At 43.2% G+C, this 57,671-nt stretch carries 47 protein-coding genes, 4 pseudogenes and 1 other annotated feature (2 of these 52 cut by a window edge); of the genes and pseudogenes, 21 read left to right on the forward strand and 30 right to left on the reverse strand.

Translation table 11 applies throughout. The features are described 5' to 3' along the window. On the forward strand, nt 1-375 hold the 3' portion of the coding sequence (gene satP, locus GKR74_RS05050) for an acetate uptake transporter (RefSeq protein WP_132496150.1). It extends 192 nt beyond the left edge of the window; only the last 375 of its 567 coding nucleotides appear in the window; its start codon lies off the left edge, out of view; it ends in the stop codon at nt 373-375. A gap of 108 nt (nt 376-483) precedes the next feature. On the opposite strand, the gene mog is transcribed toward satP, so the two are convergent. Both mog and tal read right to left on the reverse strand, forming a co-directional pair. After that, nucleotides 484-1,068 carry a molybdopterin adenylyltransferase gene (gene mog, locus GKR74_RS05055; protein ID WP_036950281.1) on the reverse strand — a complete coding sequence of 195 codons (585 nt, stop codon included), beginning with the start codon at nt 1,066-1,068 and terminating at the stop codon, nt 484-486. Nucleotides 1,069-1,289: 221 nt separating this feature from the next. Next, nucleotides 1,290-2,243, reverse strand: coding sequence for a transaldolase (gene tal / locus GKR74_RS05060; protein WP_036950279.1), 954 nt, complete (start codon nt 2,241-2,243; stop codon nt 1,290-1,292). A 372-nt stretch (nt 2,244-2,615) separates the two neighbouring features. Between tal and yaaA the strand changes: the two genes are divergently transcribed. The 4 genes from yaaA (at nt 2,616) to GKR74_RS05080 (ending at nt 5,762) form a co-directional block, all read left to right on the forward strand. Continuing rightward, nucleotides 2,616-3,392 carry a peroxide stress protein YaaA gene (gene yaaA / locus GKR74_RS05065; RefSeq protein WP_154602772.1) on the forward strand — a complete coding sequence of 259 codons (777 nt, stop codon included), beginning with the start codon at nt 2,616-2,618 and terminating at the stop codon, nt 3,390-3,392. 207 nt (nt 3,393-3,599) lie between these two features. After that, a complete protein-coding gene (locus GKR74_RS05070) occupies nt 3,600-4,595 on the forward strand; it encodes an aldo/keto reductase (protein ID WP_154602773.1) in 996 nt (331 codons plus the stop codon). Between the two features lie 226 nt (nt 4,596-4,821). Further along, nucleotides 4,822-5,040 carry a hypothetical protein gene (locus tag GKR74_RS05075; RefSeq protein ID WP_154602774.1) on the forward strand — a complete coding sequence of 73 codons (219 nt, stop codon included), beginning with the start codon at nt 4,822-4,824 and terminating at the stop codon, nt 5,038-5,040. 59 nt (nt 5,041-5,099) lie between these two features. Next, nucleotides 5,100-5,762: a hypothetical protein gene (locus GKR74_RS05080; protein WP_230089123.1), complete on the forward strand. Its 663-nt coding sequence runs from the start codon at nt 5,100-5,102 to the stop codon at nt 5,760-5,762. A 69-nt stretch (nt 5,763-5,831) separates the two neighbouring features. Here GKR74_RS05080 and thrC read toward each other — a convergent pair whose 3' ends face one another. The 4 genes and pseudogenes from thrC to thrL all read right to left on the reverse strand — a co-directional run bounded on the left by thrC (nt 5,832) and on the right by thrL (nt 10,676). After that, nucleotides 5,832-7,127, reverse strand: a complete 1,296-nt coding sequence (gene thrC, locus GKR74_RS05085) for a threonine synthase (protein ID WP_154602776.1) — start codon at nt 7,125-7,127, stop codon at nt 5,832-5,834. A 3-nt stretch (nt 7,128-7,130) separates the two neighbouring features. Further along, the gene (thrB, locus tag GKR74_RS05090; protein ID WP_336431297.1) at nt 7,131-8,060 is read right to left on the reverse strand and encodes a homoserine kinase; all 930 of its coding nucleotides are present in this window, start codon (nt 8,058-8,060) and stop codon (nt 7,131-7,133) included. 3 nt (nt 8,061-8,063) lie between these two features. Beyond that, entirely contained in the window at nt 8,064-10,523 is a 2,460-nt protein-coding gene (thrA, locus tag GKR74_RS05095) for a bifunctional aspartate kinase/homoserine dehydrogenase I (RefSeq protein ID WP_154602777.1), read from the reverse strand. A gap of 24 nt (nt 10,524-10,547) precedes the next feature. Beyond that, nucleotides 10,548-10,669: a sequence feature (Thr leader region), on the reverse strand. Further along, a pseudogene (gene thrL, locus GKR74_RS18155) lies at nt 10,569-10,676 on the reverse strand (thr operon leader peptide). It overlaps the preceding feature by 101 nt. 1,123 nt (nt 10,677-11,799) lie before the next feature. Here thrL and arcA point away from each other — a divergent pair. Beyond that, nucleotides 11,800-12,531: pseudogene (gene arcA / locus GKR74_RS05105) on the forward strand (two-component system response regulator ArcA). Nucleotides 12,532-12,671: 140 nt separating this feature from the next. Beyond that, on the forward strand, nt 12,672-13,454 hold the full coding sequence (locus GKR74_RS05110; RefSeq protein ID WP_154602778.1) for an LEM-3-like GIY-YIG domain-containing protein: 783 nt from the start codon (nt 12,672-12,674) through the stop codon (nt 13,452-13,454). 64 nt (nt 13,455-13,518) lie between these two features. Here the strand turns inward: GKR74_RS05110 and creA are convergent, their stop codons facing one another. After that, the gene (gene creA, locus GKR74_RS05115) at nt 13,519-14,025 is read right to left on the reverse strand and encodes a protein CreA (RefSeq protein ID WP_154602779.1); all 507 of its coding nucleotides are present in this window, start codon (nt 14,023-14,025) and stop codon (nt 13,519-13,521) included. A 182-nt stretch (nt 14,026-14,207) separates the two neighbouring features. On the opposite strand from creA, the gene robA reads away from it, so the two are divergent. Next, nucleotides 14,208-15,110 (forward strand): MDR efflux pump AcrAB transcriptional activator RobA, encoded by a 903-nt coding sequence (gene robA / locus GKR74_RS05120; protein ID WP_154602780.1) that lies wholly within the window; start codon nt 14,208-14,210, stop codon nt 15,108-15,110. 75 nt (nt 15,111-15,185) lie between these two features. Here robA and gpmB read toward each other — a convergent pair whose 3' ends face one another. Next, nucleotides 15,186-15,833 carry a 2,3-diphosphoglycerate-dependent phosphoglycerate mutase GpmB gene (gene gpmB, locus GKR74_RS05125; protein WP_154602781.1) on the reverse strand — a complete coding sequence of 216 codons (648 nt, stop codon included), beginning with the start codon at nt 15,831-15,833 and terminating at the stop codon, nt 15,186-15,188. Between the two features lie 52 nt (nt 15,834-15,885). Here gpmB and yjjX point away from each other — a divergent pair, with 52 nt between their 5' ends. After that, nucleotides 15,886-16,422, forward strand: coding sequence for an inosine/xanthosine triphosphatase (yjjX, locus tag GKR74_RS05130; protein WP_154602782.1), 537 nt, complete (start codon nt 15,886-15,888; stop codon nt 16,420-16,422). A 104-nt stretch (nt 16,423-16,526) separates the two neighbouring features. Here the strand turns inward: yjjX and trpR are convergent, their stop codons facing one another. Both trpR and sltY read right to left on the reverse strand, forming a co-directional pair. Next, a complete protein-coding gene (gene trpR, locus GKR74_RS05135) occupies nt 16,527-16,844 on the reverse strand; it encodes a trp operon repressor (RefSeq protein ID WP_036950344.1) in 318 nt (105 codons plus the stop codon). Between the two features lie 130 nt (nt 16,845-16,974). Further along, nucleotides 16,975-18,891: a murein transglycosylase gene (gene sltY / locus GKR74_RS05140; RefSeq protein WP_195848753.1), complete on the reverse strand. Its 1,917-nt coding sequence runs from the start codon at nt 18,889-18,891 to the stop codon at nt 16,975-16,977. 601 nt (nt 18,892-19,492) lie between these two features. Between sltY and GKR74_RS05145 the strand changes: the two genes are divergently transcribed. The 3 genes from GKR74_RS05145 (at nt 19,493) to ettA (ending at nt 23,412) form a co-directional block, all read left to right on the forward strand. Further along, the gene (locus GKR74_RS05145) at nt 19,493-20,179 is read left to right on the forward strand and encodes a hypothetical protein (protein ID WP_224063684.1); all 687 of its coding nucleotides are present in this window, start codon (nt 19,493-19,495) and stop codon (nt 20,177-20,179) included. Nucleotides 20,180-20,190: 11 nt separating this feature from the next. After that, a complete protein-coding gene (locus GKR74_RS17950; protein WP_230083164.1) occupies nt 20,191-21,384 on the forward strand; it encodes a hypothetical protein in 1,194 nt (397 codons plus the stop codon). A gap of 360 nt (nt 21,385-21,744) precedes the next feature. Then, nucleotides 21,745-23,412 carry an energy-dependent translational throttle protein EttA gene (gene ettA / locus GKR74_RS05155; RefSeq protein ID WP_006662825.1) on the forward strand — a complete coding sequence of 556 codons (1,668 nt, stop codon included), beginning with the start codon at nt 21,745-21,747 and terminating at the stop codon, nt 23,410-23,412. 44 nt (nt 23,413-23,456) lie between these two features. Here the strand turns inward: ettA and nadR are convergent, their stop codons facing one another. The 3 genes from nadR to serB form a co-directional block, all read right to left on the reverse strand. Then, entirely contained in the window at nt 23,457-24,701 is a 1,245-nt protein-coding gene (gene nadR / locus GKR74_RS05160) for a multifunctional transcriptional regulator/nicotinamide-nucleotide adenylyltransferase/ribosylnicotinamide kinase NadR (RefSeq protein ID WP_154602784.1), read from the reverse strand. Nucleotides 24,702-25,167: 466 nt separating this feature from the next. Beyond that, the gene (radA, locus tag GKR74_RS05165; protein WP_336431298.1) at nt 25,168-26,550 is read right to left on the reverse strand and encodes a DNA repair protein RadA; all 1,383 of its coding nucleotides are present in this window, start codon (nt 26,548-26,550) and stop codon (nt 25,168-25,170) included. A 221-nt stretch (nt 26,551-26,771) separates the two neighbouring features. Then, nucleotides 26,772-27,749 carry a phosphoserine phosphatase gene (gene serB / locus GKR74_RS05170; RefSeq protein WP_036950248.1) on the reverse strand — a complete coding sequence of 326 codons (978 nt, stop codon included), beginning with the start codon at nt 27,747-27,749 and terminating at the stop codon, nt 26,772-26,774. A 140-nt stretch (nt 27,750-27,889) separates the two neighbouring features. Here serB and GKR74_RS05175 point away from each other — a divergent pair, with 140 nt between their 5' ends. Next, nucleotides 27,890-28,648, forward strand: coding sequence for an AhpA/YtjB family protein (locus tag GKR74_RS05175; protein WP_154602785.1), 759 nt, complete (start codon nt 27,890-27,892; stop codon nt 28,646-28,648). Between the two features lie 13 nt (nt 28,649-28,661). On the opposite strand, the gene GKR74_RS05180 is transcribed toward GKR74_RS05175, so the two are convergent. Continuing rightward, complete coding sequence (locus tag GKR74_RS05180; RefSeq protein WP_154602786.1) at nt 28,662-29,444, reverse strand: energy transducer TonB; 783 nt, start codon at nt 29,442-29,444, stop codon at nt 28,662-28,664. A 165-nt stretch (nt 29,445-29,609) separates the two neighbouring features. On the opposite strand from GKR74_RS05180, the gene GKR74_RS05185 reads away from it, so the two are divergent. The 5 genes from GKR74_RS05185 (at nt 29,610) to GKR74_RS05205 (ending at nt 38,572) form a co-directional block, all read left to right on the forward strand. Further along, on the forward strand, nt 29,610-30,146 hold the full coding sequence (locus GKR74_RS05185; RefSeq protein ID WP_154602787.1) for an RNA polymerase sigma factor: 537 nt from the start codon (nt 29,610-29,612) through the stop codon (nt 30,144-30,146). Continuing rightward, nucleotides 30,146-31,147 (forward strand): FecR family protein, encoded by a 1,002-nt coding sequence (locus GKR74_RS05190; RefSeq protein ID WP_154602788.1) that lies wholly within the window; start codon nt 30,146-30,148, stop codon nt 31,145-31,147. The genes GKR74_RS05185 and GKR74_RS05190 overlap by 1 nt, the downstream gene beginning before the upstream one ends. A 118-nt stretch (nt 31,148-31,265) precedes the next feature. Beyond that, nucleotides 31,266-34,040 (forward strand): secretin and TonB N-terminal domain-containing protein, encoded by a 2,775-nt coding sequence (locus GKR74_RS05195; RefSeq protein WP_154602789.1) that lies wholly within the window; start codon nt 31,266-31,268, stop codon nt 34,038-34,040. Nucleotides 34,041-34,086: 46 nt separating this feature from the next. After that, entirely contained in the window at nt 34,087-35,793 is a 1,707-nt protein-coding gene (locus GKR74_RS05200) for an ABC transporter ATP-binding protein/permease (RefSeq protein WP_154602790.1), read from the forward strand. Beyond that, on the forward strand, nt 35,783-38,572 hold the full coding sequence (locus GKR74_RS05205) for a M16 family metallopeptidase (protein WP_154602791.1): 2,790 nt from the start codon (nt 35,783-35,785) through the stop codon (nt 38,570-38,572). The genes GKR74_RS05200 and GKR74_RS05205 overlap by 11 nt, the downstream gene beginning before the upstream one ends. A gap of 79 nt (nt 38,573-38,651) precedes the next feature. Here GKR74_RS05205 and GKR74_RS05210 read toward each other — a convergent pair whose 3' ends face one another. Beyond that, nucleotides 38,652-40,208 (reverse strand): hypothetical protein, encoded by a 1,557-nt coding sequence (locus tag GKR74_RS05210; protein ID WP_154602792.1) that lies wholly within the window; start codon nt 40,206-40,208, stop codon nt 38,652-38,654. A gap of 98 nt (nt 40,209-40,306) precedes the next feature. Further along, nucleotides 40,307-41,077: a hypothetical protein gene (locus tag GKR74_RS05215; RefSeq protein WP_154602793.1), complete on the reverse strand. Its 771-nt coding sequence runs from the start codon at nt 41,075-41,077 to the stop codon at nt 40,307-40,309. Between the two features lie 208 nt (nt 41,078-41,285). Between GKR74_RS05215 and GKR74_RS05220 the strand changes: the two genes are divergently transcribed. Beyond that, nucleotides 41,286-41,786: a GNAT family N-acetyltransferase gene (locus GKR74_RS05220; RefSeq protein WP_181477989.1), complete on the forward strand. Its 501-nt coding sequence runs from the start codon at nt 41,286-41,288 to the stop codon at nt 41,784-41,786. A gap of 50 nt (nt 41,787-41,836) precedes the next feature. On the opposite strand, the gene GKR74_RS05225 is transcribed toward GKR74_RS05220, so the two are convergent. The 13 genes and pseudogenes from GKR74_RS05225 to GKR74_RS05285 form a co-directional block, all read right to left on the reverse strand. Beyond that, nucleotides 41,837-42,196, reverse strand: a complete 360-nt coding sequence (locus tag GKR74_RS05225; protein ID WP_154602830.1) for a helix-turn-helix domain-containing protein — start codon at nt 42,194-42,196, stop codon at nt 41,837-41,839. Between the two features lie 14 nt (nt 42,197-42,210). After that, nucleotides 42,211-42,504, reverse strand: a pseudogene (locus GKR74_RS05230) (type II toxin-antitoxin system HigB family toxin); the annotation flags it as partial. 142 nt (nt 42,505-42,646) lie between these two features. Then, a complete protein-coding gene (gene deoD / locus GKR74_RS05235) occupies nt 42,647-43,363 on the reverse strand; it encodes a purine-nucleoside phosphorylase (protein ID WP_006657106.1) in 717 nt (238 codons plus the stop codon). A gap of 83 nt (nt 43,364-43,446) precedes the next feature. Further along, the gene (gene deoB / locus GKR74_RS05240) at nt 43,447-44,670 is read right to left on the reverse strand and encodes a phosphopentomutase (protein ID WP_154602794.1); all 1,224 of its coding nucleotides are present in this window, start codon (nt 44,668-44,670) and stop codon (nt 43,447-43,449) included. 80 nt (nt 44,671-44,750) lie between these two features. Continuing rightward, a complete protein-coding gene (gene deoA, locus GKR74_RS05245; RefSeq protein WP_286272413.1) occupies nt 44,751-46,073 on the reverse strand; it encodes a thymidine phosphorylase in 1,323 nt (440 codons plus the stop codon). Between the two features lie 101 nt (nt 46,074-46,174). Further along, a complete protein-coding gene (gene deoC / locus GKR74_RS05250) occupies nt 46,175-46,954 on the reverse strand; it encodes a deoxyribose-phosphate aldolase (RefSeq protein WP_154602795.1) in 780 nt (259 codons plus the stop codon). 458 nt (nt 46,955-47,412) lie between these two features. After that, on the reverse strand, nt 47,413-48,708 hold the full coding sequence (locus GKR74_RS05255; RefSeq protein WP_154602796.1) for a NupC/NupG family nucleoside CNT transporter: 1,296 nt from the start codon (nt 48,706-48,708) through the stop codon (nt 47,413-47,415). Between the two features lie 295 nt (nt 48,709-49,003). Continuing rightward, nucleotides 49,004-49,789 carry a TatD family hydrolase gene (locus GKR74_RS05260; protein ID WP_154602797.1) on the reverse strand — a complete coding sequence of 262 codons (786 nt, stop codon included), beginning with the start codon at nt 49,787-49,789 and terminating at the stop codon, nt 49,004-49,006. Further along, a pseudogene (locus tag GKR74_RS05265) lies at nt 49,779-50,858 on the reverse strand (patatin-like phospholipase family protein). Before GKR74_RS05265 ends, GKR74_RS05260 begins: the two are co-directional and overlap by 11 nt. A 142-nt stretch (nt 50,859-51,000) precedes the next feature. Further along, nucleotides 51,001-51,414 carry a BON domain-containing protein gene (locus GKR74_RS05270; RefSeq protein WP_036950212.1) on the reverse strand — a complete coding sequence of 138 codons (414 nt, stop codon included), beginning with the start codon at nt 51,412-51,414 and terminating at the stop codon, nt 51,001-51,003. Nucleotides 51,415-51,681: 267 nt separating this feature from the next. Next, nucleotides 51,682-51,825: a Hok/Gef family protein gene (locus tag GKR74_RS05275; protein WP_154602799.1), complete on the reverse strand. Its 144-nt coding sequence runs from the start codon at nt 51,823-51,825 to the stop codon at nt 51,682-51,684. A 329-nt stretch (nt 51,826-52,154) separates the two neighbouring features. Continuing rightward, nucleotides 52,155-53,744 (reverse strand): peptide chain release factor 3, encoded by a 1,590-nt coding sequence (gene prfC, locus GKR74_RS05280; protein ID WP_036950211.1) that lies wholly within the window; start codon nt 53,742-53,744, stop codon nt 52,155-52,157. Between the two features lie 185 nt (nt 53,745-53,929). Next, a complete protein-coding gene (locus tag GKR74_RS05285) occupies nt 53,930-55,000 on the reverse strand; it encodes a tartrate dehydrogenase (RefSeq protein WP_154602800.1) in 1,071 nt (356 codons plus the stop codon). A gap of 96 nt (nt 55,001-55,096) precedes the next feature. Between GKR74_RS05285 and GKR74_RS05290 the strand changes: the two genes are divergently transcribed. Then, a complete protein-coding gene (locus tag GKR74_RS05290) occupies nt 55,097-56,041 on the forward strand; it encodes a LysR substrate-binding domain-containing protein (protein ID WP_154602801.1) in 945 nt (314 codons plus the stop codon). Beyond that, on the forward strand, nt 56,041-56,946 hold the full coding sequence (locus GKR74_RS05295) for a helix-turn-helix domain-containing protein (protein ID WP_154602802.1): 906 nt from the start codon (nt 56,041-56,043) through the stop codon (nt 56,944-56,946). Before GKR74_RS05290 ends, GKR74_RS05295 begins: the two co-directional genes overlap by 1 nt. Nucleotides 56,947-57,009: 63 nt before the next feature. On the opposite strand, the gene GKR74_RS05300 is transcribed toward GKR74_RS05295, so the two are convergent. Continuing rightward, nucleotides 57,010-57,671: the 3' portion of a PDR/VanB family oxidoreductase gene (locus GKR74_RS05300; protein WP_154602803.1), read on the reverse strand. 292 nt of this gene lie beyond the right edge of the window; 662 of the gene's 954 nt are visible here — the last part of the coding sequence; its start codon lies beyond the right edge, outside the window; its stop codon occupies nt 57,010-57,012.

The following is a 57,671-nucleotide window of genomic DNA, read 5'->3' on the forward strand; positions in this document are numbered from 1 at the left end:
GGCGCGACTGCATTTACCTCTTACGGCTTCTTTTGGCTTGCGTTAGTCGGTCTGCTGTTTTTACCGACCATGGGATTAGCCGAAGCAACTGACCCTGCGTTTTTAGGGATGTTCCTGCTTTTATGGGGGATCTTTACTTTCTTTATGTTCTTAGGCACCTTCAAAGCAAATTTCGTGCTGCAATTTATTTTCGGCAGCTTAACCGTACTGTTTGCAATGTTAGCGGTGGGTAATTTGACCAACGATGCCACGCTACTTCAATATGCGGGCTATGAAGGAATTATCTGCGGAGCGAGCGCGTTCTATCTGGCTGTCGCTGAGATCTTAAATGAGCAATATGGCAGAACGATCCTGCCAATTGGTCAACGCAGCTAAATTTATATACGGCTAAGTTGATAGACTGTTAAGCTAAATAGGCAGAAAGAAAACTGTAACAAGAATTATCAGGCAGACATCATGCTCTGCCTGATATTTTAGAAGGGATTACTCGGCAGTACGAATCGCAGATTTTGGACGGAAAGCTTTAACGATGCTTTCGTCTGTTTCAATATAAGGGCCATCAAGTAATTGAATGCAGTATGGCACACTCGCAAAAATACCTGACACCAATACATTTCCCTCTTTATCTTTCAGCCCTTCTAAGGTTTCCGCGATCGCTTTTGGTTGCCCTGGTAAGTTTAAAATCAGTGACTGATTGCGGATCACGCCAACTTGGCGAGATAAAATCGCCGTTGGCACGAACTTTAGACTAATTTGGCGCATCTGCTCACCAAAGCCAGGCATTTCGCGATCGGCAACCGCAAGCGTTGCATCCGGAGTGACATCGCGGCGAGCAGGCCCCGTACCACCAGTGGTCAGGACTAAATGACATGAAAATTCATCCACCAGCTCACACAACGTTTGCTCTATCATGACTTGCTCATCAGGGATCAAACGAGTTTCTAAACGAAAAGGGGTGGTAATGGTTTTCGTTAGCCACTCCTCCAGTGCTGGGATCCCTTTATCTTCGTAGATACCGCCTGAAGCACGATCAGAAACCGACACCAGACCTATGCGCAACTCATTCATAAAAACCTCAAAAATTAATCATTTAAATTCGTTCATTTGGCAAGAAAATACTAACTTAATTAATACCAAGCCAATAATGATAAACATGGTGCATCATACCATGAGGTCGAATGCCTGACAGCGTCGTGTTTGTGTCGAAATGTGGAATTGAGAGTTTAATCAATGAAAAAACAGCATAAAAAAACCCAGCCAATTGACTGGGTTTTCTAAGAAAAAGGAAATTACAGCAGAGCTGCGATCATTTTTTCCAGTTTTTCTTGGTCTACAGCAAACTTACGGATACCGTCAGACAGTTTATCAACTGCCATTGGATCTTGGTTATGCTGCCAGTAGAACTCAGCTTCAGTCAGTTTAGCGCCTGGCTCTTGAGTTTTACCTTCATCTTTCAGTTTACAAACCAATTCACCTTGTGATTCAGACAGCTCTTTCAGCAGCGCTGGAGAGATAGTCAAACGGTCACAACCTGCCAGCTCAATGATTTCACCTACGTTACGGAAGCTTGCACCCATCACGACAGTTTTATAACCATGTGCTTTATAGAAGTTGTAGATTTCAGTTACAGAAACCACGCCTGGATCTTCATGTGCAGCAAACTCTTTTTTATCTGTGTTTGCTTTGTACCAGTCAAGGATACGACCTACGAATGGAGAGATCAGGTAAACACCCGCTTCCGCACAAGCACGTGCTTGAGCAAAAGAGAATAATAAAGTTAAGTTACAGTTGATGCCTTCTTTTTCCAGTTTTTCCGCCGCGCGGATACCCTGCCAAGTAGAGGCTAATTTGATCAAAATACGATCGTTGCTGATACCCGCTTCGTTGTACATTTTCATCAGACGGCGAGCTTTAGTAATACACGCTTCTTCATCATAAGAAAGACGCGCATCAACTTCTGTTGAAATACGACCTGGGACTAATTTCAGAATTTCTAAACCGATATTAACAGCCAGTTTGTCACATGCGTCAACAACTTGTTGTTCACGGTTATTGCTTTGCTTACGCGCCCACTCTACCGCTTCATCAATTAATTTACGGTACTCAGGAATTTGTGCAGCATTTAAAATCAGCGATGGGTTAGTCGTCGCATCTTGTGGTTTGTACAGCTTCATCGCTTCGATGTCGCCAGTGTCGGCAACAACAGTTGTCAGACTACGTAAGGAGGTTAGTTTGTCGGTCATTTCTTTAATCTCGTTGTTATACCCGTCATACTTCAAGTTGTAGGGGTGTTGGCTACATTCACTCACCCTTGCCATCTACCTGCAACTTAAACTACTTTGTGTATTATTAAGGAATTGAGGCTAGCGCCGCACCGTCCCATGATAATATCACGCATCTACGTTGCTGCAAGCGAGGAAATATCCTTGAAAGCAACTATTTGATCAGCAATCGTTTTCGCGGTATCACTAGGAACTGAATGCATTTAGCTAGGTAGAGTAATCTCATCAGTAAACCAGATAACCACCATAAGCGCGACTTATTACAGCGATTCGCCATTTCATCTGATTTTTTGTTAAAGTAGTGGGTAAATTTACTATCACAAGGGTTAAGTTATGCTGATTACTATTTCACCTGCCAAAACATTAGACTACGAAAGCCCGCTCGCCATCGACACGTTTACTCAACCCGAGCTCCTCGCTGAGTCTGAAAAACTGATTAAAACATGCCGAAAACTCACGCCAGCAGATATCGCAAGCTTAATGAAAATTAGCGATAAACTTGCAGGGCTGAATGCAGCACGCTTTGGTGAATGGCAGCCAAACTTTACCCCAGAAAATGCACGCCAAGCCATCCTCGCCTTCAAAGGGGACGTCTATACTGGCATGCAAGCCGAAACGTTTTCGCCCGCTGATTTTGAATTTGCTCAGCAACATTTACGTATGTTGTCCGGCCTGTATGGTGTGCTGCGTCCATTAGACTTAATGCAGCCTTATCGCTTGGAAATGGGAATTCGCCTTAAAAACAGCCGTGGTAAAGACTTATATGAATTCTGGGGAGATATCATCACTCAGCATTTAAATAAAGCACTGGCAGCGCAAGGGGATAATATCCTTGTTAATTTAGCATCTGATGAATATTTTAAGTCTGTGAATACCAAAAAATTGGACGCTGAAATTATTAAACCCGTTTTCTTAGATGAGAAAAATGGTAAATATAAAGTCATCAGTTTTTATGCAAAGAAAGCTCGCGGATTAATGAGCCGTTTTATTATTCAAAATAAACTGACTAAATCCGAACAGCTATCTGACTTTAATTTAGAAGGCTACCAATTTGATAAAGCGCAGTCGAAAGGTAATGAATTAGTCTTTACTCGCCCTGAACAAGCCTAATCATAGGCTCACTTTGTTGGCTTATGGGGAATGTATCACACCCTATAAGCCTCATACTCAACATGCGATATCTTATTTCAAATCCCCGTCACAATCTGGCGATAAAATAATCATTTCTTAAGCTGTATAGCATTCTTTCACCAGTGAGCTCGACAGAGTTATGCCAAAATTCGAGTAAATCTTTGCCATTTATTTTGGAGGTGAGCCATGCCATATTCTGCTGCGTCACATCGTTACACAGATATGGAATATCGTCAGTGCGGTCGGAGTGGATTAAAGCTCCCCCTTGTCTCTTTAGGACTCTGGCATAATTTTGGTGACAACAAGCCAATTGATAACTGCCGAGCCATGTTAAGGCATGCGTTTGATCATGGGATCACCCATTTTGATCTCGCCAATAATTACGGACCTCCTCCAGGCTCTGCTGAACAGCAATTTGGTCGCATCCTACAACAAGATTTTCGTCCTTATCGCGACGAAATGGTGATCTCCTCCAAAGCAGGTTACACCATGTGGGAAGGACCTTATGGTGATTGGGGCAGTAAAAAATATTTAGTTGCCAGCCTCAATCAAAGTTTAAAAAGAATCGGCGTCGATTATGTGGATATTTTCTATCACCACAGACCCGATCCTCAAACTCCGTTAGAAGAGACCATGGCAGCTCTTGATTTGATCGTTCGACAAGGTAAAGCGCTTTATGTGGGAATTTCGAACTATCCCGCAGAAACAGCGCAAGAAGCTATCCGTATACTTGATCAACTGGGCACCCCTTGCCTTATTCACCAACCTAAATACTCCATGCTAGAACGTACCCCTGAGGAAGGTCTCCTCGATTTGCTCGAAGAAGAAGGTGTCGGTTCGATTGCCTACTCCCCATTGGCCGGAGGGATTTTAACGGATCGCTATCTCAATGGTATTCCCGCTGATTCTCGTGCAGCAGGTAATCCATCATTACCGCCAGAAAGGCTCACATCCGCTATTTTAGCAAAAGTGAAAAAACTCAATGAATTAGCCTTAAATCGTAGGCAAAAATTGAGCCAAATGTCATTAGCTTGGTTGCTACGCCATGACCGTATTACTTCCGTGCTTATTGGCGCAAGCCGTATCAGCCAAATCGATGATGCTCTCGGCATGATGGAAAATCGTGATTTTAGCCAAGATGAGTTAAAAGCCATTGAGCTGATCCTCGAAGACGCAATCTAAGCCCTTCCCCTATCGCTATCTCTTAAAATATATTTAAGGGATAGCTTTCTATTTATTACCTTTAATTTAAATACAAACGAACGAATAAAATTACAGCTTATTATTTTATATTTACTCAAACCAAATTTGATCTATTAATTACCGAATAACATTCTTTAATTATTTAAGTGAGTCATTTAAGCTTTATTTGCAGTTTAATTAATTCACTTTATAACGAGGAATTTATATGCGTAAAATCTCTACTCTCTTAATCACCTTATTATTCCCTTTATCCGCTCTTTCTATGACTATACCGACCGACTCTCAGCAAACCGCCACCGAATATCTATGGAGTAACGGCGGTAATGGGGGTAATGGTGGACATGGCGGCAATGGTGGTAACGGGGGAAGTGGTGGTAGCGGCGGGCATGGAGGCAATGGTGGAAACGGCGGTAATGGAAATTAAATAAACCCGATTATTTAATTATTTCCCCCCTTCATTCATGAAGGGGGATGGAGGAAACAATGGTTAATCAATCTCTATTTCAATTTTTCTCTATTTTAATTTTCACAGCAATACCAATATTAAGTCACTCCAATAATCTTCATATTAATAAACCTCATTCATTCCATTTAAATAAATCCATTATTATCGATAATATTTCACAGTCATATTTTTGTATTCCTTTTTATTGCCGAAATTATTATTTTCATCATTCCGAGAATGGCGTTAATGGCACCCATGGACAACATGGTAGTGGCGGAAACGGTGGTAATGGCGGAGTTGGAGGCAATGGCGGCAGAGGAGGTAATGGTCAACATGGTGGAAATGGCGGCAACGGCGGCAGTCATGGTCATGGCAACCACGGAGGTCACGCAACTCCCAGCAGTAATGGAAATGGCGGAAATGGCGGAAATGGTGGTGTACATGGTGGTGACGGTGGACACGGAGGCAACGGAGATGGCCTAGGTAACGGGGGCAACGGCGGAAATGGATCCGTCAATGGTAGTGGTGGCAATGGCGGACACGGAGGAAGTCATGGTGGCCACGGTGGTAATGGAGGAGATGGTGACGGTAGTGGAAATGGTGGGAATGGTGGGAATGCAGGTATTGGGGGACAAGCAGGTAAAGGTGGCAAAGGTGGACCCGATGGCGGACAAGATGGCGCGGATGGTGTTAGTTATTAATTCCCTCATCAAAAAACGGAAGCCAATTCAGCTTCCGTTGTTAACATTTCCTTTAACAGTGAACTTCAATTACCGCTTCGGTGCTAACTTCATTAAAAATTCGCGTAATTGAACGAAATCAGATGGTAAGAAGTGAGAAAGCAGTGGTAAATCAGCACGTTCCGCCAACTCTTTTGGCAGTGAAATTTGTTTATTTAAGATAGCTTCCACGCTCTCTTTAAATTTCGCTGGATGAGCCGTTCCTAAGAACAGACCATATTCGCCATCTTGCAGTTGGTCACGCAGGACACGATAAGCAACCGCCGCATGAGGCTCGGATAAATAACCTTTTTTATCCAGTTCACGTACAGTCTCTTGAGTCACTTCATCACTCACTGCACCGTAACCCAGCTCTTTTAATGACCAACCTTTACGGCGGAATAATTCTTCAATACGCGGCCAGTTATTTGGCTGGCTGACATCCATTGCGTTAGATAGCGTCGCAACGGTTTGATGCGGCGCCCATTTTCCATCGACTAAATAACGCGGAACAGTGTCATTAACGTTAGTGGCAGCGATAAAGCGTTTCACTGGTAACCCCATAGATTTCGCCAGTAAGCCCGCTGTTAAATCCCCAAAGTTACCACTTGGCACAGAGATCACCAGTTGATCGCGTTTTTCTGCTGGGATCTGAGCAACCGCTTCAAAATAATAGCAAATTTGCGCTAACAGACGGCTAATATTGATGGAGTTCGCAGAGTTCAAATACAGGGCTTTTTTCAGTTCTTCATCATCAAAAGCGTGTTTAACCATCGCCTGACATGCATCGAAATCATCTTTGATAGCCACAGTATGGATATTTTTACCCAGCGTACAGAATAGCTTTTCTTGCAGTGGGCTGATTTTGCCTTCTGGGTATAAGATAACGACTTGAACATTATCCAAACCATAGAATGCATGGGCTACGGCTGCACCGGTATCACCAGACGTTGCGGTTAAGATAGTGACTGGCGCGCCGCCTGCCACTTGACCTAGCGCTTGTGCCATAAAACGGCCGCCAAAGTCTTTAAATGCCAGTGTTGGGCCGTGATACAGCTCTAACGTAGCCACATCATCTTCAACTTTGGAAACAGGTGCTGGGAATGCAAAAGCGGTTTTAACACGTTCAGCTAGCTGCTCAGCAGGGATTTCATCTCCAATAAACGCGCTTAAAATACGGCTACTACGAGTGACAAAATCCAACTTCAGTAATTCATCAATTTCACTGGCGCTAAACTCAGGTAAGTCTTGAGGGAAAAATAACCCTTGTTGCTTACCTAACCCTTGTTTCACGGCTTGCGCGAAGCTGACTTGTTCGTTGTTATCTTTTAAATTATACAGTTTCATCGTTTACCCTATTGTCCTTGCACCCGCCATATCTAAACGACAGATATGCACAAAGCCTTCATCATTTTGAATGTAATGTTGTTGTAGGTACTGCACCATTTCTTCTGCAATTCTTTTATCATCGCAAATGGTAAAAATTGTTGGTCCTGACCCCGAAATGCCACATGCCAGCGCACCAATTTGCTTCGCATGTTCACGCGCCTTCGCAAAACCCGGCAGCAACTGAGTACGGTATGGCTCTGCCACGACGTCTTTGATCATCGTGACAGCGAGCGTTGGCTGGTTAGTATGGCATGCATGGATAAAGCCCGATAAATAGCGTCCATGATTCACAATATCATGGCGAGAATAGCTATCGGGTAAAATAGCTCGCGCTTCCGCAGTGGAAACTTTAATCCCCGGATAAGCCATCACCCAATACCAGTTTTCAAAAGCTGGCACAGGTTGAGAAATAATGCCATTTTGCTCGATGATCAACTGTAAACCACCCAAATAGCAAGGCGCGACGTTATCATAGTGAATGCTGCCTGAAATACGTCCTTCCAGCTCGCCCATCATGCCAAGCAGTGCGGTTTGGTCAAATGGCTTATCCGCAAACTCATTCAGCGCCATCAGCGCAGCGACAACGGAGCAAGCACTTGAACCTAAACCCGAACCAATTGGCATATTCTTTTCAAGGGTCATCGCCACGTTCAGTTTTTTACCCAGACGCTCGCAAAACAGTTCCCAGCATTGGTAAACAATGTTGTGTTCCATTTTTTTCGGTAGCTTAGAAACAAATCGACCTTGGTTTTCTAATGAAAATGTCTCTGCCGCTTCAATACTGACACAGTCACCAAGCAGTGAACCATCAACCGGAGAGACTGCTGCGCCTAGCACATCAAATCCAACGCTCACATTACCAATTGAAGCGGGTGCATAAACTTTGATCACTTCTTAAACTCCCAATTTCCATGATAGGGTACGCAGCATATCCGCAAATACACCCGCCGCAGTTACATCATTACCAGCACCGTAACCTCTGAGAACTAAAGGAATTGGTTGATAGTAGCGCGTGTAGAATGCCAGTGCGTTTTCGCCATTTTTTACTTTAAACAGTGGGTCATTTCCGTCAACAGCAACCATTTTCACCTGACAGCGACCTTCTTCAATAAGACCCACATAGCGTAACACTTTTTCTTCTGCTTCTGCCGCTTTTATCCGCGCAGCAAACTGGGCATCAAGTTGTGGTAAACGCGCCATAAACTCGGCAACACTGCCTGAACTGTCGAAATCAGCAGGAAGTACAGATTCAATATTGATGTCGCTAAGTTCTAATTCATAACCCGCCTCACGAGCTAAAATCAGTAACTTACGCGCCACATCCATACCGGATAAGTCGTCGCGTGGGTCTGGCTCTGTGAAGCCTTTTTCCTTCGCTAACGTTGTCGCTTCTGATAAGGACATCCCTTCATCCAATTTACCGAAAATAAATGACAAGGAGCCTGACAAAATTCCACTGAAATGAACTAATTCGTCCCCAGCGTTCAGTAAGTTTTGTAGGTTTTCGATAACCGGTAAACCCGCCCCTACGTTGGTATCATAAAGGAATTTACGTTTCGAACTTTCAGCCGCGGCACGAAGTTGATGATAATAATCCATCGACAATGTGTTGGCTTTTTTGTTCGGCGTAACAACGTTAAAACCGTCTTTTAAGAAGCTAGCATATTGCTCAGCAATCTCTTGGTTAGACGTACAGTCGATGATCACTGGGTTTAAAAAGTGATATTCACGCTCTAAACGGATCAGGCGACTGAGGCTAAACGCTTCTTTGGCGTCGGCTAATTCTGCTTTCCAATTATCTAAATCAATGCCTTGCATATTGATCAGCATCGCTCTTGAGTTAGCGATCCCACAGACTCGTAGATCAATATGTTTTTGTTTCAGCCATTGCTGTTGGCGATGGATCTGTTCGATCAACGCATTACCTACGCCGCCTACACCGACTATAAAGGCTTCAATCACTTGCTCTGCATTAAACAGCATTTGGTGACATAAACGCACCGCTGAAGTGGCTGACTCATTGGCGATCACCGCAGAAATTGAACGCTCAGACGAGCCCTGTGCGATAGCAACGATGTTGATATTGCCGCGAGTTAATGCTGAGAAGAAACGTGCGGAGATGCCTTTTAATGTACGCATACCATCCCCAACAACGGAGATGATAGCCAGTTGCTCCATCACATCTAACGGGTCTAATACCCCATCTTTAAGCTCTAAATAAAACTCTTCTTCTAATGCCCCGCGAGCACGCTGTAGCTCATTTTGCGGCACACAGAAGCTGATACTGTACTCCGACGATGATTGCGTGATCAGCACCACAGAGATCCCTTTACGGGACATGACCGAGAAAATACGCGCGGCCATACCGACCATGCCTTTCATACCCGGACCTGAGACGTTGATCATCGCCATATTATTCAGGTTAGTGATCCCTTTCACTGGCGTGCTAGCATCCGTTTGACCATCACCAATCAGCGTACCCGGCGCACTTGGGTTAGTGGTGTTTTTGATCAGGCAAGGAATTTGGAACTGTGCAATTGGGGCGATAGTTCGAGGGTGTAGAACTTTCGCGCCAAAATAGGAAAGCTCCATCGCTTCTTGGTATGACATCCCTTTGAGTAAACGGGCATCAGGCACTAAACGCGGGTCACAAGTATAAACCCCATCAACATCTGTCCAAATTTCACAACAATCTGCACGTAAACATGCCGCTAATACCGCAGCCGAGTAGTCGGAACCATTACGGCCTAGCACCACCAGCTCACCCTTCTCATTTCCAGCTGTAAAGCCCGCCATCAATACGAAATGGTCTTTAGGAATGTTCAGCTCCGCAATGCGTTTAGTAGACTCATTGATATCGACGGTGGATTCAAGATAGTGACCTTTGGCCAGCAAGCTTTTCACCGGATCAATCACCGTGACTTTATGACCGCGAGCTTTTAATACAGATTCCATGATGGCGATAGAGAGCTTCTCACCACGGCAGATAATAGAGGCGTTGATGCTATCAGGACATTGTCCTAGAAGAGTAATACCATGCAGTACTTGTTTGATTTGCGCGAATTCGTGTTCAGTCAGCTTTTTCAGTTTGTCATATTCAAAGCCGGGCTGCTTTTCTTTTAAACCCTTTAAGAGATTAGCAAAAATCATTTCTGCATCACTCACATGCGTGATGACATCCTGACCTGCTGCCGTTTTTTCAATCATCGCCACCAAATGGTTAGTGATTTTCGCCGGTGCAGATAGCACCAACGCAACTTGCCCATCTGCCAACTTGCTTTCCGCGATATCAGCAACATTAAGTACCCGTTCGTCATTTGCGACTGAAGTACCGCCAAATTTAAGCACACGCATGGTATTTCTCTCCTGAATTAGCGCCAAAAAAAAGCCCACATCTTATTAGGATGCGGGCTTTTTCATTTTTATTTTTTGGATGCGTCAGCCCGCCCCGTTTCCTGTGGTCACGGTGGTGGTGGTAATAATCGTAGTCAGGCTGATTTTACGCATAAAATTTGTTTATCTCGTAGGGAACATTTAGGTTTCTCCCTATACGGTTAAAGTAATCACACAATAATGTCAAATTTATTTGCATTTACGCCCCCAAAATAAGCGGCAATTCAGCTCAGAGATCCACTACATTCGTCAAAAATATCTTCATAAAAAGAGAGCCAGCCTTGAAATACCAGTTGTAAAATTCATTCATTCTAAAATTAATAGATTTTAATTTTATTTAAAAAACAACTACACCACCTGCATAAAAAACAATCAAATCTCAAATTTGATGGTGATATTTTAACCGTATTTTTCAGCTGTAAATTTGAAATAAATTGCCATTGATGTCCTATCTATCTCTCTTTCATTAATCTTGATCAATATTCGCGCCAACCTTAAAAAATCCTACTTAGTTTCAGATCAAAATTGCACATAAGAAACTGAATAGCCATCTCGTTAATTATAAGCATGCAAATATTAATTCAGATATTTCTGAGGAGTCTTGTTATTTTTTTGTAAAACAAAATAGATTCACGCAAAGCGAGTAAGTGTAATCACCTAGTTTTTCTTATAAAAAACCAAAAATACTTTTTTTACGCGATTTTGATGTGCTAAACGAAATTTTACTCTCTGACAATTTTAAGGTGTTCTGGAGACGCAAAAACCACTTACGTGACTTAGCTTAAGTTAAATCCAAATATCTTGATCCCTATTCACATCTACCTTTCTTTACGGTATCACGATGAAAAACGTGCATTATCTCTCCTTTTTTCTCTTATTTTTATCGTCTATTCGATATCTCTATAACAAATAATTTTGGTATAATTATCTACCTAACAATCATTGTTAACGTGCTACAATTGATTTTGATATGTATCAACAAAAGTTAGTTTTTTAGGTGGTAAATGCAGTATTAGCTGTTATATTGCTGTTAACAGCCCAATATTGGGAAAGTGCTTAAGTTTTGGTGAGTTTTATGACCTTCAGCCTAATGGATAGGCAACGTTAAGTCACTGAAAAATGTAAAGACAAATTTATACTCATAGACGTGTTTTTCCAGATAACCATACCAACAACCACCTAACTGGAAACGGCCTATGGGTTCAGTATTTTTATTTTAATACTTTAGGTAGCAAATATGCAGACCCCACACATTTTGATCGTTGAAGACGAGATTGTCACACGTAATACGCTGAAAAGTATCTTTGAAGCGGAAGGTTATGTTGTTCACGAAGCCACCGATGGTGAAGAGATGAACAATGTTCTTTCGGAACATGACATCAACTTAGTGATCATGGATATTAACTTACCAGGCAAAAACGGCTTACTGCTGGCTCGTGAACTACGTGAGCAAGAAAGTATCGCATTAATGTTCTTAACTGGTCGTGATAACGAAGTTGATAAGATTCTTGGTCTTGAAATCGGTGCTGATGACTATATCACCAAACCATTCAACCCACGCGAATTGACTATCCGTGCACGAAACTTACTGTCCCGTACTATGAATTTAGCGGGTGGTACAGAAGAACGCCGTCTGGTTGAGAGCTATAAGTTCAATGGCTGGGAATTAGACATTAATAGCCGTTCATTAGTGAGCCCTGCTGGTGAGCACTACAAATTACCACGTAGTGAATTCCGTGCAATGCTTCACTTCTGTGAAAACCCAGGCAAAATCCAAACTCGTGCAGACTTACTGAAGAAAATGACTGGCCGTGAGTTAAAACCTCATGACAGAACAGTCGATGTGACTATCCGTCGCATTCGTAAACACTTCGAGTCGACACCAGATACCCCAGAAATCATTGCTACCATCCACGGTGAAGGCTACCGTTTCTGCGGTGATTTAGACGAGTGATTTTGTTCTGATTAATCTGATTAATAAAAAGCCGGCGCAAGCCGGTTTTTTTATTTAGATATAAAATATCAAAGACATCATTTCAGCGTTAAAAAATTAAAATTATTAGCCGATATATATCTATCTATAAATAAATGATTAATAGGTAGAATTTAATGAACGATTTTAGCCAATATAAAAACACACTAAGTAAACTAAAATTCTATGTGTATGCCCTATGTGAAGTTAGAGGTAATACCCGAATTCCCTTTTATATCGGGAAAGGCACTGGTTCTCGTTGCTTAAAACATATTACCGATGCATTCGCTGATCTTGATGGCTTAGAAGAAAACGACAATAAAAAATTTGAATTAATTCGTGAATTAAGTAAAGAAAACCTACTTGGTATTGATATTCTCTGTCACGGTTTAGATTCAGAAACTGCTTTTATGGTAGAAACAACCTGTATAGATTTAAAAGGGTTAGAAGGCTTAACTAATAAAATCAAAGGTAAAACAACGAGTAAAGATGAAGAGGTTTTAAAATTGGGGCGCCTGACTATTGAAGAAGCCGCTTCAATTTATTCTCAACAAGATACTGAAGTTTCAACTGAACATGCTGGCTTAGCTTTTATCTTAAATAAATTATATCGATTCAATATGAGCGAACTTGAGCTATTCGAAGCGACTCGTGGTGTATGGCATAATCCACCTCGTAAAGATCAATCGCTGAAATATGCATATGCTATTTACAACGATATCGTAAAAGAAGTCTATGAAATTCATTCTTGGGTAGAGGCTGGCACTCAGCAATATTTTACTCGAAATATCAATAAAGGAAGTGGGCGTTGGGAATTTATTGGTAGAAAAGCGAGCGATGACATCCGTAAACTTTATGTTGGCAAGCGAATAGATAGAGATAGAAGCTATGGTACTCCATTTGTAAAAGTTGGCGCTTAAATATCTTCAAAAATCGCCACTCATATTAAATATCATCAGTGGCGATTTTTATATCAAAACACACTTACCACGGCATAATCGGCACGGCGCTTAGCGCATTTTTAGGCGAGCCGTCGATCATCTTATCGGAATAGGTCAAATAGACAAGTGCGTTACGTTTAGGGTCGTAAAAACGAACCACTTGGAGCTTTTTAAATACCAAAGACGTTCTCTTTTGGAAAACTACCTGCCCTTTTTTCGGATTACGTTTCACTCGGTCATTTAACTCAATAGGACCCACTTGTTGGCAAGAAATGGCAGCATCCGAAGTATCTTCCGCTAATCCAAGCCCGCCTTTAATCCCGCCCGTTTTTGAACGGCTTAGGTAGCAAGTCACATTGTCCACATCTGGGTCATCAAAGGCTTCAACGACTATTTTATGGTCAGGGCCAAGCACCTTGAATACCGTATCCACCGAGCCGATTTCTTCTGCGACTGCCATAAAAGATAGTGTAGACAACATTGATCCTAAAATGAGGTTTTTCAGCGTATTACCTTTCGCAATACCTTTTTTAAATTTGGAAGAACGCATACAGTATTCCCTTTTCAGCTTAACATCTGAATTTTAAATAACCTAAACGGCAATAATTCTGTTTATTAACTAATTCTTAAATACAACTCATTTACTATAAACGAAAAAGGTAACTTGTTATAGAATAGCCACTCATTGATTACTCATATCGGTTCTATGAGTCGTATTGCCTGGGGATATCCATGGATCAAACAAATATTATTCGCGACCTTCTTCGTTGGATAGATGATAACCTTGATAAACCATTATCATTAGATAATGTTGCCGCAAGAGCGGGTTATTCAAAGTGGCATTTACAGAGAATGTTCAAGGATGTGACCGACCAAGCAATTGGTGCTTATATTCGCGCTAGACGCCTATCTCGTGCCGCGGTTGCACTGCGCTTAACGAGCCGTCCCATTCTTGATATTGCATTACAGTATCGATTTGATTCACAACAAACTTTCACTCGCGCTTTTAAAAAACAGTTCAATCTGACGCCGGCGTTTTATCGCCGTACGGAAGAGTGGTGCGCGACCGGTATCTGCCCGCCGATTGTATTAGATGAACATTCTCCATTAGATTATGAATTTGTCACGATGGTCGAGCAGCCGTTAGTCGGTTTGGAGCAAAGTTGTTCCTATGTGCTTGAAGAGTGGTCAACCGCTTGTTCTCAAATGCGTCAATCTTTCTGGCGCTATTATTTAGAGCACACCACCAAAGTGGCCTCTGAAGTCTTTGGCTTACATCATGCGATTCATAGTGCCGAGAAAGATGATGAGCAAACGGTGTTTTACACCACCGCGGTGAAACCGGAAGATGCGAGCTTTAGTAACACCGAATATAGCCATGTTACGATCCCCGCAGGCGAATATGTGAAATTTAATTATCGTGGCGAAACGACGAGAGAAAGAATGCAAGAGTTCCTTTACCATGTTTATGGGGTCTACTTGCCAAAACTAAATCTCACTCGCCGTCCAGGCTATGATGTAGAACACTACAAAATCAAGAATGTGACGCACAATGAGATAACGGATACAGATCCAAGAACTCATATTGAAGCATTCAGCTATTATGTTCCAATCAAAAAACCTGAAGCTAACTAAACAATCATAACCAATACCCAAAACAAAGGCGCTTCATACACTGAAACGCCTTTTTCTTTTTCGCTGCTTTACTTCTTAACCTTGCTGTTCATCAAGGGCAGGCTGAGAAAGGTGAGTGACTTCCCCCGCCGTTTCTACAATCCAACCATTGGCTAACCATGGGCTATTTTGATAATCAACACGAGATAGCGAACAGTTACGCAGGCGTAAACGACGTGGTGAGTTTGCTGGTACGCCTAAGATACGACTGAGTAATGTGCTGAGCGCCAAGCCATGGCTGACCAATAAAGGACGGCTTCCTTCTGGTAGTTCAAGGCAATGATTTAACGCCGCAAACATGCGCGTGAACAGTTCGTCCATCGATTCCCCTTCAGGAATTCGGCCGCCTTCAGCGCCATTTATCAGGCTTTGGCGCCACTGTTCTTCCTGTTCAGACAGTGAGCCAATTTCTCGTTGCTCCAAGACACCCATATTTAATTCACGCAGACGCGGTTCTGTGATAATTTCACACCCGCACACTTGTGCAATAATTTGTGCAGTTTCAAGTGTGCGTCCCATATCACTAGTGATAATATGGGTAATACCTTCGGATTTAACCCGTTGAGCGACCTGCATTGCCTGTTGACGACCTAAAGCAGTCAAAGGGCTATCAGATTGTCCCTGTATGCGACGAGCAACGTTCCATTCAGTTTCGCCATGGCGAACAAGATAAACCTGTAACATAGATGTGTTCCGTTATTACTGTACAAAGTATGTGTTCAAAGGAAAATAATTAATGTACCAAGTTATAGCTGCAACGACGAATCCCGCCAAAATTAAAGCGATTCAACTTGCCTTCGATGCCGTTTTTGGGCCAGGCAGTTATCAAATTGAAGATATTAATGTCGATAGCAGCGTTCCACAGCAACCTATCGGTAATAATGAAACCCGTACAGGAGCAAGACAACGTGTGATGGCATCACGCCAAGTACGCCCAGAAGCTGACTTTTGGGTAGGTATTGAGGCGGGTGTTGAAGATGACATGACATTTGCATGGATTGTGATTGAGCACCATCAAATCCGTGGAGAATCACGCTCTGCCAGTATTATGATCCCAGAAAAAGTCCTTGCGGGGATCCGTGAAGGCCGTGAGCTGGGTGATGAAATGGCTGACCTTACTGGTATTGATAATATCAAACAACAAGGCGGCGCGATTGGCTTTTTCACCAACGGCGTGTTGACGCGCACCAGCGTTTATCAGCAAGCGCTAATACTGGCTTTAGTTCCTATTAAACACGAAATTTATAAAGAGCTAAATCACATAGAAGACTAATTATACTCAAAACGATTTAAAATGCATGTGGGGCTCTTAGCAATAAGAGCCCCACATTTATTTTTCGAGAATAATCATTGGCTGCATTAAAAGACAATCAAAAATTACAGTAGCTTAGATTCTAGCCACTCTTTTACCGGAATAGGGGCTGACTTCAAACTGTTTGAGCCGCGAGTAATAGTGGCAATACCTACGCCGAGCTCATTTTTTAATTCACGCTGGCTCATTTCACCGCGCATTAATTCTTGAACAATCCTAACGCGAGTTCCTAAAGCCGTCCGTTCATCCGGTGTGAGTAATAGCTGAAGAATCGAATCCTGTATATTTTGCTCAAAGGCCATTTGCAGTAGTTCCACAAAGCGTTGCCAATCCGCATTTTCATCAGCGGTTAACGCCGGGTCTGGTTTATATTCTACAGTCATCATCTACCCTTCCATACTATTAAACTAGTACAAATAATAGCACAGAACACTATCTCGTATAGTTAAAAATACAGAACTCATCTTGGTGAAGGTAAACCAAACCGACCAACAAGATGAAATTCCATACAAATTAATACTTCATATTCCATTCGTTCGCGGATAACATATTGCCTTTTTCACCTAAGAAATGTTTATAAAACAAATCATAAGAGAGAACATTCTTCACATAACCACGGGTTTCTGCAAACGGAATACTTTCCACAAAAGCCACCGCATCGATACGCCCTGCACTGTTACCTAACCAGCGAGTCACTCGCGATGGACCGGCATTATACGCCGCACTGGCTAAAATACGGTTATTGCCAAATTGCTGATAAACATCGTCAAGATACGCGGTACCTAACTCAATGTTCATCACAGGGTTAGTCAGTTGCCCTGCATTCACATAACCAGTGATACCTTGCTTTTGCGCCGTATGTTTTGCTGTCGCTGGCATTAACTGCATTAAGCCTGTCGCACCAACTGTCGATTGCGCTTGCGGGTTCCATGCGCTTTCTTGACGAGCAATGGCCATCGCATAGCTTTTTTGGATCATTTTACTGCGAGTGTAATTATCAAACTGTTTTTCCCACGCTAGCGGGAAGCGCTCTTCAAGATGATCCCACAGTTTTGCGGTGATCGTGGCTTGAACGCTCAGATCTGCCCATTTATTATCGAAAGCATAACGGGCGAGCTGCTCTTGTTGATTAGGGGACATGGAAGAGACCAAATTTATCCACTCGGAGCGTGCCAGATTGTCCATCTCCCAATACATTAGCTCACGGATGCGCTGAATTTGCGGCATGCTGTGAATACTGGAGTCAGGTTTCACGGCTTTATTCACCATGACTGGGTAATCCATTTTTAGCTGCTGTGCGGCTACCATCGGGTAGAATCCACGCTTCGACGTTAACGCTCGCAGTATGCTTTCACCTTCAGCGCTTTTACCTTGGTCAATCAAGGTGATAGCTTGCCAATATTGCCACTCTTCCTTATTTTTTACGTCGTTCGGCAGTTGTCGCAACCATGAGGCTAATCCCGTTTTATCCCCTTCCCCCAGCGCTAAACGTACGCGGCGCTCTTTTAAAGCGGCAGAGTTAGTTTCACGGATCACTTCATCACGCCACATTGCCTGCTCAGGAGTGACATCAACTCCCATATATTGCCACGCAATGCTATCTTTCATTTGCTGGTTTTCTGCCATATTCATTTTCTGGGCAGAGCTGATCCCCGCTAACGCCGTGCGAGCGGCATCAGGGGATTGACGCGCATAGCGGCTAAACCCAGCTAATGTGGCTTGACGCGTAAAATCCGTCGGCGTCAATGTTTTCGCAAACGAGACAACCGAAGCGGGGTCATTTTGTAGTTTAACCAACGCATCAGAGATAGTTTTGTAGCTGCTTGGTAAGCGTTTCGCGAGGTAAGTTGCCGTTGACGTATTACCGTCTTTGATAGCTAGGTGAATACGCGCCAAAATCATATCCGTTGAAAGATATCCAGCTTTTTCCCATTCAGTAAACAGTTTGTCGCATGCTGCTGGCATGGAATTACCATTGAGCCACATTTTTTCAGCGCCTTGCCACGCGACCTGTTTATTTCCTGTCGCCCAATTCGCAAAATAGAAATTACATTGTGCTTCCGCAGGTTGTGGCGGCTCAGGGCTAAATGCCAATAACGATGTCCACTCTTGGCGACGCGCCAGCTCATTCACAAACCGGCTTTTGAGAGTTTTCGCCACAGGCAACGTTGGGTATGCATCGATAAACTCTTGCGCTTGTCTTGGCGAGATAATATCTAAATCTTGTGACAGCTCGCGGTATTCTAAATATGGATACAGCGGATAATCACGTAAGGTTGGCAATAAACGCTCGACTTCATCCATCTTATTGGCATCCCAAGCAAGCTTAATTGCTTGATAACGTTCACGTTGTGCCTGTAAAGAATCCGCCCAAACTGTTGTGGATACCAACAGCATAGTGACCGGAACTGCCGCTAACCAACCTTTCATATTTATTCGCTCCATCGCTTAAATCTTGTTAGAGATTGCGCTCAAACATACTCAAAGCATTCATTAGTTACATCAATAATGTTAATGCTACCTAAAGTTTTCAGCCAGCGACAGAGGAGATTTCTTGAAATGGTTGGGTTTACAATCTTTTACTTATTCGATTCGTTAACCCTGACAACACGGATAACCTAGACCAGCCTAGGGGCGATCGGGTATAGGCCTCTGCCGACTTCCCCTAAAATAAGATAATTATAATTAGATTTTCTGCCCTACTATTGCAAAAGTCATATTCAAGAAGCAGGTTTGACAGAAACTCAGATAGTGAATATTTAAAACTTGTTGAGCTTGGCATGTTAGAAAATTCAAAGTCGAAATATCTCAGTTAAAGTAGGGAGGCAGAGTTATTTATTATCTTTTCATTTTTATTGAACAAAATTAAATTTTGTAATGATAATCATTTTCATTTGTAGGTGTTATATGTAATATTTATTTATGTTTTTTCGACAAACTAAGAGTGGATTTGTATATGAATTTTAGTTGTAAGCCTAATGTATTAATGTTCAGTATTGTGCTAATTCCTTTCTTTACAAATGCATACTCGATGCATAAAGGAGATTCGTTTGGATTTATCCCTTCTATTGCGGTACAGGATGCCGCTACATCCGCATTAATGGAAAACATTACTGGTAAAAACATCTACGCAGCTTATGCAATTGGCTTAATAAAAAATAATAAAAACAACAAAGTATCTCAACACTTATGTAATGGACAGGATGAAGTTATAAATACGGCCTTAATTGGAGGGTGCTCGTTAGTTGAACCCGATTCATTTACTTTATTAGAGACTAAGCATTTCATAAATAAAAACGGTGAGATGGTAGAAATTGATGTTCATGATCCTAATACAATTATAACTCCCACAATGAGAGTAACAGTCAAATATATCACTGAACCAAATCCTCTAATTCGGAAAAACAATTGTAATGACTATCGCATCAATGACACACCAACCTCTTGTTTTGTTTTCAAAATAGCACCTTTTATTTTTGATAATTTACAACAAAGAGAATTAGTCATTAATGCCATGGAAAACCCTTGTGCATTTTTGACCTCAGTTGAAGATGCAAAAAAATTTACCAACTTAAAATATCCATACATTTCATACTTAGGCAGAACAGGAGGTGAGGCACGTTACATTCTAGATTGTGATACAAAAAATCCAGAAACTTACTCGTCGATTGTAGATGAAAAGATGCAATCAATATTACTTATTCGCAATAAAAAATAAGGATTTTTTTTATGGCTCAACCATATATCCGTATTAATCAGTTTGAGGCTAATTACTCTGATGTAGGCGTTAAATCTGCAACAGGGCATGTTAATTTTACTTTTATCGATGGTAATGGTGTTAATAAAGGAACTTTTGGTGCAAATCTAAAAAATAAAGATCGCCCATCAGGTGTATCTAATGAAGAAAGTGATAATCGACGTAAAATCGATGCAAAATCACCGCATCATTTCAGTTACGCAAAGTTGTCATCTAATGATTTTACGAACGCATTAAAATATGCCCAAAAAGCACATCATGAATCTAGTATTGGTAATATGAAATATGCGCTGGCTTGTGGCAATTGTGTTGACTTTGGAATGCAAGTATTTAATCAAACTACTTTAGGGCGTAGTCAATTGCCTAATTATTTACAACCAAATACTGCAGTGAGTATTTATGCAAACCTAAGTAATGCTCTTTGCTCTGGTGATAATTATCAAATTAAAGAAGCACGCAAAGTGGTATTAACCCCTAATAGATGGAGACCTGAACAGTTACCTAATTGGGCTCAACCGTGTATAGATGCTGTTGTGCCAACTACAATTTCAGGGGGGAAATGGCTTGACACTAAATCAACGGATGCATGGGATGTTGCCAAGCATTTTACTATGGAACAGGGAACTTGCGAACTAGAAGTTCAGGAATTTGTTGTTAAGAACCTCACAGTTGCTTCACCGATTGTTATTAATCTAGACGGCTGTGGCATAAAAACGACCTCAATTTTTGATCAATCCGTTCAGTTTGATTTATTAGGAATTGGCCATAACGTTACCTCCGCGTGGATTATGCCAACTTCTGGTTTTTTAGTTTACAACAAACAAGGCATTGACAACGTAACTAGCGTTAATGATCTGTTTGGTGGCTCTGAGCGCATGGAAGGTTTCTTTAAACTTGTTGATTTGGACAAAGACAAAAAAGGATATATCGACAAAAATGATGAAATTTACGCTTCATTGCGCATATGGGTAAATCATCAAATGGACGGCATATCTCATGCAGGTGAAATATATACGTTACAAGAATTAGGTGTTGAGCGAATTAATACAGATTTCGACATTGTTGATTTTATTGATGAAAATAGTAACCTTATTGGCGAACGTTCTACAGCTATTATAAATGGTATCGAATGTGAAATGTCTGAGGTTTACTTCACTTATCTTTAATACCATTACTTCATATATTGGGGTCTAGCCGTTTGCAGTTCAGATCCCATCAATTATCATCCCCGCCCTACTCAACACCTATTTCGAGCCTTTTGTTATATGTAATAATCGACATCAATAATGAATTAATATTGATTGCATGATGAGGTGATAGCCCCCTGAATTGTCATCACTTGCATGGGAAGTTATTGACATAAAGACAGGAACAATTACAGTTAGACGCAATTACTTTTGAGTGGCTCGTTTTACACACTTTCGCTTTTGGAATCTCACTATTCGCCTTGAATTTATGAGTTCTTACAAAGTGAAGAACCGAGCGATGCAATTAAAAATTATGTTATAAAACAAAAGGTAAATAAATTGGCTCAATACGTTTACAGTATGTATCGAGTGGGAAAAGTGGTTCCACCGAAACGTCATATTTTAAAGAACATCTCTCTGAGCTTCTTCCCTGGGGCGAAAATTGGTGTTTTAGGTCTCAACGGTGCAGGTAAATCAACATTACTGCGCATCATGGCTGGCATTGATACTGAGATTGAAGGGGAAGCACGCCCTCAACCGGGTATTAAAATCGGTTATCTGCCACAAGAACCAAAACTGAATTTGGAACATACCGTTCGTGAAGCCGTTGAAGAAGCGGTTAGCGAAGTTAAGAACGCCTTAACTCGCTTAGACGAAGTGTATGCGCAATACGCCGATCCTGACGCTGACTTTGACAAGCTGGCGAAAATCCAAGGCGAGCTAGAAGCGATTATTGCCGCACAAGATGGCCATAATTTAGATAACCAACTGGAACGTGCTGCTGATGCACTGCGCCTGCCAGCTTGGGATGCGATTATCGGAAACCTCTCTGGGGGTGAACGCCGCCGTGTGGCTATCTGCCGCCTTCTGCTGGAAAAACCAGACATGCTGCTGCTCGACGAACCAACCAACCACTTGGATGCTGAATCCGTTGCTTGGTTAGAGCGCTTCCTGCACGACTACGAAGGCACCGTTGTGGCGATCACCCATGACCGTTACTTCCTCGATAACGTCGCTGGCTGGATCCTTGAACTTGACCGTGGTGAAGGTATTCCATGGGAGGGTAACTACTCTTCTTGGTTGGAACAAAAAGATGAGCGTCTGGCGCAAGAAGCGTCAACAGAAGCGGCTCGTCGTAAATCCATCGAGAAAGAATTGGAGTGGATCCGTCAAAATCCAAAAGGTCGCCAATCCAAAGGCAAAGCGCGTCTGGCTCGCTTTGAAGAGCTTAACAGCGTGGAATATCAAAAACGTAACGAAACCAGCGAATTGTTTATCCCACCTGGACCGCGTTTAGGTGACAAAGTTATCGAAGTAGAAAACCTGAGCAAGTCTTATGGTGATCGCGTTCTGATCGACAACCTGAATTTCTCGATCCCGAAAGGGGCGATTGTCGGGATCATCGGTCCAAACGGTGCGGGTAAATCTACCCTGTTCCGTATGATTTCCGGTCAAGAGCAACCAGATTCTGGTTCAATCACCTTGGGTGATACCGTGAAAATTGCCTCTGTGGATCAGTTCCGTGATGCAATGGATGATAGCAAAACAGTGTGGGAAGAGATTTCCAACGGTCAAGATATCATGCGTATCGGTAACTTTGAGATCCCAAGCCGTGCTTACGTCGGTCGCTTTAACTTTAAAGGCGTTGACCAAGGTAAACGCGTGGGTGAATTATCTGGTGGTGAGCGTGGTCGTTTACATCTGGCAAAACTGCTGCAAGTTGGCGGCAACGTACTACTGCTCGATGAACCAACCAACGACCTCGACGTTGAAACTTTACGCGCACTGGAAAACGCCCTGTTAGAATTCCCGGGCTGTGCAATGGTTATTTCCCATGACCGTTGGTTCCTTGACCGTATCGCAACCCACATTATCGACTACCAAGATGAAGGCAATATCACCTTCTTCGAAGGTAACTTCTCTGAGTACGAAGATTACAAGAAACGTACTTTAGGTGCAGATGCGCTGCAACCACACCGCATCAAGTACAAAAAGATGACCAAATAATTCGTTTATTACGATCGAAAACGGCCCCCTTAGGGGCCGTTTTTTTATGCAGAAAGTGAGTCATCCAGCATCAATAATTGCTGAACCAAAGAAACGCACTCTAAGAAACGCGAATCGTAGTCCGACGACTCCACATGCACAAATTCAATATTATTTTTCTTCAGCATTTCAATCAGTAATGTTTGAAACTCCATTCTGTCTTTATCACTGCCTAAGCTGCGCAGACCATCCGCTACCCATGGAGTATTATTTTCTAACAAGATAACGAGATCAAAACGGTACTCATCAATCAGCGCCTGAACAAACGGGTGTTCTCGCCCTTCATAACGCAAACAGAATGCTTGCGTGGTGACAAAATCCGTATCAATAAATGCCACTTTATTCGCATATTTAATCGCAAAATCAATATATTGAGCATGCCCTAACGCGATCTTATCGTAGTCAGAATATTGCAGCGCCATCTCATCACCGCCAAGGTGGCTAAACACATAATCGCGCCCATATTCCCACGCACTGGTGGTATTGAAGATATTGGCCAACTTATTGACGAGGGTGGATTTACCGCTTGATTCGCCGCCTAACACCGCCACTTTACGCACAAAGAATGGTTTCACTTCAGTTGGAATATATTCCCAATAGCGGAATGGCGCTTGGCGAATTTGGTTGCCGCTAATATTCATAAATGTGCGCTCAGGATCGATAAGCAGGGTTTCGATCCCAAGGTATTTTTTATAGCGATGCACATCGTGAGGCTCGCCGGAATAAATAAAGCTAGGGTTGATATTATGCTTTTTCATAAAGCCTTTCATCCCATCGCTCCACACTTCCCAACCGTGAGGGTATGGCTCTATCCCTTGCTCATCAAAGGAGTGAATATGGATATTTTTCTGATACTTAAAGGTTTGTAATAACCAGCGCAGGCGGTCACTGACGGTTGGCTGTTGTGACATGGAGCTGTTCACAAACAGCTCTTTATCACGAGGCTCGTCGTGGCAGAGGATCACATGCAGTTCATCCACTTGGCTACAAGCCCGTTGAATCAAATAGATATGCCCCGTATGGAGTGGATAAAATTTCCCAAAAACGACGCCGATAGTTTTCTGTTGAAGCGGGTACTCCAATCCTAAAAAACGATGAAGCGCCGCGATTTTGTGGGCGCTGGGGCTTTTAATTTTGTCGTTAATTAACTGGCTGAGATAGCCTTTGGTCATCTCTGTCGCATCAGCCACTTGCTGCAAGGTGTAACCTGCACCTTTGATGGCACTCTTTAGATAGTCAAATTCAGCCATATTATTTGTCCTTTCGCTTTTATTCCCTTTTTAACAGAGAATCTTTTCTCTCACTATCTCATCATTATCTAAATGATCCGTGTTGTCGCTAGACGCTAAGTGGCGCTAATCCCTAGGAGCATACACAAAGTATGTGACTAGGGTTAGCAAACGCAAGCAACAACGCGACAGCGCAGAGCATGAACCTGCTATCTACCCCATAATTATCTAAATGATCCGCGTTGTCGCTAGGCGCTAAGTGGCGCTAATCCCTAGGAGCATACACAAAGTATGTGACTAGGGTTAGCAAACGCAAGCAACAACGCGACAGCGTGGAGCATGAACCTTCTCTATCCCATAATTATCTAAATGATCCGTGTTGTCGCTAGGCGCTAAGTGGCGCTAATCCCTAGGAGCATACACAAAGTATGTGACTAGGGTTAGCAAACGCAAGCAACAACGCGACAGCGCGGAGCATGACGATAATTTAGAACTCATCGAGAATACTGAGTGCATCCGCCAACTTCTTCACCCCATACACCTTCATATCAGCCGGTAATTTCTTCGGCATATTAGCATGAGGCACGATAGCGCGCTTGAAACCATGTTTTGCGGCTTCGGAAATACGTTCTTGTCCGCTTGGGACTGGGCGAATTTCTCCTGCTAGCCCCACTTCACCGAATACCACAAGGTCACGAGGTAATGGGCGATCACGAAAACTAGAAACTAACGATAATAGCAGCGCGAGGTCGGCACTGGTTTCCGTCACTTTTACCCCGCCCACGACGTTCACAAACACATCTTGGTCGGACATTTGTAATCCACCATGGCGATGCAGTACCGCCAGCAAAATCGCTAAACGGTTCTGTTCCAGTCCCACCGCTACACGGCGTGGATTGGACATCATGGAGTGGTCGACAAGGGCTTGGATCTCCACCAGCAATGGTCGCGTACCTTCCCACACCACCATCACGGAACTACCAGACGTAACTTCATCTCCACGACTTAAGAAGATGGCGGACGGGTTACTGACCTCTTTCAAGCCTTGCTCCGTCATAGCAAATACGCCCAGCTCGTTGACGGCACCAAAGCGGTTTTTGTGGCTACGTAAGGTACGAAAACGGTTGTCGGCGTCCCCATCGAGCATAATGGAGCAGTCAATACAGTGCTCAAGCACTTTTGGCCCCGCCAGCGAGCCATCTTTAGTGACGTGACCCACCATAATAATCGCCACGCCGCGCGTTTTCGCAAATCGAGTCAGATATGCCGCGGTTTCACGCACTTGCGCCACACTGCCCGGCGAGGATTGAATATCCGCCATGTGCATCACTTGGATGGAGTCTATGACCATCAGCTTAGGCTGCTCTTGCTCTGCGGTCAGGCAAATTTGTTCAATACTGGTTTCCGACAGCATATTGAGTGAGTCAGTCGGTAGCCCTAGGCGATGAGCGCGCATGGCGACTTGCTGTAAGGATTCTTCCCCTGTGACATACAGGGTTTTCATCTCCCGCGAGAGTAAGCACATGGTTTGTAACAGCAAGGTACTTTTCCCCGCTCCGGGATTCCCCCCGATCAGGATGGCACTACCCGGCACAACCCCACCACCCAGCACGCGGTCAAATTCTTTAAATCCGGTGGTAAAACGTGGTAGCTCTTCGAGGCTAATTTCAGAGAGTTTTTGGACTTTACTGACGCCCGCCGCATTACCGGCATAACCCGTCAGCCTATCCGTACGCGCCGCTGCCGTCGATGCCAAACGCACTTCCGTAATGGTATTCCATGCATTACAGGCACTACACTGCCCCTGCCAGCGCGGATAATCCGCCCCACACTCATTACACACAAATGCCCTTTTCGCACCTTTCGCCACAGCCACTCCTTAATCACCCAATAAAAATGTTTAACGCTTTTTTTAAACCTTTAATTCTTTGCTTTTTTCAATTCTTTGACTTTAACTTCCACCAATTTTCTAAATAGTTCGGCGTTGTAGGTAGGCGGCAATTGAGGATATTCCTAGGAGCATACACAAGTATGTGACTAGGATAGCCGAAAGAAGCCAACACCCCTACAACCCGAAATATGACGAAAATTTTAGCGTTCCTCGTGCTTGAGCCCCCCGCTCAGGACACATAGAACCCCCATCAGATCCGCATGCTTAATCCCCACTTTCGCCCTGGCAAACACTTTGGGTTTCGCGTGATACGCTATTCCCAGCCCTGCCTTTCTGAGCATTTTCAGGTCGTTTGCCCCGTCACCGATGGCAACGGTTTGCTCCATTGGGATATTCAGTTTTTCCGCCAGTTTAACGAGGGTTTGCGCTTTGTATTTTGCATCGACAATAGCCCCTTTGACTTTGCCTGTCAGTTTGCCATTTTTGACTTCGAGGTGGTTGGCAACAGCCGCGACCAGTTTTAATCGCTGGCGTAGATTATCGGCAAAGAACGTGAATCCGCCGGAAGCAATAGCAATATGCCAATCCATCGCTTGTAACTTACGAACTAAGCTGGTTAACCCCGGCATTAACGGCAAGGTTTCAAGAACTTGGTCAAGTATAGCCGCATCAGCACCTTCGAGTAGTGCCACACGAGCACGTAGACTTTCCGTGAAATCGAGCTCACCTTGCATGGCGCGTTCAGTCACTTCAGAAACTTGATCACCGACCCCAGCTAGACGGGCAATTTCATCGATGCACTCGATTTGGATCGCGGTAGAATCCATGTCCATGAGTAAGATCCCTGGGGAACGTAAGCGTGGAATTTTTCCGAGTGGCACCACATCCAATTGGCTTTCATCCGCCAGTTTTTTGATGCGGGGGGTAATGCTGCCCGCGATGCGGACAACTTGGTAATCATCAATGCGCCAAGAGGAGACAATCACAATCGCTATCCCTAAACGCTGCTGGAAATCACTGATTCGCGCTTTATCTAAACCGCGACCATATAACAACCACCCAGTGTCCCCTGCACGATAATCCAATGGCATCACTTCTTCACCACTTAGCGATAAGGGTAAACCCGGCCATTTTTGAATTTCATCAGGCAGATAACAGTAGGTCAAACTCGTTGGCATGAAAATTAGCTCCTGTTGTGGATACAACTTTTTTATAATGTATACCCTGCATAAAATTACTATACTTAAATTTTCCAGCAAGTTAACGCTTCATGACTTTGCTAATTGCGATAAAACAGACAAAGAGCACGATTATTCCTATGAAACTCCCATTTAGGCTGCACAAAACCGTTATTATCATTGTTTGCGTTGCGCTGATAACCTTCTTAATGCACGGGGTTTCATACTTGGGATATAGCCAAAGTCAAAGCCGGCTGGAACAATTTAAGCAACTAACTCAAGTATTAGCTGAGCAAGTGGCATTTAGCTTATCCGATTATATGGTTCCCGGCAGCAAAGATTTTAATTTAGAACGAATTAATGCCAATTTAAATCATCTAGCGAAAGATCACTATATTTTGGATGCCAGCTTATATACGGCGGCGGGCGCATTAGTCACCCAAATTGGTGAACCTGCCAGCGTTAAAGAGCGACTTTCTCTTGATGGAAAATCAGAGCTACAAAATTTTCATTATCAATTAGTGATACCTGTGCAGGGCGCACAAGAACCCAAAGGGTATTTACGCCTAACCATCGATACGGAATCACTGACCACCGATCTTCAGCAAGCCGACAACACAGCAAATATCATGCGCGTATTTATTTTATTATCTTTATGTATTGGCTTTATTTTGGCGAATACCTTAATGCGCCTGAAGAAAAAGAAAGGTCAGCAGCAATTGATCGTCGAACCTGACGAAAACACAGAAGAGAGTGAAGATAAGCTCAAAGTACAGAGCAATGGGTCAAAAGGGGCACATATGCATGGCCCCTTAAAATCACCACGCGCCAAACGCCGTAAAGAGCCAAGCCCACATCGACCAAGACGGGTAGCGCGCAAGTTGTCAGAAAAGCAATAATAGCCAATTCCGTCTAGATTGACGTCGTATCAAACACGATCGGCGCAATTAGCTCCACTTTTCCGTTAGCTAACAAAGACTCAGGTGGCATCGGGAACGGTGCTGCGCGTTCGATAGTCGCTAGCGCTTCTTTATCGAGTAGCTTGGTGCCTGACGAGTTAATCAAGCTGGCACTCACTAACTGCCCTTGCTTATCCACAATAATTTTGACTTGAGAAACGCCCGTTGAACGAAAACGCAATGCGGCGCGTGGGTATCGCTTTGCTTTCGCTAATCGTTGATGAATTTCACTTTCCCAGCCATGATGACCACTGACTGGTGCGGCGGCACTACTCGCAAAATTCGCACTGCTATTCGAAGCGCTGCCAGAGGTTGGTACCGAAGTCACTTCCGATTCTTGGGTTGAAACGGGGGCTTCTTCCACCACTTTTTTCTCTTGAACTGGCTTTTTCTTTGGCGGACGCTTTTTCTCGGTAACGCGCGTTAATGTTCCATTATCAACTAGCGGTGTTTGTGGCAGTTTTTCTGCTTTTTCAACGACTTCAGGCTCAATTTCTTCTCGTGTTGCCATCTGCTGTTTAGGCGCATTATTAACTTCAGGCTCCTGCTGCTGTTCCAGTTGATAAAGCCCTAATTGTAAAGAGATTGCGGGGGGTAAAACCCCAGTTTTTGGTAGGTTTGCTGTAAACCATCCAATAAAAATCATTGCCAGTATTCCATGGAAAACAAGACTTCCACATAAACCGCCCAGAGGACGAAAAATTGGGCTTCCCAGCTGCCCCACACTGCTGTTCATATTTTGCCTCACATCTTTATTTTTCGCTGATTATAGGCATAATACAAATCAAAATGATATTCATTATTATTAATAAAATAACAATAGTAACTACAAGGTATTGATTTAATTTATAAAGTCAATTTGAGCTAATTATTAAACTATTTTCACTTTTGACACCAGAAAATGACTATCGATAAATCCCTTGCCCGCAAAATCAGCGGAGCATATCAATCAACCTATGGTCAGCTTGTGCGATTTTTCCGCAGTCGACTAGGTAATAGTAACGATGCGGATGATTTATCACAGGATGTGTTTACACTATGGCTAAACCGTAAAGCGCAGGATCCTGTGAAGGAGAACCGTGCTTATCTGTTTAAAATCGCTAGCAATGTGTTAATTGACCATTGGCGACGGAATCATCAACAGAGTCAGTCCCATACCTCGATTGATGACGTGGTGCATGAGCAAAGTTTTGAGCAAACCACCGCCGATCCTAGCGAAATTTTAGAGCACCAACAGCGAATTGCGCGACTTGGCGAGGCGATTGATCTTTTGCCTCCTCGGCGCAGAGAAGCCTTTTTGCTGTATCGCTTTGATGGCTTATCTCAAAGTGAGATTGCAGAGCGTATGGAAATTTCGATCAGTATGGTGGAAAAACATATTGCAGCGGCATTAGTGCATTGTAAAAAATATTTAGACGATCAGAGCAATCATCCGTAATGGAAAATAACCAAACCCAGCAGCCAGAAAATACCTCGTCAGTCGAGCAACAACGCATCGACGAAGACGCGGCGCTGTGGTTTACCCGCGTGCATAGCCAGCAGCTCAGTGACCAGCAATCTCAAGAGTTTAAAATCTGGTTACGTGCATCCAAAGCCCATGCAGATGCCTATGAAGCGATAGCCGGAATTTGGCAAGATATTGAAAAAGTTCCGCGCCCAGCACCTATCAAACAAACAGCTTCAAAATTCGGTTTTTCATCGTTTTGGAAGCCTCTCGGTCATCTGGTTGCCGCCTGTTTTATCGCTGCCGTTTTGTTTTTGCCATACAGTCAGCTTCCCTCCATGTTGCTCAATAACATGACGCTAGTTTCCACTGACTCCACCAAAGAGGTGACGCTGTCAGATGGCTCTCAGCTGTTTCTCAATCGCGATACCCGTATTCGAGTCGCTTATGAAACACCAATCCGCCAGCTCTATTTAGACCAAGGTTCCGCTTACTTTAAAGTGAAATCCAACCCGTATCGCCCGTTTGTGATCAACGTGGATCAGCGACGTATTCAAGTGGTGGGAACGGAATTTGAAGTGAATAAAAAAGGCGAGCAAGTCGCGGTCAATGTTAGCCAAGGCATTGTGAGCTTTCAAAGCGTCAACAGCCCAAAACCCGTATTACTGCTTGCTGGACAAGGGGCGCTGAGCCCGAGTATTAATGGCAAAATCGCACTCAATTCAGTCACCCCGCAAGAGGTGGCAAGATGGCGTTTTGGTGAGCTCAGCTTTGTGGATAAGCCTCTTGGCGAAGTTCTGTCTGAATTAAAAACCTATTCCGACTTTCAGGTTGAACTCTCTCCGAGCAATTTAGCCAACCGGAAAATATCTGGACGCATCAACCTTCAACAGCCAGATACCTTTTTTCAGGCACTTCCCTCACTCCTTCCTGTGCAAGTCGTGTATCAGGATAAAAATAACCTTTTGATTATCCAAAACAAAAAAAATAAATAAAAAATATTTTCATTTGCAGGTGAGGATAATTCTCATTTCACCCTCTTCTTAAGTAGCTTCATTTTTATTGAATACTTTTTAGCACATTTTTCGTGCAGCTTAAGAATAAGGGATATCCATGGCAATTCAATTCACACTCGGTCGATTCAAGCCGATTGCGCTGTCACTGGCGGTCACCAGTGCGTTAGTCAGCCAATCTGCTATCGCCCAAGAAATCACTTTCTCGTTACCCGAACAAGGTCTTGCGAGCGCTATTGATCAAATCAGTCGCCAAGGTCAGGTTTCACTGCTGTATGATAAAAGCCAGCTCAGCGGGCTGCGCGCGCCCGCCCTTTCTGGCCGCTATACCCCACAAACCGCATTACAAAAAATTCTTATTGGTAGCGGGTTAGAGCTAGTCAACGAAAACGGCATGCTGGTTATTCGTCCTCAAAACTTAAACCAAGGCACGCTAGTTTTACCGGAAACTCAAGTGTCGGGAGTGGTACAAAATCACCCTGCCATGGATGTCATGTCTGCGCCGCAATACGTCACCTCAGAAGAGATCAGCCAAAAAAATACCGGTGACGGCAATATTACCGATTTAATGAAAACTAACCCTGCCGTGCAGTTTGCGAATAACGATAGCAACTCCATGAATCAAGGGGAAATTAAGCCTTCTCGTATTTCTATTCATGGTTCCAGTAGCTACCAGAACGCCTATCGCCTTGATGGCGTGAGCTTCAACAATGACTTTGACCCTGCCGACAGTGGCTTAGGTGAAACCTCCACGCGACTGAGCAGCAGCGACCAAGGGATTTACATCGACAGCCGCTTGATTGATAGCATGGCCGTTTATGATAACAACATCCCAGTGGAGTTTGGTGGATTTACGGGAGGAACCGTTGAGGTCAACAGCCGTCGTTGGCAAGGTGAAAATAGCGCCCACGCGTATTATCGCTTAACTCGTTCTGGCTGGAATAATCTGTTCCACGATTCGACTCAATCTATCGATACCACCAAGAACGATACCGCTAACCCAGCTCGCTTCCAGAATCGCTACGATAAAAATGATTTTGGTGGCTGGTTTGAGTTGGGCGTGACAGAAAATTCAGGCGTGGTGTTCTCCGCATCTCGCCGTAGCTCGACGATTCCGATGACGGTGACGGGTGGCGAAGCCTTTGTTTTAGAGAATAATACAATTGAGCCTATCTACTCAGACTCGGGTAAAAAAAATCAGCGCCGTACCTCCGATAACTACTTCTTGAAGTATTCGATGAATTTATCAGAGAAGAGCTCATTAGATTTATCAGCCAATTACGCCTCTTATGATAGTCGCTTATTTTCTTCATCAATCAGTAATTCTGGCTATGACTCAACCCATGATGGGTTAGGCTTGACCGCTGTCTTCAAACATCAATTCGATTTAGGTCAATTTGAAGCGACCGCCAATACTCAAAGCTTGAAAGATGATCGTAAAAACGATCAAAAATATTCGTTAATGGTTCGAGCAATCGAATTCGATGATGACTACAACTACCTTGGCACCACGGAACGTAATAGTGGAGGACTAGGGGATTTAGAGTCGAAACAAAATACCCATAGCCTGAAAACGGTCATGCGTTTTAATCCGCAAGAAGATAGCTTAGGGTTAACTCACCAACCAACCGCAGGGGCTGAAGTCAATTACACCAAAGGGACTTATGTCCGTGACCATGATTATTTCCAATATACCTACTCTGGAAATCTTATGGGGGATGACTACTCTGGGACCCTAACGAATATCAGCCGCTTCAAAAAAGGCAGCTACTCCGCGGACTACACCAATTACGCCATCTTCCTTGATGACAATATTCAATACGGAAAATTAACCTTACGTCCCGGCGTTCGTCTTGATCGCGATGACTTTGTTAATCGCACCAACGTTGCCCCTCGAATTTCAGGTACCTACGACTTATTTGGTGATAAGAAAACACTGTTGATTGCCGGTGCAAACCGCTATTACGGCCGTTCAATGCTCACTTATGCTCTGTATGGAGCACAAAATGGTGGCATGCAAACCTGTGCAGGATATTTCGACCCATGTTCACTTATCCCTGAAAATAATAAGTGGGACAACAAAAAAGACTACGAAGGGATCGATTCTCTTAAAACCCCTTATAACGATGAGTTAACCCTCGCGCTGCAACAAGAAATCTTATCGACCACTTGGCGCTTACAGTATGTTCACCGTGAAGGTTATGACGAAGTTCGTACCCGCACCAAATACGACAGCCGCGATGAAGATAAACGTAGCATCCGTATGTACGACAACGGTGGGCGCAGTTCTCACGATACCGTGACATTATCCGTTAACAATAGCCAACCGTGGGAATGGGCAGAGGCATCTCATGTTATGACCGCCTCGTTCACATGGCAGCAAAGCGAAAGTAATACACCAAAAGACTCTGGCTATAACTCATTCGATCCGGGTAACAAAGTTAACCTCAACAAAGTGTGGTACGACGGCAAAGTGATTGATTCATCAAAACTGCCATCCACCAGCTTTAACTCGCCGATTAAGCTTAACCTAGAGATGACCAGTGTTTGGGATGAGTATGACGTCACATGGTACAACCGCCTGCAATGGTGGGGTTCTCGTGACCAAGCGGTTCGTTATGACAACGCTTACTACACCGATCCTGAATATGGTCAGTTACGCAAATACACCAAGCAAAACTTCGCGAGCAAATACACATGGGATACCCGCCTAGGCTGGAAACCTGACTTTGCTTATGGCTTTGGATTCTCGGTTGAAGTGAATAACGTACTGAATAACAAAAATATTGCAGACCGCTTTATGTTCAATGACCGCACTATCAAATCTTACGATCCGGGTCGTCAGTTCTGGCTGCAAGTGAATTACGATCTCTAAATGATAGCCGTGAGCAATGTCAAACACATAACCAAGAAATCGAGTCATGAAGACCATTAAACAATTTCTCTATTTAGTTAAACCTTTTTGGGGGCAGCGTGCTGCCTTTTTGTGCTGGGTGCTGCTGTTTGCCTCATTAGGGCTTACCCTTTCTTCCGTCTGGTTCAATGTCAAAATGAATATGTGGAACGGGGATTTCTATAACGCCCTGCAAAAGCTGGACGGACAAGCACTGTATGGTCTGCTGCAATATTTTGTGATTTTAGTCAGTGGGCTGATTTTTGTGGTGGTGATGGGGACCTACCTCAAGCAAATGCTGATTATCCGTTGGCGCAAAGGCATGACTGAGCAAGTACTTGGTCGCTGGCTTTCCGGCAACAGCAAACACTATATGCTGAGGCTCGCATCCCAAGAGCCCGATAACCCCGACCAACGTATTGCGGAAGATATTCGCTTACTGATTGAATCAACGCTGAATCTGTTAGTGACTTTCCTGCATTCAATGCTGACATTGATTTCATTTGCCGCGATTTTGTGGACGCTTTCAGGAAGCCTTTCATTTAATTTCGCCGACAGCGATTGGACCATTCCGGGCTATATGTTCTGGGCCTGTATTATTTACACTATCATCGGGATCGCGCTAACCCAACTGATTGGTTTCCCACTGCGCCGCCTGCATATGGATAAACAGCGCCGTGAAGCGGATTACCGTAGCTCGTTAATCAATTGCCGCCAACACGGGGATGCCATCGCAGGGCAACGGGGTGAACCACAAGACCGTAAAGAGCTGATGACCCGCTTTAGCGAAATTATCCGTAACTGGAACCAGTTGATCCGCTGTGAACGTAATTTATCGTTTTATACCGTCGGCTATCAGCAAGTGACCGCCCTTGCCCCTGTGTTGCTGGCATTACCTAAGTTTTTAGCGGGTGAGATTATGCTGGGCGGATTAATGCAGTTACGCCAAGCCTTCACCAGTGTAGCGACTTCATTGGGCTGGTTTATTTTTGCCTATAAAGAGATTGCGGCATGGCAAGCCACTGTCGCGCGTCTGTATAACTTTGTGGTGTTATTAGAAAACGATAAAACCCCAGAAGCCACTATCAACGAAGATAGCCTACCGTTAACAGCAAATGTAAGCTTGTTTACGGCAGATCATCGCCCACTACTGAGCACCGTTGATCTTAGCATCAATAGCGGTGAGCTGATGTTGATCTCCGGTCGTTCTGGTATTGGTAAATCCACGTTACTGCGCACATTAAGCGGTCATTGGCCATTCTTTGACGGCAAAATTACACGCACGGATAACGTCATGTGGATCCCGCAGCGACTCTATTTGCCAATAAGCCGTTTAGATAACTTACTGGCTTACCCACAAGATGCCAGCCAATTTACAGCCTCGGATCTGAAATATGCGCTAACCCTTGTTGGGTTGGAAAAACTTCATTCACAACTGGCTTTGGAAACCGATTGGAATAACCGACTTTCGGGTGGTGAACAGCAACGCATTATGTTTGCGCGACTGCTTCTGAATCGACCGAAGTTAATGCTACTGGATGAAATGACCTCCGCTCTTGATGAGCCGAGTGCACTCGCTTTACTGAACATGCTAAAAGCCCAGCTCCCCGCCAGTAGCATCATTTTGGTTAGCCACCAAGGCTTTATTGACCAATTAGCTGACAAGCATCTGCGTTTATCTGAAACAACGCAAAATACGCCATTTATGACAGGAGCCCCAGAATATGCTTCGTAAAATTACATTAGCCGCCGTCGTTGCAGCCCTTTTAGGAGGCTGTGTTAACAGCACGCCTCGACAATCTGGCGAGCAAACACTGCTGCCAGTACGCCAAGATCTGCAACATTATCAACTCGATAATGGGCTGCAAGTATACTTGCTTCAGCGCAACCAACCAGGCGTTGAGCTGCGCTTATTGGTCAATGCGGGTTCATTGCAAGAGACTGAGCAACAGCTCGGTTTAGCTCACTTTACTGAGCATATGGCTTTTAAGGGCACCCAACATTTTCCGGGTACCACCGGCTTTAAACAGTTAGAACAGCAAGGACTGAAACTCGGTAGCCACGTTAATGCGATCACCAGCATCAACAGCACTCTATATAAATTATCATTGCCAAATGCCACGCCAGCGCAAATCAGCACAGGATTACAAGTAATGGCGGATTGGGCGGCAAATATGACCTTCGATACCGAGGCATTTGAAAAAGAGCGCCCCGTCATTATTGAAGAGTGGCGCTTGCGTCAGGGCATGGGCTATCGCATCAATGACAGCCTCGAAAAATTGCGTTACCACGGTAGCCGCTACGCAGAGCGTAACCCTATTGGCTCCCTTGATGTGGTTCGCCAAGCTCCTATTGAACAAGCCAAGGCCTACTACAAGACGTGGTATCAGCCTCAGCGTATGAGCTTATTGATTATTGGGGACTTCAGCGCATCAACCGTACGTGATGAAGTAAAAACGTTATTTGCGTTACCGAAGCCGGAAAAAATTTCCCAAGATTCTCCAGAATGGAAGCGCTTTGCCGATTCCAACAATATGCTTGTTCAAGGGGTATTTGATAAAGAACAAGGTGCACGCTACGTGCAGTTTTCACTGCAAAAAAATGTCTCCGCACCGCTGAATACTCGCCAAGGTCAAACCGACGATCTGATGGATAATTTATGGTTAACCATCTTGAATCAACGTTTTTCCGTGATGGTGGATAATGGTATTTTGCCGTCCATTAGTATTAATGAACAAGGGGCAATGCTAGATAACCAACGCCTTCAGCAGCTAATGATTATCCATCCAAAAGGTAATGATTATGCGGGCGCGACCGAAATTCTGTTTACCGAACTGCAACGTCTAGCGACCGAACCTGTGACGCAGCAAGAGCTGGATAGCGCTAAACAAGGCATGCTGAAGAAACTGAGCCAACAAGCGGGTTCCGAGCAACGTTACAGTAATGAATACTTAGCAGGACAACTGACCACCGCACTCGAATATGAGATGCCGATGTGGAACAAACGCCAGCAGTTGGATAATAGCTACCAATTAACCCAAAATATCCAGCCTCAAGATTTACAGCGTCATGTGGCTAGCCTTTTACAGGTCGCATCCCCACGCTTAGCGCTGATTGGCCCTGATACCGATGAAAAGGCGGTGAACAAACAAACCTTCAATGAACAGTGGCAACGTATTCGCCAAACACAGCCGGGGCCATTCACGCTGCGTTCTCAAGCCATTAGCCTGAAATTACCCGTTGTAGCAAAAGGCACAATTACCGAACAAACGTCACTTCCTATCGAAAAAACGGAACAGTGGACACTCAGTAATGGCATCAAAGTGATTGTTAAAACGGATAAAAATCTCAAAGATGATATTCAGTTTAACTTACAGCTACCGGGTGGTCGTTCCCTTGAAACCCTGCAAACCGCAGGCTTGACCGATTGGGCAATGAAGCTGCCAGAAAGTAGCGGTTATGGCAATTACAGCGCCCGTGATTTGGCGTTATTAGCCAAACAAAATCAGGTTAGCGTTCGCCCTTATAGCGAGCTGCTCAACCACGGTTATCGAGGTAAAACTCCCGTTGATAATCTCGAAACCGCGTTGCAGTTACTGAATTTAAAACTGACCGCACCGCAATTTAGTGGAGAGAAACTCGAGCAGCAGAAGCAGGCTTTCGCACTGAACTTATCGAAAATGCCCGTAGAGCGTACATTCCTCGACCATATTAATCAGCAAAGTTACCAACATGGCGAGCTGTTAGTGATCTCCCCTGAAGGAGCTTGGAAAACCTTTACCGCTCAGCAGCTTCAACAAGCCAACCGTCAATTACTCACCTCCACATCAGATATGACATTGGTGATCACCGGCGCGATGAATGCCCGCGAGCTAAAACCACTACTGGAGCAGTGGGTTGCGACGTTGCCTGCCCATGATGGCAAACTGGCATGGCGCAACCAAGGGATCATGCCGAATATGACGAGCTTTAATCAGCAATATCCGATCAGTAGCAGCGATAAGAGCATGATAAGCATTCAGTTCGCTGCACCAGCGCAGTGGTCTCAGCAAGATCAGCTGGCTCTGCAACTGATTGATACCATTGTTAGCCAACGTCTGCGTAGTGAATTGCGTGAAAAAGCCAGCGGCATCTATGCCCTAAGCTTCTCGCAAATGTTAGCGAAAAAACCACAGCCGTATTACACCGGACGCTTAAATTTCACCACCGCGCCAGAACGTGCTTCAGAAATGGTAACTTTAGCGCACAATACTGTTGCGCAGCTGCGCCAAACGGGTGTGACGGAAAAAGAGTTAACGGAAGCCAAAAATATTTGGCTCACTGAAAATGCCCAAGTAACTGATAGTTCAAGCTATTGGACTGAAGCTCTCGCACAAGTTGCGGCGGATGATGGGCAATATCAACGTCTGACCCAGGAACGAGCAGTGATTGAGTCTCTAACACTTCCGCAGATAAATCAGTTAGCTGGTAAATACTTAGGGCAAAATCAAAAAGTATTTATGATGACGCCATAACTGCCGTAGCATGACATAGAAGAAACCAACAGCTTTATTTATCAAGCTGTTGGTTTCCGTAGCAACATTAACTACGCCCTTATTTAAAGGATTGCTTTACGTTATAGAAAAAATTTAACACTCGATTATTTAAGTCATTAAATAATGAAAATACGCGCTCTTTAAATGATGGTTTTTTAGATTTCGCTATTTCAATCTCTGATAGTAATTTATCCGTTGAAATATTCAGATAGTATTCAATATCGTTAGCGATTTTATTAATCTTGATTCTCTTACACTGAAGCATGTTGATAACTAAATCAATTTTAGAGGAGAAAATGTCTATCTTAGTGCTACTTCTTTTTTTCTGAATGATGTTAATCACTGAGTCTACAATGCTTTTACGTATTGATTTCATTACTAGCATTGATTTAATTCTATTAATCCCAGTATCTATAACCTCATTTTTTTCTTTAATATACTTATCATATACGATTTTTTCTTCAGCGTGTTTAGCATCACATTCAGATTGTAATGATTCAATGTCTGAATTCATTTCCTCTTTGATAAATTCAATAATGCGCCCATCTTTTACATCATGACTCAATGTGGTTAAACGCGCGCCTTTTTCACCTGTAAATTCATTATCAGAAAGAATTTTTTTAATCAGCGTAGTTTTTTTCACACTATCAATCGAGTTAAAAGCATCAAATCCAGAAGTACTTTTTATCTCTTTGATATTTCTTATAGAAGCCATGTAATTGACCTTATCAGATTGAAGCTTATCTAAGTTTTCATTTGAATAGGTCATAATATGTTTTTTGATTTCCGCTGTAATTTCCTTAGGGAAATGATGCTTCTCAAGCAGAGATAAGATAGAGTAAGACATTGTCCGATAATAGGATTTATATATTGATAAAAATCGCTGCTCTTGAAAAAGGTTAAGAACCGTTTTTTTATCAAAATCATGGTGTAATGCGCCAATAATACCCATGAAAAAATTTTCCATTTCTGTTCTTACCTGATCCTTCCCATCAATGGATTTTTTCGTTCTAATATAGCTCATTAAAACCTTTATATAACTCAAATCTTGTTCGGATAAGCTCGCTCCACTTTTCAAGTTATCTATTAATTCATCAAAACTACCGTAACAGTTTTTTTTCACCTCTAAACTAGCCTCACTTTTATGTATTTCTTTTATCTTAATTAAGTCCAATTTACTTTTTATTTCTGATTTTACATCTGATTTAAACTGAGTAAGTTTGCTCTCAATTTTTTCCATCATACGATGTGGCTTTGTTTTTTTTTCGTCTGAAGAAGGGGCTTCGGCAAGTTTATTTGATAAAATTTCGCTTTTCGGTTCTGATTTTACACCCACTTTTAAATATTCATTTTCCGTGCCATTCACAACCTTCAAGGCTTCTTTAAAATACTTATCAATTTTTCTTTTCGCTTCTCCGTTTGCAACAATCCCCCATGCTTTAGTTATTTCTTCCCAGCCATCCTTGCCATTGTTTTTGGCTGCTTTAATCTTATCGATGATAATATCGCTTTTACCTTCAAAAACCTTGGGATTTTTGGTTATTGCCATGACCATACCATTCAATGAAGAGTCCATTAACGTAGCAGCTTGAGATTGATTTTGAAAAAGTTTCATCTACATTCCTTTTTGTATAAATTAGTTTAGATTTAAAAAAAGAGCTTATTCTTGATATTAATTAAGAAATAAGCCCTATTGGAAATAGTTAAATTGTTTTATTTAAATGAATGTTTATTAACTTTATAAGCATCGCGTAAACTCAATTCATTTTCTCTATTTTTAAATTCCATTTTTAACTTAGAAAGTGCTTCAGTTATTTCCTCTGTATCCTTTTTTAAACTTAAAAAGCTATTTTCATTATCTTCTTCCATATCAACTTCCTCTATCTTTGGAAGAATATAGCTATCTTTATTAATTCGATTCTCTTTTTTTTCCATCAATATCATTTGGTGATTTTTTACGGAGTTTAAAAACTCAACATGGTCCATATCTGAATTTACAGTTCTATGTAAAACTTGTACATCAGTAAAATTTTTTTCGGGTTTTACCATAGAAGAAGATTTTTCTTCACTACGATAAATATCAATACCAAATTTACGATCAAGCATCGCACTAATTTTCTCACGTACGGGTTCATTAGCACTTTTCGTTTTAGATTTAATCGCCTCTTTAATATCCACACTATCTAAGAAAGAATTATTCTTATTAATCTCTATAATTTTACGTTCGATTTTTCTTAGTGATTTTTTTGAAACATCATTATTTGCTGATTTAAGATCAATGGCTTCAACAACTGAATGGCAGCTTCTAATGATTTTTTTTCGGCATACCATTTCATTGATTGAATCAAGCTTATTTTGAACAGATGAAATAAAGCATCCAATCGTTAAATTCAATGTATTCTTGAATCCAGATTTTTTCTGAACATCATTATTTATGAACATATTATTGTTCTTTTCAACTGAACCCATTTTAATAATAGACATACTCGCTTCCTTAATTTAAATGAAATGAAAATAATAATATATCCTTCAATTTATCTACGATATCAAATATCGCCACTTATATATTTCCAATATAAAATTTGATATTTTCCATATTAATCTATGGAGATAAGCTATTTACTTCGTTGACATACATTGCTTTTAATGTGATTAATATTCTTCTAAAAAACGATAATAAAAGGAAAATTTTGTGAACAACGTAATAATACGTAGAGCCACCTTGGACGATGTCCACGCTATCACACAAATGCACGCTGATTACTCCGCTTATGCCAACACTTTGCAGCTGCCCTATCCCACAGAGAAAACGTGGGAAGCCAGACTGGGGGCCAATGATCCGCTGGTGACTCAATTTGTCGCCACACTTGATGATGCCGTGGTCGGGCTACTTGTCGTACATCAACCAGCTCAAATACGCCGCCGACATGTGGCGAGTTTCGGCATTACAGTTAGTCAGGCTTATCAAGGCAAAGGAATTGGTTCGGAATTAATGCAAGTTATGGTGGATTACTGTGACAATTGGCTAAATGTTCACCGCATTGAATTAGAAGTCTTTGCCTCTAATGGTAGCGGCTTAGGTCTGTATGAAAAATTTGGTTTCAAGCAAGAGGGGATTTTGCGCGATTATGCTTTTCGTGATGGTGAGTATGTGGATGCGATCGTGATGAGCAGAATTAAATCGAAAATTTAAGCAGATTTATAAATCAAAAATGCCACTCGAAAGTGGCATTTTTAAGTCCATTAAACACCGACTAAGCTGCGTAATGGGATCCCAAATTGGCAATGTAATCGCCGGATCATTGGTAGAGTTAACTTTCGCTTTCTATTTAAAATCTCGTAAACTCGATTAGACTTTCCAATCGCAGCTTCTAAATCTTTAACGGTTAAGCCTTGCTGCTCCATTCGGAATTTAATCGCTTCAATAGGATCAGGCGCTTCAATGGGATAGTGTCTCTTTTCATACTCTTCAATCAAGAGGCACATCACTTCAAAATAGTCCCCTTCAGGAGTATTTAGCTCAGGTTCGTTATCAAACATTGGAGAGACCACTTTTAATGCCGCCTCATAGTCTTGTTCCGTTCTGATGGGTTTAATTTGCATAATCATGACAGTAACTCCACCGTTTCTGCGTCAATTTCATCATATTGTTCATGAGTTCCTATGAACTTCACAAATATCCATCCACGCTGATATGCAATCGCTACGATCAATCGGTAACAGTTTCCTTTTATATTAAAAACCACACGCTTATTTTTTAAAATACTGGCGTTTCGGTACATTCCTTTTATATCAGCAGGTGTTTTCCATGCAGCTTTTACCGCTTCATCAACCCAAGCTTTCAGTGGCTGCTCCGTTTCAGGGTATTTAACCCAAAAATCTTTCAGAGTTTTAATGGATATGATTTTCATACCTGCATTTATAGTCCCATATTGGGATAATGTCAAATCAATATCCTATTTTGGGACTAACAATAAATCACCATCTCATTACCAAAAAAAATGCCACTCGAAAGTGGCATTTTTATATTCAGACTAGAGTTCTAATCAACGATTATTTATCGCCTAACAGAACTGAATCCAGTGCGATTTCAATCATTTCATTGAACGTGGTTTGACGCTCTTCTGACGTAGTTTGTTCGCCAGTTTTGATATGATCAGAAACAGTACAGATAGTCAGTGCGCGAGCACCAAACTCAGCAGCAACACCGTAGATACCTGCGGCTTCCATTTCCACGCCGAGGATGCCGTATTTTTCCATCACTTTAAACATGTCCGGGTCTGGAGAATAGAACAGATCCGCAGAGAACAGGTTACCAACACGAACGTTTACGTTACGTGCTTTTGCCGCTTCAACCGCGTTATGCACTAAGTCATAATCTGCAATTGCTGCAAAGTCATGGTCTTTAAAACGCTGACGGTTCACTTTAGAATCAGTACATGCGCCCATACCGATAACCACGTCACGCAGTTTCACGTCATCCATTACTGCACCACATGAACCAACACGGATCAGCGTTTTAACGCCAAAATCAGTGATCAGCTCTTTTGCATAGATGGAGCATGAAGGAATACCCATTCCATGACCCATAACGGAAATTTTACGACCTTTATAAGTTCCTGTGAAACCTAACATACCGCGTACATTATTCACTTGGCGAACATCTTGAAGGAAAGTTTCTGCAATGTACTTCGCGCGCAGTGGATCACCCGGCATCAGTACGACGTCTGCGAAATCACCCATTTCTGCATTAATATGTGGAGTAGCCATTCGTATTCCCTTTTAATCATTAAAATTGTGCACAATAAATAAGGCAGTTTCCTGCCTTATTTTCAAATCACCTTGTCGCAAGCTTAAAACATCGGCTTACCGTATTCCATTGGTGATAAATCAAAATAGTTCGCGACTGTCTGGCCAATATCCGCGAACGTTTCACGGTGACCTAAAGAACCTGGTTTAACTTTTGGTCCGTACACCAGCACTGGGATATGTTCACGAGTGTGGTCTGTACCCGGCCAAGTTGGGTCGCAACCGTGGTCAGCGGTTAAGATCAGAATGTCATCTTCTTTAACCAGTTTCAGCATTTCAGGTAAGCGGCTATCGAATAACTCTAATGCAGCGGCATAACCGGCAACATCACGACGGTGACCGTATGCTGAGTCAAAATCGACAAAGTTAGTGAAAACGATAGTGTCGTCACCCGCAATTTTCATCTCTTCTAAGGTTGCGTCAAACAGCGCGTTGATGCCCGTTGCTTTGATTTTTTTGGTAATACCAACGTGAGCGTAGATATCGGCAATCTTACCGATAGACACCACTTCACCTTGTTTTTCTTCCACTAATTTTTGCAGTACGGTTGGCGCCGGTGGCTCAACGGCTAAGTCATGGCGGTTACCCGTACGCTCAAAGTTACCCGCTTTGTCGCCAACAAATGGACGCGCAATCACACGGCCGATGTTGTAACCGCCTTTGGTTAACTCTTCACGGGCAATTTCACACAGCTCATACAATTTGTCTAAGCCGTAAGTCTCTTCATGGCACGCGATTTGGAATACAGAGTCCGCAGAGGTGTAGAAAATTGGTTTGCCCGTTTTCATGTGCTCTTCACCCAGTTGGTCCAGAATGACCGTACCCGATGAATGGCAGTTACCTAAGTAACCCGGTAAGTTGGCTTTTTCTACCAGTGTATCCAGCAATTCTTGTGGGAAACTATTTTCGTGTTTTTCGAAATAGCCCCAATCGAATAGAACAGGAACGCCCGCAATTTCCCAGTGACCAGACGGCGTGTCTTTACCTGAAGATAACTCGCTCGCATAACCATATGCACCGATAATTTCTGCATTTGGATCCAGACCCGCAGGGAATTTTCCGCTTGATTCTTCCCCTGCTTTTCCTAAACCTAATTTTGTTAAGTTAGGCAGGTGTAATGGACCTTTACGGCCTTTGTCTGCTTCCCCGCGAGCACAAGCGTCTGCGATATGACCCAGAGTGTTCGAACCTTCGTCGCCGAATTTGTGGGCATCACCTGCAGCGCCGATCCCGAAGGAATCCAGTACCATGATAAATGTGCGTTTCATATTTATTCTCCTGCGATACAGCTTATCTGTTCATCGCGTCATCTAACCCGCACCCTTCTGTGAAAAATGCGGATATCGGTTTATTCACTAATTTGACGATAGACCATTGGTGTCGCTTCTGGGGCTTTATCCCCAATAATCATAGCAGCGCGAACTTCTTTCGCCGCCTCTTCCCATGATTTTTCGCTATTGGCATGAATGATCGCAAGTGGAGTTTGGGTATCAACTTTGCTACCTAATGCTGCGATATCACTTAAACCAACACTGTAATCGATAGGATCAGTAGCTTTACGACGACCACCCCCTAACGTTACCACAGACATACCCAGTGCTCGTGTGTCCATTTGTGTGATAATGCCCGCTTGTGGTGCGTAAACGGCTTTGCTGAGGACGGCAGTTGGCAGATATTTGCTGTAATTTTCAACAAAATCTTTCGGCCCTTTTTGTGCAGCGACCATACGACCAAACACTTCAGCCGCTTTACCGTTATCCAGCACCGCTTGTAATTTCTGACGTGCATCGTCACGATCCGACGCCAATTTACCTGAAACAAGCATTTCCACACACAGCGCCATGGTGACTTCGAACAAACGTGGGTTACGGTATTCGCCCGTCAGGAACTGTACAGCTTCACGAACTTCAACAGCATTACCTGCACTGGATGCTAGTACTTCGTTCATATCAGTTAACAGCGCGGTAGTATTGCAGCCTGCACCATTGGCAACTTGCACGATGGACTCAGCCAGTTGCTCTGATTTTTCGTAGGTTGGCATAAATGCACCCGAACCTACTTTAACGTCCATCACTAACGCATCTAACCCTTCGGCTAATTTTTTGCCTAAGATAGAAGCGGTGATAAGCGGAATAGAATCCACGGTTGCCGTGATATCACGAGTCGCATAGAAACGCTTGTCAGCCGGCGCTAGTGAGTTGGTTTGACCAATAATCGCCACGCCGACATTTTTGATAATGTCGCGGAAACGTTCATCATCAGGGAAAATATCAAACCCAGGGATAGCTTCGAGCTTATCAAGGGTTCCACCGGTGTGACCTAAGCCGCGACCGGAAATCATCGGAACATAGCCACCACATGCAGCAACCATAGGCCCTAACATAAGTGAAGTCACATCCCCCACACCGCCTGTGGAGTGTTTATCCACGAGTGGACCATTAAGATTCAGTGATTTCCAATTTAATACGGTACCTGAATCACGCATCGCTAGCGTTAGCGCGACACGCTCTGGGGTTGTCATATCATTGAAATAGATGGTCATTGCTAGGGCTGCAATCTGACCTTCAGAAACCGTGTTATCACGCACCCCATTGATGAAGAAGCGGATCTCTTCTTCGCTTAATGGTTTGCCGTCACGTTTTTTACGAATAATTTCTTGAGCGAGAAACACAATAGGCTCCTTAATTCACATCGAATTCTTCGGCTAAATAGTCACGGCTGTTGCCCAAGTCAGGTAGGGCAACAGTCTGATGTCACTAATAATTGCGATTATTAATAGCTGCTAGAGGATTTTTTAACGTCAAATCCCAGTGTATTTAATAAATTCGCTAATAAGCTAGATGCACCAAAACGGAAATGGCGAGCATCAGCCCAGTTATCGCCTAAGATTTTGCTTGCTAAGGCTAAATATTGTGCTGCTTCTTCAGCGGTACGAACGCCGCCAGCAGGTTTGAAACCAACACTTTTCGCAACGCCCATATCATGGATGACTTGCATCATGATTTCTGCGCTTTCTAAAGTGGCATTCACAGGCACTTTACCCGTGGATGTCTTAATAAAATCAGCACCTGCATTGATTGAAATTTCAGACGCTTTACGAATTAATGCGGCATCTTTTAGTTCGCCAGTTTCAATGATCACTTTCAGTAATACATTTGCGGCTGCGCAAGCGTCTTTGCACGCTTTCACTAAATCGAAACCGATTTTTTCATTACCAGCCATCAGTGCACGGTATGGGAATACAACGTCAACTTCATCCGCACCATAAGCAATGGCAGCTTTAGTTTCAGCTAAAGCAATCTCAATATCATCATTACCATGTGGGAAGTTGGTGACGGTCGCAATGCGGATATCTGGTGTTCCTTGGTCACGTAAGGTTTTACGTGCAATAGGAATAAAACGAGGATAAATACAGATAGCAGCGGTATGACCTGCTGGGCTTTTTGCCTGATGACATAAGGCGATCACTTTTGCGTCAGTGTCGTCGTCATTTAACGTGGTTAAATCCATCAGGGTCAGTGCGCGTTGCGCTGCTGCTTTTAAATCAGTCATATAACTCTCCAACGATGTTAATTCTTTCAGAACGATACGTTCTTTGTTGGCGAGCGGGCTTGTTCCATAAAGATGCTAGTTAGGTTTTCCAAACTCAGCAGCTGAGATCCATCTCACCGCACGATGCCCTAGAGCCAGTTGACTCTATGAACTATCAGTTCCGTGGCAACTTACTGTTACCTATTTGACCACGTAACTGGGGTATTTTATGCGCTACAAATCACATTTATCGACTGAACGTTACATTATTAAATATATATTCGTGAACGATATCACAATTTCACAAGCAATTGCTCACTCTTTATCAGCCATTATACAGGCTGCAACCTTCTCGTCTTAAATTGATTACGTTAAGAATAGTTGAAAAAGTAAGAGTTACGATAAAAACCAGAAAAAGAATATCGCAGAAGAAAATGACAGCGGAAAGACAAATCGCCTTTCCGCTGCAAACAGGGGGATTACATTGCGGTCATTGCGGCTAATGTTAAGAAGAAGCCAGCAATCGTTGCACTCATTAAGTTAGAGAGTGTACCCGCCATAACGGCTTTCATACCTAAACGAGCTACATCACTACGGCGATTTGGTGCCATTCCACCTAAGCCACCCAGCAAAATTGCCACAGAAGATAAGTTCGCGAAACCACACAGTGCGAAGGAAATAATTGCTTTAGTATGATCAGACAGAACTTGTTTGCCCGCCGCAATCACATCCGCATCTGCTTTCATATATTCACCGAAGTTCATGAAAGCAACGAATTCGTTCACAACCACTTTTTGACCGATGAAAGAGCCAGCAATTGTTGCTTCGCTCCACGGCACACCGATCAGGTATGCGATTGGGGCAAATACCCAACCTAGTAGTAATTCAAGGGATAATTGCGGATAGTCAAACCAGCCACCCACACCACTTAAAATACCGTTAATTAACGCAATTAATGCGATGAATGCCAGTAACATTGCACCTACGTTCAGAGCCAGTTGCATACCGGATGCTGCGCCAGATGCGGCTGCATCGATGATGTTAGCTGGGCGATCTTCTTCTGCCACTAAATCTTTAGCATCAACATTATCTTTAGCAACTTCAGTTTCAGGAACCATTAGCTTAGCAAATAGTAATCCACCCGGCGCCGCCATGAAGGATGCCGCAATCAGATATTCCATTGGAACACCCATTTGCGCATAACCCGCTAATACTGAACCCGCTACAGACGCTAAACCACCACACATGATGGCAAACAGTTCAGAGTTAGTCATGGTAGAAATATAAGGGCGAACAACCAGAGGCGCTTCCGTTTGACCAACGAAAATGTTTGCGGTTGCAGACAGTGATTCGGTTCTTGAAGTTCCCAGTACTTTTTGCAGACCACCACCTAGAATTTTGATGACCAGTTGCATGATGCCGAGGTAATACAGAACGGCAATCAGAGATGAGAAGAAGACGATGATAGGTAATACACGGAAAGCAAAGATAAAACCGCCGCCGCCAAATAATTCAAACATTTTATCGGAAACTAGACCACCGAAGATGAAGCTCATCCCGTCTTGACCGTAACCGATAACTTTAGAAACGCCGTCAGACATGCCTTGTAAAACGCTACGTCCCGCAGGGGAGTAAAGAACGAATGCGCCGATAGCGACTTGGATTAAAAAAGCACCGCCGACTGTACGAAGTCTAATTGCGCGACGATTGCTGGAGAAGAGAACGGCTATCGCAATAAGCACCGCCATCCCAACAATACTCAAAATGAGTTGCATGGAAGTATCCCTGTTCACTTAATTCTAGGTTAATGTATAAAGAAACTCGCAAGATTCCACGAATCTTAGTTCGATGATTATAACCAGTCATCATTAATAACCCCCAACATTCATCACAAATCCAAAGTGCAATAAGTAACATAAATTCAAATATTGTGACGAGAATCACAATAGAGGATCGGTTTCGTCTGGAAAGGCACTAATGCGATAGTCGAAGAGATAAAAAGCTGAATGGATTTACTCGGATAAATACATAAAATACTTAAGAAATAATTATTAATCGGCTAATTATAATCTAAATTAGATTAAATAACGTCCGGCTATTGTTGTAAAGTTGTTGTGCTATTTCATCCGGAGATTCGTGGCGCAGCTCACACAAAGACTGAAATACCCACTGAATACGCTCTGGTCGATTAGGTTCACCTTGAAAACCGGATACAGGCATATCCGGTGCATCTGTTTCAAACACAAGACAACTTAGCGGGAGTTGAGCCATCACTTGGCGAGTTTTATTCGCGCGCTCATAAGTAATTGTCCCTCCGACGCCAATGTAATACCCCAGTTTCACAAAACTTTCGGCTTGAGAAAGGCTGCCAGCAAAACCATGCACTACACCACGTGCAGGGACTTCGTAGCGACGTAACATCGCAACCAATTGGTCATGAGTTTTTCGTGAATGCAAAATAACGGGTAAGTCAAACTGCTTAGCTAACTTCAACTGGCGCTGAAGCAATATTTGCTGCCTTTCAAATTGAGGATCTTCCATATAGAGATCAAGCCCAATCTCCCCTACCGCCACGCATTTCTGGCTTTTTCGCATCAGAAAACCCGTCAATTTTTCAAAATGTGATTCTTGAAACTGGCTTAAATATAGAGGGTGAAATCCCATTGCTGCGTGGAGTTGAGAATACTCATGGGCTAAATTCCAGATGCGCTGAAAGTTATCCTGACTCACCGCAGGAATAATAATATCCGTAATTCCACCTTGCTTCGCGGTTTCTAGGCTTTCTGTAAGTGCCTCACTGAACGGGGGAAAATCAAAATGACAGTGAGTATCGATAAATTGAATATTATCACTCATGAGCAGGATTGCCTTGCAGGGCGCTAGCACTTGCTGCCTCGGCCGTCTTTCCTGCTAATAAAGACTCTCGCAAATCTTCCCTATGCATCAATTCTAATGAATTGGTGTTCTTAGAAAATCGACTGAAATCAGCATCATTACTCGCAAACTGTTGAGCTAATGCCGCAATAAAGTAACGCCCACAGCGTCGTCCGACATGGTAATCTTGATTTAAGGCACTAATTTTACTGCCTAAAGCACTGCTTTTCAGTGGTGTCGGTGGGTATATTTCAAAAATCTGCACGCCATCGGGTGGATTTTCGATGAATTCCTGCGTTTTTCGATAACTCTTCAAGTGAACTTTTAGCATGGCTGCCATGCGTTGCAGCGCCGAATTATCACCTTCAAGCCAGCGGGTCATGCGTTTTACCCATTCAGGCGTAAAGTACATTTGAGAAGGTACAGTGCGGATCACAACAATTGTATCCGCTCCGCGCCGATAAGCTTCCTCAACAGGAATCGCGGCGCTTATCCCTCCATCGTGGTATCGCACGCCGCTATATTCTACGCCAGTTCGATAGAATCCTGGAATGGCGCTGGAAGCACGAATGATATCCAACCAAGAATCCGCATCTGGCTGCAAAAATGCAGCGGAAAAATCATCGCTACGACTGGCTCCCATATAGAATTCACGGCCAGAATCTAACAATTCAAGCCCTGCATCCATATTAAGTGGAAACTCTTTCGCCGTCGTTTCAATCAACCAATCAAGGTCAATTAAGTTCCCGCCACGAATAAATCGCAGTGGGTTAAAAAAATTAAGATTCGTGGTATAGCGAGTAATCACTCGGCGGGCATATCCGGCTTGACCACAAATATAAGCGGATAAATTTTGGGCGCCCGCAGACGTCCCTATCATCAAATCAAAAGGGTTAAAGTTTTCTATCAGAAATTCATCCAATACACCGGCCGTAAAAATACCACGCTGACCGCCACCTTCGCAGATAAGGGCAGTTTTTCTTCCGTTAATTTCATCAGAAAACGCGAGTGGCTCAATCGTGCCTAAAGTGACTGGAACATGCTTTCCCATAGTAACCCTTTCTCTATATTGACGTGTTTCTAAACAATCTCACAATAAATCAGATTAAAACAAATGATTCTCATTAAACTGTTTTTCTCAGGAAGAGCAAATAGCAAAATGAGCTTTCGGCTGAAAGCTCATTTAAAAGAAATTATTTGTTCGTCAGAACTAAACCATTCTGTACTGATTTTACCCCTTTCGCGGTCGATGCAATCTGCACAACTTGATTTATCTGCTCGCTAGATTTGAGAAAACCAGAGAGGTAAACCACACCTTGAACGGTTTTTACTGACACGCTATTACTTGGGAGCCCACTGGTACCTAAGAGTTTGCTTTTAATATCCGCAGTAATGGAAGAATCATCGATATAGGTATCGGTACTTTTCACACCACTTGAGATGGCATTACCTGTATCTTTGCCTGCCATTTCAACAGTTTTAGCTGCGCTGTCCCAAGTTTCTGAAGCTTGTTTTTTCAAGGCGCTATCAGATGATGAACTACAAGCAAAAAGTGCCCAGCTCAACCCAATGACACCTAAAGAACGTAAAACGGCGATCTTTTTCATTGGAACCTTCCTCTTGGTATGATTAATAAACTAACAATGTCATAGCCTAAGTAAAAAGTAGATAAAAATAAAGTCAAATAACTCATCTTCAAGAGTATGACTCAAGGTAATTTTCACTTTTGAGATAAATACTCTTAATTGGATGATTTAAATAAGAAATTAAGAAATAACTGTCTAATATCTCTCAATGAAAAAAACAGAAAAAGGGTGCCTGTATCATCTAACCCACAATCAGAGAGAAATGTGGGGGATCGCTCCCCCACCAGACTACTCACCGCATAACAGAGTAGCTTGAACCATTGTGTTTCCACTCACCACGTTAACCGAACAAAGTCGGTCTCGCAGCAACAGTGAAAGACACAACACCGTGGCGCACACGGTCATTAGCCCGATAAGAGCAAACTTGGTCATTCCTCTTGACTCCTGTATAAAAAGGAGACAGAATCCAATTGTTGGGTTGGAGACTGCCTCGAGTTACTATTAATGGAACTCGGGGCTTTCGTCTTTTTGGTCTCACAACTTATTGTTCACTTAAACCAATTGTTTATTTAAACCAATAATTTGCTTGAACCAAAATGATCCAAGCACCCACCGCCATCATAGCAGCATGCTCATCGCGAAAAAATATCGATTCAATTAGTTATTACATTGAAAATATTGATAATTAATAGGATAAATAACAAAAATGGCCAACTCAGTTGACCATTTCGATATATCTATATACTAATTAGGGATAATAATTAGTGTTCGCGCGTTTTGCGGAATCTCACTTCAGGATAACGTTCGCTGGTTAAGTTCAAATTAACCATTGTCGGCGCAATGTAAGATAAATTGTCACCGCCATCTAAAGCTAAGTTCTGCTCATTTTTGCGCTTAAATTCTTCGAATTTCTTCACATCATCGCATTCAACCCAGCGAGCGGTAGAAACGTTAACCGCTTCATAAATTGCTTCAACGTTATATTCACTCTTCAAGCGAGAAACGACCACGTCAAACTGGAGCACCCCTACCGCCCCCACAATCAAGTCATTATTGATTAATGGACGGAAAACCTGCACAGCCCCTTCTTCGGATAACTGCACCAAGCCTTTCAGTAGCTGCTTCTGCTTCAGCGGATCACGCAGACGAATACGACGGAATAATTCAGGCGCAAAGTTCGGGATCCCTGTAAATTTCAGCTCTTCACCTTGGGTAAAAGTATCCCCAATCTGGATAGTTCCGTGGTTATGCAGACCGATGATATCCCCTGCATAGGCATTCTCAACTTGAGAACGGTCACCCGCCATAAAGGTCAGTGCATCAGAAATCACCACGTCTTTCTTAATGCGAACTTGGCGCAGTTTCATCCCTTTTTCATAGGTACCCGAGACGATACGCATAAAGGCAACACGGTCACGGTGTTTTGGATCCATGTTCGCCTGAATTTTGAACACAAAGCCTGTAAATTTCTCTTCAGTCGCTTCCACTTCACGCACATCTGTTTTACGTGCTTGCGGTGCAGGCGCCCACTCAACGAGACCATCAAGCATATGATCCACACCGAAGTTACCCAATGCAGTACCGAAGAATACAGGGGTCAGTTCACCCGCTAAGAATGCATCGTGGTCAAATTCATGGGAAGCCCCTTGAACTAACTCCAGTTCTTCGCGAAGCTGAGAAGCTAATTCATCACCAACGGCCGCGTCTAATTCAGGGTTATTTAACCCTTTAACGATGCGGACTTCTTGAATTGTATGACCTTGACCTGTTTGATACAAAATGGTTTCGTCACGCAGTAAGTGGTAAACACCTTTGAATAACTTACCGCAGCCAATTGGCCATGTGATTGGGCAACAAGCAATTTTCAGCTCATTTTCCACTTCATCTAACAGCTCCATTGGGTCGCGAATATCACGGTCCAATTTGTTCATAAAGGTCAGAATTGGCGTATCGCGTAGGCGAGTAACTTCCATCAGCTTACGGGTACGATCCTCAACCCCTTTACCGGAGTCGATAACCATTAAGCAGCAGTCAACGGCGGTTAATGTACGATAAGTATCTTCCGAGAAGTCTTCGTGCCCTGGGGTATCTAACAGGTTCACTAAGCAATCATTATAGGGAAATTGCATCACAGAGGTGGTGATTGAGATACCACGCTGCTTTTCCATTTCCATCCAGTCTGATTTGGCATGCTGGTTAGAACCGCGACCTTTTACCGTTCCCGCACGTTGAATTGCGTGTCCGAAAAGTAATACTTTTTCAGTGATCGTGGTTTTACCGGCATCGGGGTGAGAAATGATAGCAAACGTTCTACGGGTGCTAACTTCATGGAGAAAATTCTGATCTGTCATTTAACCGTTCTTTTCGTCTATATCCAGATTTGTATGGGCATCAGGAAGAGGCTCGAGGTGGCTCTAAGCGCAGCAAATCCGTATTGTTAATCGTAATTGGCGGTTATTTTCGCAGATCTTGGGGTTATAAACAATCAGAGCCTGAAATGTTAGGCGCTCCACCCACAGGATGGAGCCCAATAAACTTACACCGACGCAGCCACTAACTGAGCAATTTCCAGCCCCAATTCTTGTGTGCTGGCGTTTCCGCCCATATCGCGAGTCAAGTGACGACGTTCTCGAATCGTCGTTTCAACCGCTGACATAATCGTATCGTGCATTTCTTGGCAACCGAGATGCTGCATCATCATCGCGGCCGCCCAGATAGTTCCAATTGGGTTGGCAATATTTTTCCCAGCAATATCCGGTGCGGAACCATGCACAGGTTCAAACATCGATGGGAACTGTTTTTCAGGGTTGATATTCGCGGACGGTGCAATTGCAATCGTCCCCGTACATGCGGGCCCAAGATCTGACAAAATATCCCCAAATAAGTTTGATCCCACAATCACATCATAAAATTCCGGCATTCTCACTAAGTTAGCCGCAAAAATATCAATGTGGAATTGGTCAACTTTCACATCTGGATACTGTTTTGCCATTTCAGTCACACGGCTATCCCAATACGGCATTGAGTGAAATAATCCATTGGATTTCGTGGCTGAACTTAAATGTTTTTTATCGCGAGAGCGGGCAAGTTCGAAAGCATATTTTAAAATTCGGTCAGTCCCTTTACGGGTAAAAATACTTTGCTGGGACACCATTTCTTCTTCCGTCCCTTCATACTGAATTCCGCCAATTGCAGAATATTCGCCCTCTACGTTTTCACGCACTACATAAAAATCAATATCACCCGGTTTTTTATCCGCCAGCGGGCATTTAATCCCTTCAAATAAACGAACCGGGCGCAGATTCACATATTGATTAAATGCACGGCGAATTGGTAGTAACAAACCCCATAAGGAAATATGGTCGGGAACTCCAGGAAACCCAACTGCACCTAAGAAAATAGCATCAAATTTTTTCAGTTGTTCTAAACCATCTTCCGGCATCATGCGCCCTGTACGGTGATAGGTTTCACACGACCAGTCAAAGTGTGTAAAGTTAAGCTTTACACCGTGCTTTTGTGCTGCTGCCTCTAAAACACGTAATCCTTCAGGGATCACTTCCGTTCCGATTCCATCACCCGGAATGACTGCTATATTGAATTGTGCCATTTTCAACGCCCTTATTATTATCTATGCATGTTCTCCAGTTTATGGCTTGCTGTGATAAAGTATAGGCATGAACTGTAATCCCTAGGTTTACAAACTATGAACAAGCTACCTTTGCTTGAAGATATCCGTGTATTTGTCACGGTCGCCCGATTGATGAGCTTCTCCCAAGCGGCTGAACAACTATTGGTATCTCCAGCCTATATATCGAAACGCATTAAATTACTAGAAGAAAACTTAGGGCAAACGCTGTTTTTCCGTAGTGCTCGCGCTATTCAATTGACGCCAGAAGGGAGAATTGTTCTGCGTAGCAGTGAGTTGTTACTGGAAGAATTGGAGCGCATGCAGGGAGAATTACAAGCTTGTCGCGAAGAGATCCGAGGAGAACTGCGCATCAGTTGCAGTACAGGCTTTGGTAGCACCTACCTGAATCCCTTTATACTGGCATTACGTGCCGATTACCCGCTTTTAGGTATTGATCTGACATTAACAGATCGATCAGTCGATATCATCAGTGAGAATATCGATCTTGATATCTGCATTGGCGGCACTATTTCGGATCAATTTATTGCACGTCGGTTAGCCCGCAATAACCGAGTGCTTTGCGCCTCTCCCGCGTATATTCAAAAATATGGACAGCCTTCTTTACCCCAAGAGCTCGAACAGAAACATTTGTGTATTGCCATCAAAGAGCGCAATCAAGCTCCCGCAATCTGGAAATTAGAGCACCAACAAGAAAGCATGACCATCACGCCGAACAGTAAATTAATGGTCAATAACGGCGAAGTCGCCAAACAATGGTGCCTCAGCGGTGAAGGGATTTTATTACGTTCACTTTGGAGTGTACTCCCTGAACTTCAGTCAGGAAAACTAGTGCGCGTTCTACCGCAATGGCATCAAGGTGCTGACGTTTTTGCTGTTTATTCACGTAGTTTACGTAATAGTGCTAGTCTTAGAGTTTTCATTGAAAATCTTGAAAAGTATCTCGCCACCCATTTACCACCCATCTTTGGGGATGAATATAACCAATTGGATGCCCATTAATGACCGAACCAGAGACTTTTAAAGAGCGCTTACTCAAGCTATTGAAACAGAAAAAAATGAGCCAGTTAAAAGTTGGGGAACAACTTGGCGTTTCCCGTACTGCTGTCAATAAGTGGACAAAAGGCGGCATGATTGACGAAGATAATCTCAATAAGCTGGCTGATTTACTCGATGTCGATAAGATTTGGCTCAAGTATGGTGAATACACGCAATCCCAACATTCGCTATCTGGAGTAGGCGGCACGCGCAATATCAATGAAGTGCATTTACAAGAATCGGCGGAGATCGTTACTTGGGAATGGGATTTATTGACTGGTGAGCTGAATTATTCCGATAACGTTGAAGCGGTGTATGGCATAAAAATTACCACCAACGAAGATTTCTGGGCGTTAATGGATCCGGCATCCAAAGATAAGCTGGTCAATGGTTACTCCAAAATTATTAAAGAAGGCGGCGCCCATGAAATGGATTTTAAAATCAACTGGGAAGGTGACTACCGCTGGATCACATCCAGAGCTGCTGGCGTCAAAGGCCCTAACGGCAAAGTCACAAAATTAGTTGGGATCAGCTTGGATAATACTGAGCGTAAAAACAATGAATTACGTCTACGAAAAATCAAATGCTACTTTGATGTGTTACTGACTCACTTCCAACATTTGGTTGCCTTTACCGATACAGCCGGAGAAATCCTTGCCAGTAATCTTAAAAGCCAATCAACAGATATTGATTATTTAGCCTTACAGCGCCTTCTTTATCAATTAGCCATTAATCATAAAACGTGGCTCGACGATGTTATCCAAACAGGCCGTGGGCAAATTGTGTTTCAAGACAAACAGATCACCGCCTATCATCATCTTAATGATGAGCATCAATCCTTCTTAATGTTTGAATTAAAACCATCATAAATAACAGTAAAAACCCCAGTGATTAAGCTGGGGTTTCGCGGCGATAAACCTAAGAAATCGTGATTATAAATCTAACACCAGCCGTTTTCCTTTCGCCCGAGACACACACAGCATCATGGTTTTTTGCTCAGCTTTTTCATCGTCATCAAGATACAAATCACGATGGTCGGCCTCCCCTTCCAAAATTGCCGTTTCACAGGTTCCACAAACGCCATTACGGCACATACATTCCACCTTTATGCGCTTATCCGCTTCGATAACCTGCAAAATAGATTGGTCTTCCGCAACCTGTAAACTGAATCCTGAACGCTGAAAATGCACTTCAAAAGAGTCTCCCTCACTCGCCACTTCGCCAAAATTTTCAAAATGCACTTGTGCGCTGCCAAGGTGTTGATTGCCGCGTTCAATGACTTCATTAATCAGTCTTTCAGGCCCACAGACATACACATGGCTATTTTTAGGTTGGGATTGAATTAATGTGGTAACGGACATCCGTTGGCCTTGGGATTTATCATAGGTGAATAAACGAGCACCAATACGCGCCTGCAATTCATCAACAAACGCCGCCGTCGCTTTATCACTGAACCCGTAATGAAGCTCAAAATCCATTCCTGAGTGCTCAAGCTCATACAAGTAGGATAAAAATGGCGTGATCCCAATCCCTCCTGCGATCAAAATATGTTTGCTGTCCTGCTCTTGCGCTAATGCGAAAAAATTTTGCGCAG

The organism is Providencia sp. wls1914 (assembly GCF_009706645.1).
Lineage (GTDB): Bacteria > Pseudomonadota > Gammaproteobacteria > Enterobacterales > Enterobacteriaceae > Providencia > Providencia zhijiangensis.

Bases quoted from the DNA above. Each gene is read 5' to 3' on its own strand.
- mog (WP_036950281.1), bottom strand. From the start codon at position 1,068: ATGAATGAGTTGCGCATAGGTCTGGTGTCGGTTTCTGATCGTGCTTCA.
- tal (WP_036950279.1), bottom strand. From the start codon at position 2,243: ATGACCGACAAACTAACCTCCTTACGTAGTCTGACAACTGTTGTTGCC.
- yaaA (WP_154602772.1), top strand. From the start codon at position 2,616: ATGCTGATTACTATTTCACCTGCCAAAACATTAGACTACGAAAGCCCG.
- GKR74_RS05070 (WP_154602773.1), top strand. From the start codon at position 3,600: ATGCCATATTCTGCTGCGTCACATCGTTACACAGATATGGAATATCGT.
- GKR74_RS05075 (WP_154602774.1), top strand. From the start codon at position 4,822: ATGCGTAAAATCTCTACTCTCTTAATCACCTTATTATTCCCTTTATCC.
- GKR74_RS05080 (WP_230089123.1), top strand. From the start codon at position 5,100: ATGGTTAATCAATCTCTATTTCAATTTTTCTCTATTTTAATTTTCACA.
- thrC (WP_154602776.1), bottom strand. From the start codon at position 7,127: ATGAAACTGTATAATTTAAAAGATAACAACGAACAAGTCAGCTTCGCG.
- thrA (WP_154602777.1), bottom strand. From the start codon at position 10,523: ATGCGTGTGCTTAAATTTGGCGGTACTTCAGTCGCAAATGACGAACGG.
- GKR74_RS05110 (WP_154602778.1), top strand. From the start codon at position 12,672: ATGAACGATTTTAGCCAATATAAAAACACACTAAGTAAACTAAAATTC.
- creA (WP_154602779.1), bottom strand. From the start codon at position 14,025: ATGCGTTCTTCCAAATTTAAAAAAGGTATTGCGAAAGGTAATACGCTG.
- robA (WP_154602780.1), top strand. From the start codon at position 14,208: ATGGATCAAACAAATATTATTCGCGACCTTCTTCGTTGGATAGATGAT.
- gpmB (WP_154602781.1), bottom strand. From the start codon at position 15,833: ATGTTACAGGTTTATCTTGTTCGCCATGGCGAAACTGAATGGAACGTT.
- yjjX (WP_154602782.1), top strand. From the start codon at position 15,886: ATGTACCAAGTTATAGCTGCAACGACGAATCCCGCCAAAATTAAAGCG.
- trpR (WP_036950344.1), bottom strand. From the start codon at position 16,844: ATGACTGTAGAATATAAACCAGACCCGGCGTTAACCGCTGATGAAAAT.
- sltY (WP_195848753.1), bottom strand. From the start codon at position 18,891: ATGAAAGGTTGGTTAGCGGCAGTTCCGGTCACTATGCTGTTGGTATCC.
- GKR74_RS05145 (WP_224063684.1), top strand. From the start codon at position 19,493: ATGCATAAAGGAGATTCGTTTGGATTTATCCCTTCTATTGCGGTACAG.
- GKR74_RS17950 (WP_230083164.1), top strand. From the start codon at position 20,191: ATGGCTCAACCATATATCCGTATTAATCAGTTTGAGGCTAATTACTCT.
- nadR (WP_154602784.1), bottom strand. From the start codon at position 24,701: ATGGCTGAATTTGACTATCTAAAGAGTGCCATCAAAGGTGCAGGTTAC.
- serB (WP_036950248.1), bottom strand. From the start codon at position 27,749: ATGCCAACGAGTTTGACCTACTGTTATCTGCCTGATGAAATTCAAAAA.
- GKR74_RS05175 (WP_154602785.1), top strand. From the start codon at position 27,890: ATGAAACTCCCATTTAGGCTGCACAAAACCGTTATTATCATTGTTTGC.
- GKR74_RS05180 (WP_154602786.1), bottom strand. From the start codon at position 29,444: ATGAACAGCAGTGTGGGGCAGCTGGGAAGCCCAATTTTTCGTCCTCTG.
- GKR74_RS05185 (WP_154602787.1), top strand. From the start codon at position 29,610: ATGACTATCGATAAATCCCTTGCCCGCAAAATCAGCGGAGCATATCAA.
- GKR74_RS05190 (WP_154602788.1), top strand. From the start codon at position 30,146: ATGGAAAATAACCAAACCCAGCAGCCAGAAAATACCTCGTCAGTCGAG.
- GKR74_RS05195 (WP_154602789.1), top strand. From the start codon at position 31,266: ATGGCAATTCAATTCACACTCGGTCGATTCAAGCCGATTGCGCTGTCA.
- GKR74_RS05200 (WP_154602790.1), top strand. From the start codon at position 34,087: ATGAAGACCATTAAACAATTTCTCTATTTAGTTAAACCTTTTTGGGGG.
- GKR74_RS05205 (WP_154602791.1), top strand. From the start codon at position 35,783: ATGCTTCGTAAAATTACATTAGCCGCCGTCGTTGCAGCCCTTTTAGGA.
- GKR74_RS05210 (WP_154602792.1), bottom strand. From the start codon at position 40,208: ATGAAACTTTTTCAAAATCAATCTCAAGCTGCTACGTTAATGGACTCT.
- GKR74_RS05215 (WP_154602793.1), bottom strand. From the start codon at position 41,077: ATGTCTATTATTAAAATGGGTTCAGTTGAAAAGAACAATAATATGTTC.
- GKR74_RS05225 (WP_154602830.1), bottom strand. From the start codon at position 42,196: ATGCAAATTAAACCCATCAGAACGGAACAAGACTATGAGGCGGCATTA.
- deoD (WP_006657106.1), bottom strand. From the start codon at position 43,363: ATGGCTACTCCACATATTAATGCAGAAATGGGTGATTTCGCAGACGTC.
- deoB (WP_154602794.1), bottom strand. From the start codon at position 44,670: ATGAAACGCACATTTATCATGGTACTGGATTCCTTCGGGATCGGCGCT.
- deoC (WP_154602795.1), bottom strand. From the start codon at position 46,954: ATGACTGATTTAAAAGCAGCAGCGCAACGCGCACTGACCCTGATGGAT.
- GKR74_RS05255 (WP_154602796.1), bottom strand. From the start codon at position 48,708: ATGCAACTCATTTTGAGTATTGTTGGGATGGCGGTGCTTATTGCGATA.
- GKR74_RS05260 (WP_154602797.1), bottom strand. From the start codon at position 49,789: ATGAGTGATAATATTCAATTTATCGATACTCACTGTCATTTTGATTTT.
- GKR74_RS05270 (WP_036950212.1), bottom strand. From the start codon at position 51,414: ATGAAAAAGATCGCCGTTTTACGTTCTTTAGGTGTCATTGGGTTGAGC.
- GKR74_RS05275 (WP_154602799.1), bottom strand. From the start codon at position 51,825: ATGACCAAGTTTGCTCTTATCGGGCTAATGACCGTGTGCGCCACGGTG.
- prfC (WP_036950211.1), bottom strand. From the start codon at position 53,744: ATGACAGATCAGAATTTTCTCCATGAAGTTAGCACCCGTAGAACGTTT.
- GKR74_RS05285 (WP_154602800.1), bottom strand. From the start codon at position 55,000: ATGGCACAATTCAATATAGCAGTCATTCCGGGTGATGGAATCGGAACG.
- GKR74_RS05290 (WP_154602801.1), top strand. From the start codon at position 55,097: ATGAACAAGCTACCTTTGCTTGAAGATATCCGTGTATTTGTCACGGTC.
- GKR74_RS05295 (WP_154602802.1), top strand. From the start codon at position 56,041: ATGACCGAACCAGAGACTTTTAAAGAGCGCTTACTCAAGCTATTGAAA.